Raw genomic sequence first — 57,671 nt, 5'->3', positions numbered from 1 at the left:
AAGACCCGTCCGACCGCCACGCCCACCACCAGTGCCAGCATCGGCATCGTCAGCGAGACGTAGTGCGGAAAGAACGCCGGCGTCAACAGCAGGATCGCGGCGTTCACGGCGAACAGCAGCACGTACAGTCGAGCGCCGCGCACCGTCAGCACGACGCCCATCGCGACGACGATGAGCACTGCCAGCACGATCGAGATCCCGGCCGAGGAGATCGGGATGCCGTGGCCCGCACGGATGCCGCGGTAGTCGCCGACGATCACCTGCAGTCGCTGCATCAGCGTCTGCGATGTCTCGCCTCGCGCAACCTGATCGAGCACCACCTGACGGAACATCTGCGCCGGCGCCGGGACGAACAGCGGCAGATAGACGAGCGCACCACCGGCGGCGAGGCCCGCCAGCACCCGCCACCATCCACGGCCGAAGGCCGCGACGATCAGCGCCGCCGGCGCGACAAACCAGATCTTGAAACCGCAGGCTACGCCGAGCGCGAGCCCGGCGATGAGGAGCCAGCCGCCCCGCACGCGCAGCGCCGGGCGCGAGAGCACCACCAGCGCGACCAGGACGCCGGTCGTCCCGATCGGCTCGAGCAACAGGCTGCGCTCGGTATACGCGGGCATGTAGCCCACGGCGTAGAACATCCCGCCGACCACAGCGGCGAGCACCCCGAACCGGCGCAGCACAACCGTGATCAGAGCAGTGTTCACCGCGCCCACGACCATGAAGGCGATGCGGGCGGCCACCAGGCCGAGCTGATCGGTCGACATGCTCCCGAACCAGGCGAACGGCGCGCCGGCGAACACCACGCCCGGCGGCTGCAGGAACAGGTAGTCCCGGTACGGAAGGCGACCGTGGATCAGCGCGTCGGCGACCGTGTAGTACACGCCGTCGTCGTAGGTTCCGATGTTGGTCAGACCGCGCGGAAGCATGATCGTCAACCGGGCGGCGAAGCCGACCGCCGCGATCGCGACGACGAGCGACCACCAGAGTCGGGCGCGGGCGGCCGCGCCACGGAACAGGTCGGGGCCCGCGTCCGGTGACTCGCCGTCGAGGCGATCACGCGTGGTGGTGATCACCGGCCCACCGTATCTCCGCGCGCCCGTGAGGATCCTGCCGATTCCGTTTCGATCGACTGGCACGAGCGGAGCGCCGCCGGCTCAGCGCCCTGTCGGCACCGTCTGGTACAGCGTCCATTGCCCTTCATGGAACAGCACCGGCGCCGCCGCCAACCGCTGCCGCGTCGCGGCGCTGTATCCGCGGGGCCACACCATGATGTAGGCGGCCCCGGACGTGAGATAGCGGATGGCGTGCGCCTGCCACTTCGGGTTCATCGAGCGGCCGACGTTCCGCCCGTCGACCGTGTAGCGATCGGCCGCATAGATCCACCCGGTCAGGTCGGGTTCCAGCGGGCACCCGGCGGCCAGGTTGCGGCTGAGTGCGTTCATGGCCGGAAGGATCGTCGGGTCGTCTGTCATGATGCAGCCGTCCACGCGATCCGCGGCCCGTGCCAGTCCCGCGACGGGCACCGGAATGCCGAATCCTCGAGTGATCAGCGGCAGGTTCGCGGCGAGCACTGCCCCGATGACGACCGCCGTGATCGCTCCGCGCACGCTTCGCCATCGGAACAGCGCCGCGACGCGCCCCACCGCGACTCCCACAACCAGAGCAAGCATCGGCATGGTGAGGGAACCGTAGTGCGGATAGAACGACGGCGACAGCAGGAGGATGGCGACATCGGCCGCGAACAGCACGACGAACAGCCGCCCGCCACGTGCGGTCAGCGCCACCGCGCAGGCGACGACCGCACACACGACCAGCGCGCCCACCAGGTGGTCGGTCGTCAGACCGATCGCCGGATCCGGTTCCGGGATGGAGAAGTTGCCCACGATGACCCGCACCCGCTGCACGAACGCGACATCCGCCTGACCACGCCCGACCTGATCGAGCACGACCTGCTGGAACATGCGACGGGGTGAGGCGACGAAGAACGGCAGGCACACGGCGGCCGCGCCGATGACGCCGCCGACCACCACGCGCCACCAGGCGCGCCTGGCGACCACTGCGATGATCACCGCGGGGACGACGTACCAGATCTTGAATCCGCAGGCCACGCCCAGCGCCGCTCCGGCAAGCACGGCCCATCCCGTGCGCGACATCAGCCAGGGGCGCACGAGGATCGCGAGGGCGACGAGCACCCCGGTGGTCCCGACGGGTTCGAGCAGGATGCTGCGCTCGCTGTACGCCGCGACGTAGGTCGCCGCGTAGAACGCCCCTCCCATCGCGGCGGTGAGGTATCCGACGCGGCGCAGGACGACCGCGACCAGCACCGTGTTCGCGGCGCCGAGGACCATGAAGCCGATCCGGCACGCGGCAAAGCCCACGGCATCGCTCGTCAGAGTGCCCAGCCATGCGAACGGCGTGCCCGCGAGGACCACTCCCGGCGGCTGCAGGAAGAGGAAGTCGCGGTACGGCAGCCGCCCGTGCACGAGCGCGTCGGCGGCCGCGAAGTAGACCCCGTCGTCGTAGGCGCCGACCGTGAGTAGCCCCCCGCCGTTCATCATGATCGACAGCCGGACCACGAACGCCCCTGCGGCCAGCAGGCCGATGAGCGTCCACCACATGGCAGGACGGCGGGCCATCCCCGGAAATGACGGCCGGCGGCTCGGCCGGACCACTTGCGTGCTGCTCACGGACCGGGACTCGGCGTCAGACGTCGGCCGGGTCGACGTGCGGCACCGGTCGACGCGGCATCGTCTTCGGGTCCGCACCCTCGAGCACCGCGAGCGCGTCGTCGATCACACCGTCGAAGACGACCTCGCCCTTGCGGATCACGATGCCGCGGGTGCACAGCTCCTTCACCTGGCCGGCGCTGTGGCTGACGATCATCATCGTGATGCCCTGCGACGCCATCTCCTTGAGCTTCGCGTTGCACTTGGCGCGGAACGGCGCGTCGCCGACCGAGAGCACTTCGTCCACGAGCAGCACGTCCAGCTCCACGTGGATCGCGACGCTGAAGGCGAGACGCATGAACATGCCCGAGGAGTAGTGCTTGACCTCTTGGTCGATGAACTCCCCGATCTCGCTGAACTCCACGATCTGATCGAAGCGCTCCTTCGTCTCCTTCTCGCTCATGCCCAGGATGGCGGCGTTCAGGAAGACGTTCTCGCGGCCGGTGAGATCCGGGTGGAATCCGGCGCCCACCTCGATGAGGCCGGCGACCCGGCCCCTGGTGAAGACTTCACCCGCATCCGGCCGCAGCACGCCCGAGACCATCTTGAGGGTCGTGGACTTGCCAGAGCCGTTCATGCCCATGACGGCGACCGATTCGCCCTCGTTGATCGTGAACGAGACATCTTTCAGCGCCTGGAACTGCTGCGTGCGCACCGGCCGACGCTTGATCCAGTTGATGAATGCGTCTTTGAAGGAGCGTGTCGAGCGCTTGTTGAACCACTTGGAGACGTGGTTCAACACGATGCTGGGCTGCGGTGCGGTGGCGTCGACGATCATCACAGGTCCTGGGCGAAGGTGCGCTCGAAGCGGCGGAACACGAGCTGGCCGACGACGGTGACGACGATGATCACGCCGACCGCGCCGACAATGGTCCAGCCGAAGTTCGGGGGCCAGCCGAGCTGTTTGTCGGCGGGGACGATGCTCGCCCAGAATGCGTTGTGGAACAGCTCCACGGCGACCGTGATCGGATTGCTCATGTAGACGTCGAACAGCCACGGGAAGCGGTGCGTATGATCGTGCACCATCGCCCACGTGTACATGATGGGCGACGACCACGTGGCGATCGTGCGGATGATCTCGACGAAGTTCTGTGCGTCCCGGAACCGCACGTTCAGCGCAGAGAAGAACAAACCGAGCCCCAGCACGAAGGTGAGCACGAGGAGCATTCCGGCGACGAACAGTCCGACCGACATCAGCGACGGGAGCCAGCCGAACAGCAGGCAGACGATCAGCAGCACCGCGACCTGCGGCAGGAAGTGGACGAATGAGCCGATGACCGCCGAGATGGGGAACAACTCGCGCGGAAGGTAGATCTTGCGCACGAGCGCCTTGTTGTCGACGATCGAGCGCGTGGTCGTGCCGAAGGCCTCGTTGAAGAGGTTGACGACGACCAGACCCGAGAACAGGTAGATCGGGTACGCCTCGACACGCCCGTGCATGCCGAGGATCTGCCCCATCACGAGGAAGTAGATGAGGAACTGCACCGTCGGTCGCACGTACGACCAGATCCAGCCCAGAACCGAGTTGCGGTAGCGCAGCGAGCTGCCCTTGCCGATGAGCAGCCGCAGCAGGTAACGGTACTTGAAAACGTCGAGCAGACCCCTGCCGGTGCCGGGGGTGTCGAAGGCGCTCTTGTCGATGGTGGTTGTCACGGGTATGTGTCCTAGCGGCCGCACGCATCCGCTGTCGGGCCACCCATCATGCTAGTGGACCGACGGCTGTGAACCGTCTGCGACCGGACCGCCCGCCCTCACTTCAGATAGGCGTTCGCGACCCACCCCGTGCGGGTGCCGTACTTCACCTGGCTCCAGCTGCCCGACTTCTTCAGCACCGTCACCGTGCCGCCGCGGCGGATCACCGTGACGATCCTCGCCGACAGGCTCGCCCTCGAGCGCAGGTTCAGCGCCGCGATCGTCCGCTGCGTCGTCGTCGAGGCGGACTTCGCGGCGGGCTTCGCCGCGGATGCCCGGGTCAGATAGGCGTTCGCGACCCATCCGGTGCGGGTGCCGTACTTCACCTGGCTCCAGCTGCCCGACTTCTTCAGCACCTTCACGGTGCCGTAGCGCGGGATCACCGTGATCACCTTCGCCGACAGCCTCGCGCTCGAGCGCAGGTTCAGCGCCGCGGTGGTCTTCTGCACGGTCGTGCTCGGCGTCGAGGGCTTCGACGCGGCAGGCTTGGGCGCGGATGCCGTCAGGTACGCGTTCGAGACCCAACCGGTGCGCGTGCCGTACTTCACCTGGCTCCAGCCGCCCGACTTCTTCAGCACCGTCACCTTGCCGGAGCGCGGGATCACCGCGATCACCTTGGCGGACAGGCTCGCGCTCGAGCGCAGGTTCAGCGCCACCTTCGTCCATGCGCTGGTCGTCGGCGCGGGCTTGGGCGCCGCGGTCGTCGGGGCCGGCTTCGGCGCGGTCGTCGGGGCCGGCTTCGGCGCGGTGGTCGGAGCCGTCGTCGGGGCCGGCTTGGGCGCGGGCGCCGGCGTGGTGGTCGGCGCGGGCGCCGCAGCCTCCAGCGCGAGGTAGTCGCTGTGGGCCCACATCTGCGTGCCGCCGATGTTCAGGCGCCACCAGACGCCCGACGTTCCGGTGCGGGCGTACTTCTGCCCCTTGGTGATCGTCTTCACCCCGGTGGAGCACGACGTCGACGGCGCGATCCGGGCGTTCAGGTCGGCGACGGTCACCACCGCCGTGCCCGATGCGGCGGTCACGGTGGCCGGCTGCGCGCAGGCGCTGCTCGGCGGCGGCGTGGTCGCGGTCGTGGTCAGGTAGCTGCTCGTGACCCACGACGTCGCGGTGCTCGTCTTCACGCGCGACCAGGCGCCGTACACGCCCGTGATCGTGACCTTCGCGCCCTTGTCGAGCGTGTACACGCCGGTGTCGCACAGCGTCGTCGGCGCGCGCCGCGCGTTCAGCTCCTGCACGTCGACCGTGGCGGCCTGGTTGCGCGCCGAGATGTCGGCCGAGGCGGGCACGGTGCATGCGGAGATCTGAGCGGGCGCGCCCGACGACGCGGGCAGCCCCCCGCCGAACCAGGCGACGTAGTAGTTGTAGAAGTTGCGGTTGCCGTAGGTCGAGCACGAGTCGCCGGTTCCCCAACCGGCGGCCAGAGCGGCGATGTTCGGGCGATACGGCGTGTAGTTGTACAGGTTCGCGGTCGCCTGGTTCTTGATCAGCACCTTCGAGGTGCCGCACGCCGACGAGGGCGCCCACTTGATGGTGTTGTACTGACCGGCGCGGTAGCCGAACGAGTTGGGGTACTTCGTGTAGATCTGCATCTGCCGCGCCCCGAGGTACACCTGCTTCCAGAACCCGGCCGACGCCGCCGAGCAGCCCGTCGTGTCGGGACACGCCTGGCCCATCGCGTGCTCGAAGTTCCAGGCGCTGGGCTTGGTCGACGTCACCAGTCCCTGCTCCTTCTGGAGCATGACGATGATCACCTTGGGGTTGATCCTGCACGAGATGGCGGCGCGATAGATCATGCGCGCAGCCGTCACGTCCTTCTCCGCGGTCGCCCCGGCGCAGTATGAATCCTTGGACTGAGCGGTGAGGTCGCCGCGATAGTTCTCCAGGCAGGTCGCGCCGCTCGCGCACGCGTGCACCTTGCTGTCGAGGAACGTCTGGATCTGCGCCTCGGTCATCGTCGTCGAGTTGTAGAACTCGGCGTCCGAGATGATGTAGCCCCCGTCGATGATGGATGCCGGCAGCTCGGCTGCCTGCGCTCTCTGCGCGGGGGCGACCAACGCCATAACGGCAGCGGCCAGGCATGCCGATAGTAGGAGGATGAACCATCGCGAACGAGGGAGCGAAGAAGCGGGGCGCGCGGCAGACATGTGAACATTGTGACTGAAGTTGCCGCTGTTTACCACTCGAGATTCAGAATTGCGTGAATGACACGCCGATACGCGAAAATGAATTACATGGTTGTCATTCGTGACGACGTCGTTTCGGCTCGGCCGTCCTTCGGGTGGCCTCTCTCGACGACCGGAATGTCGCCCTCGCGCGGCGACCGGAAGCGCGCTCAGAGATCGGCGTGCAGCTGCCAGACGCGCTCGGCGGCCTCGCGCCACGAGAAGGCACGTCCCCGGTCCGCGGCGAGCACGCCCAGCCGCGCGAGCGACGCGTTGGAGGCGAGCGCCTGTGTGATCCCGGCGGCCAGGGCCTCGGCATCCTGCCCGTCGTCGTCCGGCGCGCCGACGACCAGTCCCCCGTCGACGATCACCTCGCGATGATCGGGGGATGCCGCGGCCACCACCGGCACGCCGAGCGCCAGCGCCTCGACCACGCGCCACGGGAATCCGCTGCGCCGTGAGGGGGCGACCATCAGCACCGAGGCGTCCAGGAGCGCGGCGCGGTCGTCGGCGTCCAGGTCGAAGCGCACGTGCACCCGGTTGGCGGCGACGCCGGCGGCCTCGGCGAGCTCGACGATGGCGGGCTCCTGCCCGTCCTGGGCGTTCACGACCACGATCGGCAGGTCCACGCCGGATCGGGCGACGGCGGCGAACGCGGTCGACAGCGCGGACGAGGGCGCGGCATCGCCGGCGATGTACAGGAATGCCTCGGGCACGGCGAGCGCGCGGCGCCTGCCGACCGCGTCGCCGGGCACGCCGAACCCCATCGGCGCAGCCCCCGCGATCACGCGGACACGGGCGCCCAGCTCGACCAGCCCGTTCAGCCTCTCGGCCATCGCGTGCGTGGGGACGACCACCGCGTCGGCGTGCTTGCGGACCCGCTTGAGCATCGTCTTGAACCAGGCGTGCGCGGGCCGGGTGAGCTCGTCGGGGTACTCCCACGGGTGCAGGTCCCAGAGCGTCACGACGACCTGGTCGTGGTCGTTCGCGCGGTCGTGGCGTGCGAGCGGGGCCATCAGCGTCGGCGAGTGGATGAGCCCGCCACCGGCGCCGGCGGTCACTCCGAGCTGCCAGGCGGCCGCGAGCTCACGCCGGCCCATGCCCAGCCGGCGCACCTCGGTGATGCCGGGCAGGCCGAACCTGTCGGGGCCGGACGGGACGATCGCGCTCACCTCGCAGCCGGCGGGCGCCGAGCGGGCCAGTGCGACGGCCAGCTCACGCGAAGCCATGGCGAGGTCGGGGTCGGTCTGGGTCACCACCTGGTCGAGCACGACGCGCAGCAGAACGGTCACGGCTCATCCCTTCCCCGTCGAAGACGACGGCGACGGCGACGGCGGATGCAGCGCCTTGTGCACGAGATCGTGCACGTAGCCGATGTCGGGGGTGAACTGGTCGACGTCGTTCGCGGGCGTCAGCTCGATCGTGGTGACCTTCTGCCCCTTCGACTTGATGCCGAGGTCGGCGAAGTACCCGAGCATCGAGCGCGGGATGTCGGTCTTCACGAGGTGCTCGCCGGCCTTGGCGATCTCTTCGAACCGGCTGAGCACGGTCGTCGGGGTGAACTGCTTCAGGATGGCCTCCTGCAGCTGGCGCTGGCGCTTCATACGGTCCCAGTCGCTGGTCGTCTTGCGCGAACGGGCGTACCACTGGGCGGTCGTGCCGTCCATGTGCTGGCGGCCCTTCTCGATCCAGCCCGTGGCCCACTTGTCCACCGGCTCGCCGGGATACTTCGGCCCGCCGCCCTCGGGCAGCCGCTCGGTCACCGTGATGTCCACGCCGCCGAGCGCGTCGACGAGCGAGGCGAACCCGGCCATGTCGATGAAGGCGTAATAGGGGATGTCGATCCCGAGCAGGCCCTCCGCGGCATCCTTCGTCGCCTCGACCCCCGGCGTCGACCCCTCTTTCACCGCGTCGGGGTAGATCTTGGCGCCGTCGCGGCACACGTCCAGCTCGGTGTTGAGCTGGTTGATCGCGGAGGTCCATCCGCAGGTGGGCGAGCCGTGACCCTCGTGCAGGTCCGGATACAGCTTGCGCATGGGACTGTTCTTCGAGAACGGGAAGCCCTCGAGGTCGCGCGGGATGCCGGTGATGACCACTTTTCCGGTGTCGGCGTTGACCGACACGACCGAGATCGAGTCGAATCGCATCGAGTCGCGGCCCTTTCCGCTGTCGGCGCCCAGCAGCAGGATGTTGTAGTACCCGTCGGAGGGAGGGACGGATGCCGCGGACGCGCCGAAGATCGTCCCCAGGGCGTTGCGGGCCGCGTCGGTCTTGCTCACCGCGGCGCCTGCGGTGGTGCCGGCGACCACGAGCAGCGCGACCGACAGCAGGGCGATTCCGTACCGGGCGCGTGGGCCGGTCTTGACCAGCCGCACCGCCCGCAGGGTGTCGATCGTGAGAATGATCCACAGCACGACATAGGCCACCAGCAGCGCCTCGACCGCGATCAGCGCGACCGGGTTCGACGCGATGGTGAGGAAGACGATGCGCCACATCAGCGCCGAGACCACGGTGGCGATCACGAGCAGCCACATGATCAGCGTCGCCACGATCCCGACATGGCCGAGGCGGCGGTTGCCCGCAAGCACCTGCGCCGAGCCGGGGAACAGGAAGTTGGCGATCACCAGCCACCAGCCGCGCCGCGACATCAGCTGCGACGACCCCGCGTCGGGGTGTCGCAGCGGGCGCTCCTGGACGAGCGCGGCCGACGCGCTCACAGGGAGTCCTTCAGCCGCCGGTTCTTCTGCTCGACCTGGGCCTCGAGCTCGCGCGCGTACGCCTCGACGCGATCGGCGATCGCGGGGTCGCCCGCGCCGAGGATGCGCGCGGCCAGCAACCCGGCGTTCTTGGCGCCGCCGATCGAGACGGTCGCGACGGGGATCCCGGCGGGCATCTGCACGATGCTCAGCAGCGAGTCCATGCCGTCGAGAGTGGCCAGGGGCACCGGGACGCCGATGACCGGAAGGGCGGTGACGGACGCGAGCATGCCGGGCAGGTGCGCGGCGCCGCCGGCGCCGGCGATGATGACCTTCAGGCCCCGCGCGCGGGCGGTGCGCCCGTAGGTCACGAGCTTGTCGGGCGTGCGGTGCGCCGAGACCACCTCGACCTCGTGCGCGACGCCGAAATCGGTGAGCGCCTGCGAGGCGTCGCTCATCACGCGCCAGTCGGAGTCCGAGCCCATGACGACGCCGACGACGGGCGCCAGAGAGGAGTGAAGCGGTCCAGTCACTCGTCAAGGCTAGGCCGCATGCCTGGAAAACCCCGCAACGGCGCGGTTTCGACCACCGTGCTTCTGGGCGTCAGCCTTCGAAGAAGGATGCCGCCGCGTGCGCGTCATACGCGACGTCGTCGAGGTCGTCGCCGACGACATTGACGTGGCCGACCTTGCGGCCCGGACGCGGCGCCTTGCCGTACGTGTGCACCTTCGCGTCCGGATGGGCGGCCATGACGGCGGCGAAACGGTCCTCGATCGAGCCGTCACGCGGTCCGCCCAGGATGTTGACCATGACCGACCAGCGCCGGCGGGGCGAGGCATCCCCCAGCGGAAGATCGAGCACGGCGCGCAGGTGCTGCTCGAACTGGCCGGTGACTGCACCGTCCTGCGACCAGTGGCCTGAGTTGTGCGGGCGCATCGCCAGCTCGTTGACGAGGATGCGGTCGTCGATGGTCTCGAACAGCTCGACGGCGAGCATCCCGGTCACCCCGAGGCCCTCGGCGATGCCGATGCCGACCTCGGCGGCCGCGTTCGCGAGGCGGTCGCTCACGTGCGGGGCCGGCGCGATCACCTCGGCGCACACGCCGTCGCGCTGCACGGTCTCGACGACGGGATAGGCGCGCACCTGCCCGGACGGGCGGCGCGCGACCTGCTGCGACAGCTCGCGGCGGAAGTCGACGAGCTCCTCCACGAGCAGCTCGCCGCCGTGCGCGTCCTCGGCGAGGGCGGCGAACCAGTCGTCGGCCTCGGCGGCCGCCCGGACGACTCGGACACCCTTGCCGTCGTAGCCGCCGCGCGGCGTCTTCACCACGGCGCGGCCGCCGTGATCGTCGAGGAACGCCTGCAGGCCCGCGGCGTCGGACACGGCGGCCCAGTCCGGCTGCGGAATACCGAGCTCGTCGAGCCGGGCGCGCATGCGCAGCTTGTCCTGTGCGTACTGCAGCGCATCGGGGCCGGGGTGCACGGCGACGCCCGCGTCTACGAGGGCTCGCAGCACCGGCTGCGGCACGTGCTCGTGGTCGAATGTGACGACATCGACGCCGCGGGCGAACGCGAGCACCGTCTCGGCGTCGCGATAGTCGCCCACCGCCACGGTCGCGAGGCGCGCCGACATGCCCTCCTCTTCGGCGAGCACGCTCAGTTCGACGCCCAGCTCGACGGCCGGGGCGATCATCATCCGCGCCAGCTGGCCACCGCCCACAACTCCGACTCGCAGGGACATCCCGCTCCTTCCGTCCCCCCTATTGTCGCGTACCGACGCCGCCGTGCACGGCGGTCACTGCGGCGGAGCGCTGAGCGGGATCGACGAGGCGTCGCGGTGAGCGAGGATCTGGTTCACCTCGACCTGGTCGACGATGGCCTCGTGCACGAGCGCGATGCTCGGGATGTCGGTGAGCTTCAGCGGCGCGTCGACGCCGTCGGAGAGGGTGAGCGTGCCCGCCCCCCACATCCGCTGCACGATGCCGCGACGCATCTCGATCGTGTAGCCGCGCACGTGCGACAGCTCGCGACGGTGCACCCGCACGACCCCGCGCCGCTCGATGATGCGACGCGTGGTGAGCGTGTACGCGTGGCTCCACCACGTGGCGAACGGGACCACCACCAGCAGCAGCACGACGATGGCGGCCGCTGTCAGGAGCATCCAGTTCTGCAGCGGGGCCGGAAGATTGTCCCAGAGGTAGCCGGTCGCGCCGGCGACCGCGATCAGCACGAGCGCCGACCAGGTCAGCCGGCGCGCGTGCCCGCGGAAGCGCGCGATGCGCAACTCGGGGGTGGGGGCACCGGCGGCCGGGGTGAACGGCCGCCCTCCGATGCCCGTCGGCTGGCTCATATCTCCATTGTGGCGGCCGATGCCGACAATCGGCCGCAGACCCGGCGGGGACTCAGTCCGCCGGGCGCACGTGCACGACGTCGCCGGCCGACACGGCCGTCTCGACGGCGCCGGCGACGACGACCAGCCGGCCGTCCCGGTCGAGCCGCTGCGCGCGTCCGGCGAGCAGCGAGCCGTCCGGCAGCGATACCCGCACGTGTGCGCCGAGCGTGCTGCACAGCGCCTCGATCTCGCCGTGCACGCCCGCCTTGCCGGCGTCGCCGTGCGCGGTGGCCAGCGCCGTCAGCTGCTCGTCGAGGGCCACGAGGTAGTCGGCGAGCAGACCGTCCTCGTCGACGGTGCGTCCGATCGCGGCGAACGACGTCGCCGTCGGCACCGGCAGGTCGGCGGGCCGCATGCGCGTGTTGATCCCCGAGCCGATCACGATCGCATGCGGCTCGCCGGCCACCGCGACGGCGAGGATGCCGCAGATCTTGCCGCCGTCGACGAGCACGTCGTTCGGCCATTTCAGGGTCGCGCTGTGCGCCGTGCCGCGCAGCTGCGCCCCGATCGCCCGGGTCATCGCGGCCCCGGCGATCAGCGGCACCCAGCCGCGGGCGGCGATCGGGACACCGGGGATCCGCACCACGACCGACACCGCCAGGGCCGAGCCGGGCGGCGTGGTCCAGGTGCGGTCCAGCCGCCCGCGTCCGGCGGTCTGGTCGGTGGTCAGCAGCGCGCTCAGGTGCGGCCAGCCCGCCGGATCCGCGGCCGCCGCGGCCGCGGCATCCGCGTTCGTCGACCCGGTGGAGGCCACGACCTCGATGCGCGGGCTGACCGCGCCCGCACGCGGATACGCGTCACTGTGCATGCGATCACCCTACGGCGCTAGACGTAGCCCCCGGTGCCGCCCGTGCGCTGCAGGTCCCATGCCCGGCGCAGCGCCGCGCGGATCGCGTCGGCGTCGCCGGTCAGCATCGCCTGCACCTTCTGGTGCGCCGCGTAGCGAGGCGGGATGCCGAAGGTGCCGGGATGCCGGGTCACGAGCTCGTCGCGATCCTCGAACGCGCAGCGGACCATGAGCTCGTCGCCGGCGACCAGCCGCGCGACGATGCGGTCGTCGACGTACCAGGCCGGCACATCGCGGGTCCCCTTGCGCTTGCAGCCCGGCAGCGCCCCGAGGAACTCGGCCACCTCGTCCGGCGTCATGCCGGTCACGATACGCCGGATGCGGCCTGGCGCGAATCGACAGGGGATGCCGCGACCCGTTGTGTCCTGTCTCTCACGGATCGCGCTCACCCGTCGTTAGGGTGGTATGCGTGACGGAACCGGATCTCTCCACCACCGCCGGCAAGATCGCCGACCTGCGCGCCCGCTATCACGAGGCGGTGGTCGACGCCGAGACCGCCGCGCAGACCAAGCAGCACGCCAAGAACAAGCTCACCGCGCGCGAGCGCATCGGGCTGCTGCTCGACACGGGCTCGTTCAGCGAGATGGACGAGTACGTCCGCCACCGCACGACGGCGTTCGGCATGGACAGGTCCCGGCCGTACGGCGACTCCGTCGTCACGGGCGTCGGCACCATCCACGGGCGCACGGTCGCGGTGTACGCGCAGGACTTCTCGACGTTCGGCGGGTCGCTGGGCGAGGTGGCCGGCGAGAAGATCATCAAGGTGATGGAGCTCGCGCTGCGCGCCGGGATGCCGATCATCGGGATCCTCGATTCGGGCGGCGCCCGCATCCAGGAGGGGGTGGTGGCGCTCGGCAAGTACGGCGAGATCTTCCGCCTGAACACCGCCGCCTCGGGGGTCATCCCGCAGATCTCGATCATCATGGGCCCCGCCGCCGGCGGCGCCGTCTACTCCCCCGCCCTGACCGACTTCGTCGTCATGGTCGACAAGACGAGCCAGATGTTCGTCACCGGCCCAGACGTCATCAAGACCGTGACCGGCGAGGACGTGGGCATGGAGGAGCTGGGCGGCGCGTACACGCACAACACCCGTTCGGGCGTCGCGCACTACCTCGCCGAGGACGAGGACGACGCGCTCGACTACGTGCGGACGCTGCTGAGCTTCCTTCCCGACAACAACATGTCGGAGCTGCCGGTGTACGAGAGCGGGTTCGAGTGGGAGACCACCGACTCCGACCGGGTGCTGAACACGATCATCCCGGACTCGCCGAACCAGCCCTACGACATCCACCAGGTCATCCAGCACGTCATCGACGGCGGCGACTTCATCGAGATCCAGCCGCTGTTCGCCCCGAACATCGTCGTCGGGTTCGGGCGTGTCGAGGGCCGCACGGTGGGCATCATCGCCAACCAGCCGAACCAGATGGCCGGCACCCTGAACATCGAGGCGGGCGAGAAGGCCAGCCGGTTCGTGCGGTTCTGCGACGCGTTCAGCGTGCCGATCGTCACCCTCGTCGACGTGCCCGGCTACCTGCCCGGCACCGACCAGGAGTGGACCGGCGTGATCCGCCGCGGCGCGAAGCTGCTGTACGCCTACGCCGAGGCGACCGTGCCGCTGGTGACCGTCATCCTGCGCAAGGCCTACGGCGGCGCCTACATCGTCATGGGCTCCAAGCAGCTGGGCGCGGACGTCAACGCCGCCTGGCCCACGGCCGAGATCGCCGTGATGGGCGGTCAGGGCGCGGTGAACATCCTGTACCGCGGCGAGCTCAAGCGCGCCGAAGAGGCCGGCGAGGATGTCGCGGCCGTCCGCCAGCGGCTGGCCAACGAGTACACGTACAACGTGGCATCGCCGTTCCTGGCCGCCGAGCGCGGCGAGCTGGACGGCATCATCGAGCCCGCGCACACGCGCGTGTTCATCGCGAAGTCGCTGCGGGCGCTGCGCGGAAAGCGCGCGACGCAGCCGGCGAAGAAGCACGGTAACATCCCGCTATGACCCGGGGGGACGGCAACGCAGCGCCCGACGAGTCGCTGCGCATCGAGGTCGTGCGCGGCAACCCGACGGACGAGGAGCTCGCCGCCCTCATCGCGGTCGTCTCCGAGGAGTATGCGACGCAGGAGGCCGGAGCCACGGCGCACGACGCCCCCACCCGTTCGGTGTGGGAGGTCACGGCGCGGAGCCTGCGCGAACCCCTGCGCCGCGACATCGGCTGGGGCCGCTACGGCGGCTGACCGTCGATTGTCCCCCGAAATACCTACAGACATGGTTCGCCGGGGCATCGGATACTGGTTGTGCTGGAACGCTTCCGCGTTCGGCCGGCCCTCTCATCCAGGGTAGATGAGCAGCGGTCCGGCCACCGTGGGCGGTTTTCGGGTAACCGTCCCACAGGCGAGGGGCGGGCGGCTTCGCCGCCCCTCGCCCTTTCTCACGCCGGGGCACTTCTTCCAGCGCCACCAACGCCACGCCGTGGGGTCAGACCGGGCGGGCGATCTCGCGCCAAAGGTCCACGCTGTCCTCGTCCGACAGACCTGCGCCGGCGGCGGAGCGGCCGACGATCGTCACCGCGATCCGCGAATCGGTCGAGGCGCGGATGAACAGGTGGTCCGATCTCGCGTCGTGCACGGCCGCGGTCAGCTCGGCGCGGATCAGGGCCAGCTGCGCCTCGCTCAAGCCGTCCAGCCCGCCCTCATCGAGAACCGACACCGTCGTGCCACGGCGGCGCGCGGCATCCAGCTCGGCGCGCACGCCGTCGTCGAGCAGCCGTTCGCCGCGCAGTTCGTCGCGCAGCTGACCCTCGGCGATGCGCGCCTCCGCCCGCTCGCCGTCGTCGAGCGCGCCCGCCCGCTCGATCGTGCGCGACAGGATGGGTCCGGCCACCGCCAGTGCCCGCTGGACCTGGATGCGCCGCTCACGCTGCCGGCCCAGCTGGGCCGCGCGCCACGCCGACGCCGCGCGCTGCAGCTCGGCAAGCCGAGTCGTGTCGCGGGCCGCGCGGTCCATCGACAGCACGAGCAGCTGTGCGGCAAGCACCCACATGGTCGATCCGATCAGGCCGAGCGTCAGCGCCGGCAGCGCTCCCAGCCAGCCCATGGCGGCCGCGGCCAGCAGCACGATGCCGCTCCACGCGACCCACGGCCGGCGACGGACCATCACGATCGTCATCAGCAGCCCGATCGAGCCGATGTACCACGTTCCCGACACCGACATGCGTCCGTCCGGCGTCAGGGCGAGCACGGTCAGGCTCGGCACGACCGCTGCCGCCAGCAGCGCCAGCACGCACGCCCACACGGGCAGCCGCGAAGGTCCCCCCGAGCCCGCGGTCAGCAGCGTGATCTCCTCGTCGTCGGACACGGTCGACGGGGTCATCGGCCGCGCGTCGGCGAACATGCACAGCGCGGCGGCGACGACGTAGAGCGCGATCATGGCGATCACGAGCACCGGCCGGGCGGGGACGCCCTCGGCCCAGACCAGGCCCCGCGCCGCCAGGTACAGCGCGAACGCCGAGCCGAGTCCGGTCAGCAGAGTGCGAACGCTCATCCGATCGTCCCCTCCACCCATTCCAGGGTCACCTCGGTGCCGCCGGTCCCCGACTCGATCGTCGCCCGGCCGCCCACCGCGGCCATCCGCGCGACGATCGACGCGCTGATGCCGAGCCGATCGGCTGCGACGGCGGCCGGGTCGAACCCGGCGCCGCGGTCGCGCACCCGCACCGTCACCCGGTCGGGATCGGACTGCCCGGCGATCTCGACGCGCAGGCCGGCGGCATCCGCGTGCTGGATCGCGTTCGCGATCGCCTGGGCCGCCGCAAGGGCCAGGGCGCGGGCGACCACCCCCGGCACCCGCAGGTCGCCTGGATGCAGCTGCTCGACGCGCAGCGGATGACCGAGTTCGGCGGCGGCCGCCTCGATCGACTCCGCGATGCGCGCGCAGCCGACCGGCGTCTCGGACCCCATTCCCGCATCGCGCTCGGCGTTGGCCAGCCGGGTCAGCGCCTCGCGGGCCATGGTCGCCGCCAGCGTTCGCTCACGGGGGGTGTCGGCACGTCCGACCGCGATCAGTGCCGCCAGCACGCTGTCGTGCATGAGGGCGCCCACGTCGACGCGCTCCTGCTCGGTGGCGGCCACCGCCGCGGCGGCCGCGTACGACGTCACGGCGTTCGACCGGGCACGGTCGACCTTGATCGCCGCCGACCGGAACATCCAGCCCAGGGTGACCACGATGCCGCCGAAGATGAGCGCGAACGACACGTCCAGCAGGACCGACACCGTGAACGACGACTTCCACCCGCACTGGGCGAACCGCACGATTCCCCACAGCAGCGGGATCGCCACCGTGACCACGATCTGCGGGGTCAGCGGGAAAGCGATCACGGCCGCGGCCGTGCCCACGTTGATGAGGTAGAACAGCCAGGGCTCCGCCGACGGCGAGGACGGCAGCCCCGCCGCCGCGATCGGCCAGAGGACCATCGCCACGACGTACGCCACCACGAACAGGCCCGACAGCACCCGCTGTCCACGCCCTGCGACGCAGCCGGCGATCATGAACGCGAACGGGATGAACGCGATCATCTCCAGGGCGGGATGCCAGCCCGGCAGCTCGGCCGACCGATCGAGCGCGGCGACGAACCCCTGCGCGCCCAGCGCGAGGCAGCCGACCGCGATGACCAGGCCGATGATCCGCTCGACGCGCGTGCGGGTGAACGAGCCGAGCTGCGCGATGCTCTCCCGGGTCTGCGGCAGGCGCCCCTGGGCGGCCGCCAGGAGCGTCCGATCGCGATCAGGCGTCACCGGGATCCTCGATCGGGGTGAGGATTCCGTCCTCCACCGCGCGGCGCAGCAGGTCGACCTTCGTGGGCGCCGGGCGACCGACATCCACGTACTTCACCCGCACCCGCGTGATGTTCTCCTTCGCCGTCGAATACGCGATGCCCAGCCGGTCGGCGACGACCTTCAACGGCAGCCCCGCCGCATACAGCCGCAGCACCTCGCGCTCGCGCACCGACAGCTGCGCGTCGGCGAACGCACGGTCGCCGTCGACGGCGCTGGCCCATTCGACGTTGTTCAGGGGCTCGCCGCCGGCCACCGCGGCCACGGCAGCGATCACCTCGTCGATCGGCGACGCCTTGCTGATGATGCCGGCCGCGCCCGCGGCCAGCGCCTCGCGCACCGAGGCGGGGCGATCGGCCACGCTGTGGATGATGACGCTCGAGCCGTCGGCGGCCACACGGTGCACGTTCTCGGTCACCGTCGTGCCGTCGCCGAGAGTCAGATCAAGCACCACGACATCCGCCGGGGCCGCCCGGGTGCTGGCCCGCCACTCGAGATAGGCGGTCACCGAGCTGCCCGAGAACACGACATCCATCGTCCCGGTGCGACCGCACGCTGCTTCGAGGCCCAGGCGCACGGACTCGTGATCGTCGATCAGGGCTACCCGCGTCATGGGATCAGGCTAGCGTGAGGTGCGCGTGAGCGCCGTGACCGCCTCAACGTGGTGTGAATGCGGGAACATGTCGACGGCGGTGATCTCGGATGCCTCGTACCCGCCGGCACGGAACGTCTTCAGATCGCGGGCCAGGGCGACCGGGTCGCACGCGACATAGACGACGCGCTCGGGCCCGAGCGCGACGATCTCGTTGGTCACGGCGGCGCCGGCGCCCGAACGCGGCGGATCGAGCACGACCACGCCGCGGGCGAGCCGCTCGAGCTCGCGCGGCGAGGCGGTCTCGCGCAGCTGCGGCAGCCACCGGTCGACCCGCGCGGTCTCGGCCCGCGCGCCGACCCAATCGGCGAGGTTCTCGCCCGCGTGCTCGGTCGCGCGCGGGTCGGACTCGACGCTGACCATACGGGTCGCCGCCCCGCCGCGCGCGCCCAGAGCGGTGGCGAACAGCCCCACTCCCCCGTACAGGTCGAGATGGGTCGCGTCGGGGTCGAGGTCGGGCAGCACGGCCGTCACCAGGTCGGTGAGCGTCGCAGCGGCGCGGCGGTGCACCTGCCAGAAGCCGCCCGCGTCGACCCGGAACGCCCGGTCGCCGACGCGCTCGACGACGACCTCGCGGGCGGCGTCGGCGGCGTGCTTCGCACGCGATGCGACCGACTGCGCGGCTCGCCGTTCGCTCTCGGTGCGGCGTCGCCCGCGCGGGCGCGGCGCGCGCTCGGCCGGACGCGGGACGATGCGCACGCGCCCGTCGGCGGGCTGGACGAGGTCGATCCGCCCCGGGACCGTCGCATGCAGCGTCGCCGCGACCCGGTCGATCGCGGCGGTCGCCAGGGGCAGATCGTCGACCTCGATCACGTCGTGGCTGCGCGCGGCGAAGGGGCCGACCCGGCCCTGGTCGTCGACGTGCAGGCTCACCCGGGTGCGCCATCCCGTGCCGTCGCCGTCGTCGACGGGGACGAGGTGCGCGGGGACGTCCAGGCCGCCGATGCGCTGCAGCGCATCGCGCAGCACCTCGAGCTTGAGCTCGCGCTGGTGGGCGAGGTCGATGTGCCCGAAGTCGGCGCCGCCGGGGCGGTGCGCAGGGGCGACCTCGACGTCGGCGGCACGCCAGACGTGCGGGCGGCGGTGGGGCGAGGCATCCAGCACTTCGAGGGTCTCGCCCCGCCAGAACGACTTGTCGCCCGTCTGCGTGAGTCGCACGCGCACGCGCTCGCCCGGGATCGCGTCGGGCACGAACACGACGCGGCCCTCGTGGCGCCCGACGAACACCCCGCCGTGCGCGACGGAGGTGATTTCGAGATCGATCTGGTCGCCTGGCTGCATCATCCGAGCATTTCACACCCCGCGTGCGGCGGTGCCGCGCGGTCCGCCGTCCGGCGGAGACGCCGTCCCATACGGTCGCTGCACGGCGGTGAAGCGCGCTTCGGGACGCGATCTGCTCGGCGCGGCCGCGGAGTCGGGCGGCTTCGTCTCGCGCCGGCTCGCTCGGCGGCCGGGCGGGCCGTACGGTGGGGGGATGCGCGTGTGCCTGGCCTCGACGTCCCCCGCCCGACTGATGCTGCTGCGGCAGGCCGGCATCGATCCCGAGACGATGGCGCCCGACGTCGACGAAGAGGCGGTCATCGCCGCGGTCGAAGCCGCCGAGGGGCCACTCGCACCGGACGACTACGTGCTGCTGCTGGCGCGGCGCAAGGCAGCGGATGTCGCGGCCCGGCTCGCGGCGGAACAGCCCGATCTCGACGGCATCGTCATCGGCGGTGACTCGATGTTCGTGCTCGACGGCGAGATCCTCGGCAAGCCGTACACGCCCGAGGTCGCCACCGAGCGCTGGCACCGGATGCGCGGACGCACCGGCGTGCTGCACTCGGGGATGAGCGTGTTCCGCCTCGAGCCCGGGCGGTCGCCTGAAGAAGCGCATGCGGCGGCTGCGGCATCCGTCACCTTCGCCGCCGATCTCGACGACGCCGAGATCGGCGCCTACGTCGCCACCGGCGAGCCGCTGCACGTGGCCGGCGCCTTCACGATCGACAGCCTCGGCGGCCCGTTCATCGAGCGGGTCGACGGCGACCCCTCGACGGTGGTCGGGATGTCGCTGTCGACGCTGCGCCGACTGGTCCGCAGGCTCGGGCTGTCGTGGACGGATGTGTGGACGTCCTCGTAGATCCCTGCACATCAATTCACGGGTTTCTTGTGCGCTGCAGTCAAAACGGCACGAAATCGGCTGGGTAGGCTGAAGTCCATGCCTGAAATCGCCAAGGTGCTCATCGCGAACCGCGGCGAGATCGCCGTACGTGTCATCCGCGCGGCCAGAGACAGCGGCAAGGCCTCTGTCGCGGTGTACGCGGACCAGGACCGGGACGCGCTGCACGTCAAGCTCGCCGACGAGGCCTATGCCCTCGAAGGCGCCACGAGTGCCGAGACGTATCTGTCGATCGACAAGATCCTCTCGGTCGCACGCCGGTCGGGCGCCGACGCCGTGCACCCCGGCTACGGCTTCCTCGCCGAGAACGCCGACTTCGCACGCGCCGTCATCGGCGCGGGACTGATCTGGATCGGCCCCTCGCCCGAGGCGATCGAGGCCCTCGGCGACAAGGTGACCGCCCGTCATGTCGCCGAGAAGGTCGGCGCGCCGCTGGCCCCCGGAACCCGGGGCACCGTCTCGGGCGCCGACGAGGTCATCGCCTTCGCGCAGGAGCACGGGCTGCCCGTCGCGATCAAGGCCGCCTACGGCGGCGGCGGGCGCGGCCTGAAGGTCGCCCGCGACATGGACACGGTCGCCGAGCTGTTCGAGTCGGCGACCCGCGAGGCGGTCACCGCGTTCGGGCGCGGCGAGTGCTTCGTCGAGAAGTACCTCGACAAGCCGCGCCACGTCGAGACCCAGTGCCTGGCCGACAGCGCCGGCAACGTCGTCGTCGTCTCGACGCGGGACTGCTCGCTGCAGCGGCGCAACCAGAAGCTCGTCGAAGAGGCCCCGGCGCCGTTCCTGACCGACGCGCAGCGCGAAGTGCTGTACTCGTCGTCGAAGGCGATCCTGCGCGAGGTCGGCTACGTCGGCGCGGGCACGTGCGAATTCCTCATCGGCGCCGACGGCACCGTGTCGTTCCTCGAGGTGAACACCCGCCTGCAGGTCGAGCACCCGGTGTCCGAAGAAGTCACCGGCATCGACCTGGTGCGCGAGCAGTTCCGCATCGCCGAGGGCGGCACGCTCGACTACGACGACCCGGCCGCCGACGGGCACTCGTTCGAGTTCCGCATCAACGGCGAGGACCCGGGCCGCGGATTCCTGCCTCAGCCCGGTCCGATCAAGGTCTTCAAGACCTTCGGCGGCCCCGGCATCCGTCTCGACTCCGGCGTCACGGCGGGCGACGAGGTCAGTGGCGCGTTCGACTCGCTGCTGGCGAAGATCATCGTCACCGGGCGCACGCGCGCCGAGGCGCTCGATCGGGCCCGCCGGGCGCTGGACGAGTTCGAGGTCGGCGGCCTTCCCACGGTGCTGCCGTTCCACCGCAGAGTCGTGCGCGATCCGGCGTTCACCGCCGAGGACGGCGTGTTCGGCGTGTACACGCGGTGGATCGAGACCGAGTTCGACAACGACATCGCCCCGTGGGACGGCGAGCTGGGCGATCCCGAGCCCGCCGAGACCCGCCACACCGTGGTCGTCGAGGTCGCCGGCAAGCGCCTCGAAGTGAGCCTGCCCGACCGCATCGCCGCGGCCCCGGTCGCCGCCGGCCGCCCCGCGGTCGCGCCGCCCTCGCGGCGCTCGCACGCCACCACGGCGTCGGCCGGCGCTTCGGGCGACGCCGTGAAGTCGCCGATGCAGGCCACCGTCGTCAAGGTCGCCGTCGAAGAGGGGCAGCAGGTCGTCAAGGGCGATCTGGTCGTCGTGCTCGAAGCCATGAAGATGGAGCAGCCGATCCAGGCGCACAAGGACGGCGTGATCGGCGCGATCAATGCCACCGCGGGCACCACGGTCTCGGCCGGGCACCAGCTGTTGACGATCTCGTAAGGGTTCTCGGCGTCCAGCTGCTGCCGTGGCATCCCGGCGCTTCGGGGGCTCCGTCGGTCACCGCCGGGCTGTCCGGTCACCGCCGGGTCTTCGGTCGTCGCGGGGTCTTCGGTCGTCGCCGGGGTCTTCGGTCGTCACAGATGGCGGGTCCTATCGCGAAAGGCCCGTCATATGCGACGACTGAACGACGGGGGTGACGGTTCGCGCCCCGAAGAGGCAACCCGATGCGGTCACCCGTCACGTCAGCGGACGACAACGGATGACGGTCGAAACCCCGACGTGGGGGCGGGATGCCGCAGCCCGGCCGGTACTGTCATCCCATGCGGATGCGTGTGGCCCGGGTGGGGCTCGCGGGGGCGGTGCTGCTCGGCGCGGGGACGACGGTCGCGGCGTGCGCGCCGTCGCCGGGATACGAGACGGCCGCCGCGGTCGGCTGGGCCATTATGCAGGCCGATCGTGAGCCGGTCGCGACCAACGAGCTCGCCCGCGCCGTGGTGCGCGCCGACGCGACCGCACGCCAAGACGGGACCACGGTCAGGCTCAAGGAGCCATCGGTCGTCACGAACGTGCGCGTGCGGTGCTACGGCGACCAGACCATCTGGGTCGAGGCGCGTGTGCGCGGCGAGCAGAAGCGGGCGGGCAAGAGCACCGTGGCCGGTGACACGGTCGCCTGCGATCGGAAGGATCACGTCATCGGACTGCCGGACGTTCCCGACCTGCTCGCCTCGTCGGTCATGCTGCGCGCGTTCGCATCCATTCCGACGGCCACCGTGATCGCCGTCGAAGGGTCCGTGTCGACCGACCCGTGGGAGGGCTACTTCGACGAGGCCGCGACCGATCCTGCCCAGCAGAGCGCCATGAGCATGTACGGCACGTTCGGCCCTCGTGACGCCGTTCACATCGTCAGCAGCACGGACGTCAGCATCCCACCAGGCCATCATGTCGTGGAGCTGACGTGTGCGGGGCCGACCGTGGTCACCGTCAGCGCCTGGCCGACGCAGTCCGACGGCGGCGGCGCCGAGAGGGACGCCGACGTGATCTGGTCGGACGCGGCCTGCCCCGCCACCGTGATCCTCAAGATCGACACGACCGATGGCGGGATCGGCGTCAGCGCCGACAGCCACGGCGAGCAGGGCGCGTTCCTGCTGCGCGTCGATCCCGGCACCGCGATCGAGGCGCCCGACACGTCCGAGAACGGGTGAGCCGGCGCCGGGCCGCTCACAGACCTCGGAGCATCGCGCGAACTTCGGATGATTCCGGCGGAATCATCCGAGAGCCCTGAGATCCTCCGAATGCTGTGAATCGAAACAGCGTGAGCGATGAGCCGCAGTCGCCCGCTCAGGACCCGATCGGCGGCGCATCCACGACGTGCATGGCCCGGGCGACGTCGGTGATCATGCCCGACAGCGACGGGTAGACCGCGAACACGCGCGAGAGCTGGTCGACCGACAGTCGCCGCTCGACGGCGATGGCCACCGGGTAGATCATCTCCGACGCGCGCGGGCCGACGATGACGCCGCCGATCACCGTGCCGCTGCCGGCGCTCGCGATGATCTTGACGAAGCCGTCCTTGATGCCCATCATCTTGGCGCGCGGGTTCGCCGTCAGCGGCAGCTTGTGCGCGACGCCGTTGACCAGGCCCGCCTCGATGTCGGCCTCCTGCCACCCGACCGTCGCGATCTCGGGCGCCGTGAAGATGTTGGACGTGATCCGCCGGCGCTCGAGCGGGATCACGACGTCGCCCATCGCGTGGAACACGGCGGTGCGTCCCTGCATCGAGGCGACGGATGCCAGTGGCACGAACGTCGTGCAGTCGCCGGCCGCGTAGATGTTCGGCACGGACGTGCGCGCGACCCGGTTGACCTGGATGTGCCCCGACTCGGTCATCTGGACGCCCGCCTCTTCGAGACCGATGCCGGCCGTGTTGGGGATGGAGCCGACCGCCATGAGGCAGTGGCTGCCGGTGACGACCCGGCCGTCGGTGAGGGTCACCTCCACGCCGGTGCCGGTGTTGACGACCTTCGCGGCGCGCGACTTCGACAGCAGGTGCATGCCGCCGCGCTTGAAGACCTTCTCGAGCACGGCCGCGGCATCCTTGTCCTCCCCCGGCAGCACCTGATCGCGGCTGGAGACCAGCGACACCTCGGCGCCGAGGTTCATGTAAGCCCCGGCGAACTCGGCACCGGTGACGCCCGAGCCGACCACGATGAGGTGCTCGGGCAGCGACTTCATGTCGTACAGCTGGGTCCAGGTGAGGATGCGATGCCCGTCCGGTCGCGCGCTGGGCAGCTCACGCGGGGCCGCCCCCACCGAGACCACGAGCGTGTCGGCCTCGACCCGGTCGAAGTCGGTGCCGTCCGGGGCGGTCGAGACCACGATCGCGCCCTGCCCTTCGAGCCGGCCGTGGCCCGAGATGATGCGCACGCCGGCCTCCATGAGCGCCGCCCGCATGTCGTCCGACTGCTGGCGCGCGAGCGACAGCAGCCGGTGGTTGACCGCGGCGAGATTGATGGCGATCTCGGGCTTGAGGGGTTTGCCCTCCTTGCCCTTCGCGAACAGCTGCACGCCGAGATCGGAGGCCTGGGCGATCGCGACGGCCGCGTCGGCGGTTGCGATCAGGCTCTTGGAGGGGACGACGTCGGTGATCACCGCGGACCCGCCGACGCCGGCGCGCTCGACCAGGGTGACCTCCGCACCGAGCTGAGCGGCGGCCAGCGCCGCCTCGTACCCGCCCGGACCTCCGCCGAGGATGGCGACGGACTGGGTTCGCTCGAAGCTCAACGACATGGGTTCCATTCTCTCAGTGATCCCCGCCCGTCAAAACCGCCCCCGAGGCATCCCTCGATCACGCGCCCGCGCGGTCTCGGTATCGCCGTGTCTGCGCACGGCAGTACCGTAAGGGGATGAGCAATGCCGACAACCCGCTGGACGATCTGAGCGCTGACCCGTTCGAGATCGCCCGTGCCGCCGCCGCCGACATCGCACGCCTCACCGGCGTCGCACAGCACGACATCGCCCTGACCCTCGGCAGCGGGTGGGGCAAGGCCGCCGACCTCGTCGGCGAGACCGTGGCCGCCGTCCCCGCCACCGAGGTCACCGGCTTCAGCAAGCCGGCGCTCGAGGGACACGTCGGCACGTTGCGCAGCATCCTGACCCCCTCCGGCAAGCGGGTGCTCGTCATCGGCGCCCGCACCCACTACTACGAGGGCCACGGGGTTCGCCGGGTCGTGCACTCGGTGCGCACCGCCGCCGCCGCGGGCGCCAAGATCATGGTGCTCACCAACGGAGCCGGCGGCGTGAACCGCTCCTACACCCCCGGCCGCCCGGTGCTGATCAGCGACCACATCAACCTCACCGCCGACTCGCCGCTCGAGGGCGCGACGTTCGTCGACCTCACCGACCTGTACGCGCAGCGTCTGCGCGACGTCGCCCGCACGGTCGACCCGGGCCTGCACGAGGGCGTGTACTGCCAGTTCCGCGGTCCGCACTACGAGACGCCCGCCGAAGTGCGCATGGCCGGCATCATCGGCGGCGACATCGTCGGCATGTCCACGGCGCTCGAGGCGATCGCGGCCCGTCAGGCGGGCATGGAGATCCTCGGCTTCTCGCTGATCACGAACCTGGCCGCCGGCATCCAAGAGACCCCGCTCAGCCACGAAGAGGTGCTCGAGGCCGGCCGCGCCGCCGAACCCGTGATCTCGGACCTGCTCGCCCGCGTCGTGGAGGCGCTGTGAGCGTCCGCGACGCCGCCCGCGCCTGGCTCGCACAGGATCCCGATCCGGCCACCCGCGCCGAGCTCGAAGACCTGGTGGGGCGCGCCGACGCCGGAGACGTGGATGCCGCGGCCGACCTCGAAGCCCGCTTCGACGGCCGGCTCGCCTTCGGCACCGCGGGGCTGCGCGGACGACTCGGCGCGGGCCCCCAGCGCATGAACCGGGTGCTCGTCGCGCAGGCAGCGGCGGGTCTTGGCGCCTATCTGCTCGAGAAGTCGGGGCCGGATGCCGCGCCCACCGTGGTCATCGGATACGACGGGCGCCGCAACTCCCGCGTGTTCGCGACCGACTCGGCCGAGATCCTCACCGGCGCAGGCCTGCGCGCGATCCTGCTGCCGCGACTGCTGCCGACCCCGGTGCTCGCGTTCGCCGTGCGCCACCTCGGCGCCGACGCAGGGGTCATGGTCACGGCATCCCACAACCCGCCCGACGACAACGGGTACAAGGTGTACCTCGGCGGCGCCGACCACGGCGCTCAGATCGTGCCGCCCGCCGACGCCGAGATCGCCGCGCACATCCAGACCGTCGCCGACACCCGGCTCGTGACCGGGCTGCCCCGCTCGAGCGCGTACGAGACGGCCGACGAAGAGGTCGTGGACGCGTACGTGGATGCCACGGCCGCCGTCGGCGCCGCACCGGCGGGAGCCGCAGGACTGACGTGGGTCTACACTGCGATGCACGGCGTCGGGTGGGAGACGACGGCACGGGTGCTCGAGGCGGCGGGCTATCCCGCCCCGGTCACCGTCACCGCTCAGATCGAGCCCGACGGGGCGTTCCCGACCGTGGCGTTCCCGAACCCCGAGGAGCCCGGCGCGTTGGACCTCGCGTTCGAGACGGCGCGTGAGGCGGGCGCCGAGCTGGTGATCGCGAACGACCCCGACGCCGACCGGCTCGCGGTCGGGGTACCGGATGCCGCAGCCGAGGGCGGCTGGCGCAGGCTGAGCGGCAACCAGATCGGCCTGCTGCTGGGCTGGCGCGCGGCGCGCGCGTTCGCCGAGGCGAGCGGGGCCGGCGGCGCGGCGGGCGGCGGTGCCGGCAATGCGGCGCTGGCGTGCTCGCTGGTCTCGTCGCCCGGCCTCGGCGCGGTCGCGGCGCACTATGGACTCGGGTTCCACGAGACGCTCACGGGATTCAAGTGGATCTCGCGCGCGCCGGGCATCGTGTACGGGTTCGAAGAGGCGCTCGGCTATCTCGTCAACCCTGCGACGGTGCGCGACAAGGACGGCATATCGGCAGCGGTCGCGATCCTGGACCTGGCGGCCGAGGCCCGCGGACAGGGTCACACCCTCGTGGACGTGCTGGCCGAGTTCGACGCGACCTTCGGTGCGTTCGCCAGCGATCAGATCTCGATCCGCGTCGACGACGTCTCGATCATCGCGCGGATCATGGCCGGTCTGCGCGCGCAGCCGCCCGCGCGCCTGGGCTCTGTCGAGGTCACGGCCGTCGACGATCTCGCGCAGGGGCACGGAGATCTGCCGCCGGGTGATGTGCTGCGGATGCGGCTGGCCGACGGCGCCCGCGTCGTCGTGCGTCCGTCGGGCACCGAGCCCAAGCTCAAGGCGTACCTGGACGTGCGTGCCGAATCGGCCGCTGACGCGGCATCCCGCCTCTCGGCCCTGCGGACCGCCGTCCAGTCCCTGCTCGACGCCCAGCGCTGATCACGCTGCGGCCGCGGGGGCCGCTGTGCGTGCGACAGCCCGGCGCGGCTGCGCAGAACTCCCCAGGTTGTGCGCGTCGCGGAGGGCGAACGCGGCGCGTAACGAGCAGACCGCACGCGAAACGCCGTGCGGAGGGAGCATTAGGCTCAGGGCGTGGACTTCGCACAGAGCGTGACCCTGGAGAACCCGTTCGTGCGGCTCGAGCCGCTCAGCCACGCGCACGCAGGCGACCTCGCCGAGGCTGCGGTGGGGCTCGAGTCCGCCTGGTACACGACGGTGCCTGCGCCGTCGGACGTGCCCGCCGAAATCGCGCGGCGACTCGCATGGCAGGCCGAGGGCCGCATGAACCCGTTCGCGATCCGGCGCCTGAAGACCGGGCGCATCGTCGGCATGACCACGTACTGCAACATCGACCAGCCGAACCGGCATGTCGAGATCGGCTACACGTGGCTCGGGCTCGAGGCGCAGCGCACCGAGGTCAACCCGGCCGCGAAGCACCTGCTGCTGCAGCACGCATTCGAGCAGTGCGACGCGATCGCGGTCGAGTTCCGCACGCACTGGCACAACCGACAGTCGCGCACGGCCATCGAACGACTGGGCGCCAAGCTCGACGGCGTGCTGCGCAATGCGCGGATCCTCCCCGACGGGAGCCTGCGCGACACCGTCGTGTACTCGATCCTGCCGCACGAGTGGCCCGCGGTCCGCAACGGCCTGCGGGCGCGGCTCGACCGGCACTGAGGCGGGTACCGTCGTCTCGACCCGTCCCGCTCGCTCAACGACCGAGACGCCCAGCGAGCGCGCGTGCGGTCAGCCGTCGATCACGGCGACGAGTTCGTCCAGGAACGTCGAGAATTCGCCGCCGCGGCGCACGATCCGCTGCACGGACTCGTGCTCGCTGAACACCTCGACCAGCTGCTCGAAAACGGTCTGGAACGCTTCGCGGTCGGCCTCCGAGAACGCGACGAGCGCCACGACGTGCACCCGTGCGTCGCCCCAGGCGATCGCGGGCTCGGCGATCCCGACGGCGATCATGGTGCGCGTGGCGGTCATGCCGATGGCGTGCGGCACGGCGAGCGCGTCGGTGAACGCCGTGGACGACAGCCGCTCGCGCTCGATCGTGCGCTCGACGTAGTCCTGGTCGATCACGCCCTGCGCGACCAGCATCCCGCCCAGCGTGCGGATGATCCCCTCTTCGGAGTCCGCCGCCAGCGGTGAGACGAACGCGGCGGCGTCGACGTAGCGCTCGAGCTCGCCGCGCAGCCCCGCCAGTCGCCGGCTGCGCCGGATCCGGGATGCCGCGGCCTGCACGCGATCGACGTCGGCCTCGGTGAGGAACGGCTGGATGCGCACGACGCGCTCGCCCAACGGCGGAGCGTCGACGGTGCTGAGGATCAGATCGGTGTCGATCGCGTCCCAGTCGGGGTCCATGCGGGTCTGCAGGTCGACCACCTCGATCGACTGGCCGAGCGACCGGTCGACGCTCGAGCGCAGCAGCTCGTGCATCTCGTAGTACCCGGGGCACACGATGGTCGCGCTCAGCAGCTGCGCGGCCCTCCTGCTGCGCTCGAGTCGCCCGCCGACGTGGATCGCGATGTAGGCGATCTCGTCGTCGGGCACGGCGATCCCGAGCCGGTCGCGCAGGCCGCTCGCGATCGAGACCGCGATGTCGAAGATCATCGGATACGTCGACTTCAGCGACCGGGCCAGCGGGTTGCGCGACCACGCCTGCTCTTCGGCGCGCCGGCGCAGGTTCTGCACGTGCAGCGCGAGCCGGCGGATGAAGTCCTCGTGCACCAGGTCGACGAGGAACTGCTCGGCTGCGGCGGTGACGAGGTCGCGCACGACCTCTTCGACACCTGCGTCGGCGGTCGGTCGCGCGGCCGGACCCGGGGTGACGACGCGGGTCAGCAGCAGCATCGCCAGGTGCTGCCGGTCGCCGCCGCCGAGCTGCACGCCGAAGTGCCGCTCGACCAGCACCGCCAGCAGGTCGCCGATCTCGTCGGCCGCGTCGCCCGCCGACGAGATCGCCGCTGCGAGCGCGCGCCCGTGCGCCACCCGGTCCACGGCGATCGCGATGTGCGCGAAGACGTCGGCGATGCCGAGCTCGTTGATGTAGTAGCCGCGTTCGCCGAGCTCGGTGCGCAGCGCGTTCTCGAACGCGCTGAACCGCTCGGCCCCCGGTGCATCCTCGCCCAGGGCCCGGCGCAGCGCGACGGTGTCGAACGGGCCCGCGTCCATCTCCTCGTGCACCAGGCGGCTGAGCAGCCGCCGCTTGGCGCTCTCGGGGCCGTGCAGGCGCACGCGCGATCCGCTGCGGGCGAGCACGAGCGCCGGGTCTCCCAGCAGCGCGCGAACGCGGGCGAGGTCCGCTTCGACGGTGGCGCTGGACACGTGCAGCCGGTCGGCGCTCTCGTGCACGTCGACGCCGTCGTCGTCGTCGAGCAGGTCGCGCACGAGCGTGTGCAGCCGGTCCTGCGGGGTTCCGGCATCCATCACCTCGGCGCGCAGCGCCGCGGCAGCGTCCGGACCCGCCCGGTAGCCCTGCGGCCCGGACTCGACGGCCGTCCCCGCCGCGCGGGCGTTCAGCGCCGTGACGTACGAACGCACGCTGCGCGGCGTCACGCCGAGCGCGTCGGCCAGGCGGGCCGCCGTCACCCAGTCGCCGTCCTGCGTCAGCAGCGACAGCAGGCGGTCCTGTCGCGCTCTGGTCACGGCCGTCCCTCCTGCCGCCGTCGTCGGCGGCCCGTGCGGCACGCATGACGCACGCCGTCGCACCAGTCAACCACGGGCGCCGACACCGCACGCCGTTTCCGCCCCACCGGAAACAGATCTGGTTGTCGGCGCGCGAAGCGCCCGGCCACAATGGCCACGAGGAGGCAGGTCGATGAGGATCGTGGTCCTGTGCGGGGCGGGTGCGTCCAGCACGTTCGTCGCGCAACGGCTGCGTCGCGCGTTCGCCGAGCGCGCGCTCGCGCACACCGCGCGGGCGGTGCCGCTGCCGGCCGTGCCGGAGTGCCTCGACGACGCGGACCTGCTGCTGGTCGGCCCGCATCTGGCCGACCGGATGGACGCACTGAGAGTGGATGCCGCGGCCCGCGGTGTGCGCGTCGTGTCGCTGCCGTCCGACATCTTCGCCGACCTCGACGGCTCGCGCACGCTCGCGATCGTGACCGACGCGGCGGAGGCGGCTACGGTCGCAGGCGGCCGTGCACACCCCGCGGCGCCCGCTCACGCCCGGCACGCCGCCGAGCCCCCGCAGCACGCCGAGCCCGCGCGCCGCATCGACCCCCCGCACCACATCGACCCCGCGGCCGCGGGCCCACGAAGGGAACACCCATGACGCTGTCCAGGACCTTCCGGATCGGATCCGCCCACGGGCTGCACGCCCGCCCCGCGAAGCTGTTCGCCCAGGCCGCCAAGGACGCCGGCATCCCGGTGACGATCGCCAAGGGCGACGGCTCACCGGTCAACGCCGCGAGCATCCTCGGCGTGATCGCACTGGGCATCGACCAGGGCGACGAGGTGACCCTGGCCGCCGACGGCGACGGCGCCGAGACGGTGCTCGACGCGCTCGGCGAACTGCTGACCACCGACCACGACGCCGCTTGAGGCGGCGACAGGCGAGGACGACATGACGACCGCAGACATCACGATCGTGCACGGAGTGGGCATCGGCCAGGGCGTCGCCCAGGGCCCGGTCGCCCGCATGGCCGAGCCGCTGCCCGCCCCGGCCGACATGCCCAGCACGGCCGGCGTCGAGGCCGAGCGCGCGCGGGCGGCCGACGCGGTGAGCGCGGTCGCGCGCGAGCTCGAGGACCGCGGCGCCCGCGCCGGCGGCGCAGCGCAGGAGGTGCTCGAGGCCCAGGCCATGATGGCCGAAGACCCGTCGCTGGCCGACGAGGTCGAGACGCGCGTGGCCGCCGGCAAGACCGCCGAGCGCGCGATCCACGAGGCGTTCGCGACGTTCCGCGACACGCTCGCGGCGATGGGCGGCTACCTCGGCGAGCGTGCCGCCGACCTGGACGACGTCGCCCAGCGCATCATCGCGCGGCTGCAGGGGGTTCCGGCTCCTGGCGTTCCCGAGCCGGGGCATCCCTTCGTGCTCGTCGCCCGCGACCTCGCCCCCGCCGACACCGCACTGCTGGATCTGGACATGGTGCTGGCCCTGGTCACCAGCGACGGCGGCCCCACCTCGCACACCGCGATCCTCGCGCGCGAGAAGGGCATCGTCGCCGTCGTCGGGGCGGCCGAGGCAACGGCGCTGACCGACGGTCAGACGGTGATCGTGGATGCCGCGGCCGGCGCGGTGCTCGCAGACCCCACGTCCGACGACCTGGCCGCGGCCGCCGCCCGTGCGAGCGCACGCGCGGCCGCGGCATCCGCCCCCATCACGCCCGGAGCACTTGCCGACGGCACCCCGGTGCCGCTGCTGGCGAACCTCGGCAAGCCCGCCGACGCCGAGGCGGCGCGGTCGCTCGGCGCCGAAGGCGTCGGGCTGTTCCGCACCGAGTTCCTGTTCCTCAGTGCCGACGAGGCGCCGACGGTGGCGGCCCAACGGGCCGAGTACGAGCGGCTGCTGGCCGGGTTCGCGGGCCTCAAGGTCGTGGTGCGGCTGCTGGACGCCGGCGCCGACAAGCCGCTGTCGTTCCTCAACGACAGCGACGAAGAGAACCCCGCCCTCGGTGTGCGGGGGCTTCGTGCACTGCGCGCGCACGAGAACATCCTGCGCGACCAGCTGACGGCGCTGGCCGAGGCGGATGCCGCGACCCGCGACCGTGGCGAGGGCGCCGACCTGTGGGTCATGGCACCGATGGTGGCCACGGTCGAAGAGACGCGCTACTTCACCGCCCTGGCGCGCGAGCACGGCATCCGCACCGTGGGCGTCATGGTCGAGATCCCCGCCGCGGCCCTGCTGGCCGACCGGCTGCTGGCCCAGACCGACTTCGCCTCGATCGGCACGAACGACCTCACCCAGTACACGATGGCCGCCGACCGCGTGCTCGGCCCCGTCGCGGGCTACCAGGACCCGTGGCACCCGGCCGTGCTGCGGCTCGTGGGCGAGGTCGGCGCCGCCGGACGCGCCCTCAGCAAGCCCGTCGGCATCTGCGGCGAGGCGGCGGCCGATCCGCTCCTGGCGCTCGTGCTGGTGGGCCTGGGCGCCACCAGCCTGTCGATGGCGCCGGCCGCCCTGGCCGACGTGCGGACCCTTCTGCGTGAACACAGCCTCGACGACGCGAAGCGCGTGGCCGAGGCATCCCTCGCCGCCGACGATGCCGCGACCGCCCGCGCGGCCGCACTCGCCGCGGCATCCTCCCCCACACCGGCGTGAGCCGGCACACCAAGAGAAAGAGACAGCCATGACAACGGCGTCACCTCCCGTCGCCACCGGCGGCGGCAAGAAGGCGCAAGTCGCCGTCCAGCGATTCGGCACGTTCCTGTCCGGCATGATCATGCCGAACATCGCGGCCTTCATCGCCTGGGGATTCATCACCGCCCTGTTCATCGCGACCGGCTGGCTCGGCTGGTGGCACCCGATCGCGCCGATCCTCGGCGGCTTCGGCAACGCCGACCAGACCGGCTGGGCGCACGCGATGACCCAGCTCGCCCAGGCCGCCCAAGGCGGGGCGACGTTCCCGCAGTACGTCGGCCTGGTCAGCCCCATGATCACGTACCTGCTGCCGCTGCTGATCGCCAACACCGGCGGCCGCATGGTCTACGGCGAGCGCGGCGGCGTGGTCGCGGCGATCGCCACCGTCGGCGTGATCGTCGGCACGACCATCCCCATGTTCATGGGGGCCATGGTCATGGGTCCGCTCGCGGCGCTGCTGACCAAGTGGATGGACCGGATCTGGGAGGGCAAGATCAAGCCCGGGTTCGAGATGCTGGTCAACAATTTCAGCGCCGGCATCCTCGGCATGATCCTGGCCGTGGTCGGATTCTTCGTGTTCGGCCCGATCATGACCTGGCTCAGCGACGGCCTGGGCGCGATCGTGAGCTTCCTCACGACCAACGGCCTGCTGCCGCTGCTGTCGATCATCGTCGAGCCCGGCAAGGTGCTGTTCCTGAACAACGCGATCAACCACGGCGTGTTCACACCGCTGGGCACGCAGCAGGCACTGGACACGGGACGCTCGCTGCTGTTCCTGGTCGAGGCGAACCCGGGGCCGGGCGTGGGCATCCTGCTCGCGTTCACGTTCTTCGGCGTCGGCATGGCCAAGGCGAGCGCCCCCGGCGCGATCATCATCCAGTTCTTCGGCGGCATCCACGAGATCTACTTCCCGTACGTGCTGATGAAGCCGATCATCGTGATCGCTGCGATCGCCGGCGGCATGACCGGTGTGGCCACGAACGCGATCTTCGGCAGCGGCCTGCGGGCGCCCGCGGCTCCCGGGTCGATCATCGCCGTGCTCATCCAGACCTCGGGCGAGAGCAACTTCGGTCCCGGATGGGGCTACGTCGGCGTGATCCTGTCGGTCGTGCTGGCCGCGACCGTGTCGTTCCTGCTGTCGTCGCTGTTCCTGCTGCGCACCCGCAAGCGCGACCTGGCGCTGGAGGGCTCCGGCGACCTGTCGGCGGCGATCGCGCAGACCGAGGCCAACAAGGGCAAGTCGTCGCAGGCGCTGGCGGGTCTGCGCAGCCGCACCCAGGCGAACGCCGAGGGCGAGGGCGAGGGCGAGGGCGACCAGACCACGACGGGCGCTGCGGGCGCCGGCGGCGTGCTCACCGAGCAGCGCGTGGACAGCATCGTGTTCGCGTGCGACGCGGGCATGGGCTCGTCGGCGATGGGCGCAAGCGTCCTGCGCAACAAGATCAAGAAGGCGGGCATCGAGGGTGTCACCGTGGTCAACAAGGCCATCGCGAACCTCGACGGCTCGGCCGACCTGATCATCACGCAGAAGCAGCTCACCGACCGCGCGCGGGCCAAGGCGCCCGGGGCGATCCATGTGTCGGTGGACAACTTCATGAACTCGCCGAAGTACGACGAAGTGGTGGACCTGGTGCGCGAGCAGCACCAGGATGGGCGATAGTCCGCCGCGGGGTCGGGCAGGCATGCGCCCCCGGCCCCGCGGCCCTCGCCGGGTGCGATGAACCCGCGGGCGCGATCGCAGGACGGACGGTCGCAGGAGTCGCAGGAAGAGAGAGGGACGGAAGATGGCACGCGAGGTTCTCACGGCCGGGCAGGTGCGCATCCATTCGGACGGCGCCACCCGCGACCAGGCGATGAAAGAGGCCGCCGACATGCTCGAGGCGGCCGGGGCCGTCACGAGCGCGTACTACGACGCGATGCAGCAGCGCGAGCGCACGGTGTCGACCTACATGGGCAACGAGCTGGCGATCCCGCACGGCACGAACGAGACGAAAGAGGCGATCCTCGACTCCGCCCTGTCGGTGGTGCGCTACGACGGGGGCGTCGACTGGGACGGAGAGGCCGTCACGTTCGTGGTCGGCATCGCCGGCAAGGGCGACGAGCATCTGGACATGCTCGCGCAGATCGCGATCCTGTTCTCGGACGAGGACGAGGTCGCCCGGCTCAAGGCCGCGGACACGCCCGAAGAGCTGTTCGGGCTGCTCTCGAGCGTGAACGCGTCATGAAGGCCGTCCACTTCGGAGCGGGCAACATCGGGCGCGGCTTCGTCGGGCTGCTGCTGCACGAGGGCGGCTACGACCTCGTCTTCTCGGACGTCGCCACGGCCCTGGTCGATGCCATCAACGCGGTCGACTCGTACACCGTGCACGAGGCCGGCGGCGGGGGCCGCGACACGGTCGTAACGGGGTTCCGCGCGATCGACAGCGCGCAGGATCCGGATGCGGTGGCCGACGAGGTCGCCACCGCCGACGTCGCCACCACCGCCGTGGGGCCGACGATCCTACGGTTCGTCGCGCCGCTGATCCTCGAGGGGCTGCGCCGCCGCCCGCCGGACGCACCGCCGCTGCAGGTCATGGCGTGCGAGAACGCGATCGGGGCGACCGACGTGCTGCAGGGCGAGATCGCGGGTGCTGCGGGCGACGAGTGGGTCGCACTGTCGGCGCGCGCCGTGTTCGCCAACACCGCGGTGGACCGCATCGTGCCGGCCCAGCCCGAGGGAGCGGGCGTGGATGTCACGGTCGAGCCGTTCCACGAATGGGCGATCGAGCGGGGGCCGTTCGGCGACCGCCCACCGCACATCCCGGGCGCCCATTTCGTCGACGAGCTCGCCCCGTACATCGAGCGCAAGCTGTTCACGGTGAACACCGGCCACGCCGCCACCGCGTACTTCGGCGCGATCGCCGAGATCGAGCGGATCTCGGACGCCCTGGCCGAGCCCGGCATCGCCGCCCGGGTGTCGGCCGCGCTCGAAGAGACCTCGGCCCTGCTGGCGGCCAAGCACGGCCTGGATGCAGACGAGCTCGCCGACTACCGGGCCACGATCCTCGACCGATTCCGCAATCCCGCGCTGCCCGACACCGTCTGGCGCGTGGGGCGGCAGCCGCTGCGCAAGCTGTCGCGGCACGAGCGGTTCATCGGACCCGCCGCCGAGGCCGCCGAGCGCGGCCTGCCCACGTCCGCGCTGGTCGAGGCGATGGGCGCCGCCCTGGCGTTCGACGACCCCGAGGACGCCCAGTCGGTGGATCTGCAGCGGCTGCTGCGCGAGCTGGACGCCGACGCGTTCACCGGCGAAGTGACCGGGCTCGCGGCATCTCACCCCCTCTACCCGGCCGTGCGCGCGGCCGTCGCCGCGCACCAGGTCGGGCTGTAGCCCGGTTCGAGACCGGGCGCCGCGTAGCCCTGTTCACAACTCATCCAATCGACGCCGCACTTGTCGTTTCGGGCGCAGTTTCGCCTCCGAAAACAACCAGATCGGATGAGTTGTGAACAAGCCGGCTGCCGGCCGTCACGCGCACGGAGGGTTGCTGCGTCACCGCCTCCTCCACCGCGACGGCAGAGCCTCAGGTTATCCACCGATCTGTGTCGGGCGATCCCACGCGCCGCGCCTTCGGTCTGTCATGGTCGTATGGAAGACGAGTCGATCGACGATGAGCAGACCACCACACGCGAGAAGACACCCCTCGAGCTGGCCGCGACGATCCTGCCCGCGACATTCCTGAGCCGCGCGGCGCTCGTGGAGCAGGGGCTGAATCGCCGCGAAATCACAAGCCTCGTGCGCGACGGGCAGATGGTGCGGCTGCGACGAGGTCGATACGTTCCGGTGGACACCGCCGCGAACCTGATACGCGCCGGCCGCCTCGGCGCGCGGCTGGACTGCATCTCACTGCTGAGCGAGCTCAAGGTCTTCGTGCACACGCACAGGGAGCTTCACGTCCACGTCGAGAATGGCAGCACTCGGCTGCCGGCGCCCGGCGACGACGTGATCCGGCATTGGCGCCGCTCGTCGTGCGAGTCCGACGGCCTCGCCGCAGACATCGTCGGCGCCCTGGCGCAGTCGGTGCGCTGTCAACCGCTGCGGGAGGCGATCGCCACACTCGACAGCGCGTGGCACCACGGGCTCGTCGACGAGCAGAAGATCAACGATGTGTTCAACCGGCTCCCCCGCCGGTACCGCCGACTGCGCAGCCTGCTCGACCGCCGTGCGGAGTCCGGCCCCGAGACCCTGATGCGACTGATGTTGCGGGGCCTGGGCTGCCACATCGAGTTGCAGGTGTCGATCACCGGCGTCGGACGCGTCGATTTCGTCGTCAACGGATGGTTGATCATCGAATGCGACAGCAGGAAACACCACGAAGGATGGGAGAACCAGAAGAAGGATCGACGTCGCGACGTCGCGGCGGCCGGGCTCGGCTATACGACGATCCGGCCCCTCGCCGAAGACATCCTCTACAACAGCGAGAAGGTCCTGGCCTCACTCAGACGAGTCCTTGCGCACGGGCCCGCGGCGAACGGTGTTCACAACTCATCCAATCCGAAGGCGCGCGGGCGGAAATCGGCCTGAACTGCGCTCTCGGGGCCGAGATCGACGGAGTTGTGAACGCCGCGGCACCCGACCGCCACGACCGACAGCGGCCGGAGCCGGCGGACGGCGACCCGGCCGCCGGCGCCCGCACCGACCCGAACGGACTCAGGAGGTCTTCACGCGAGGGTCGACGAAGCCGTAGAGCAGGTCCACGACGAAGTTCGCGAACACGATCAGGAACGCCGCGAACAGGGTGAACCCGATCACCAGCTGCAGGTCGAGGGCGTGCACGCCGTCGATCAGCAGCGCGCCGAGCCCCTGCATCGAGAACACCTTCTCGGCGATCACGGTGCCGCCCAGCAGGCTCCCGAGGTCCAGTCCGAAGATCGTCACGACCGGGATGATGGCGTTGCGCAGTCCGTGCCGCACCACCACCCGCGGCTCGCCGAGCCCCTTGGCCCGTGCGGTGCGGATGTAGTCCTGCCCCATCGACTCGATCATCTCGCCGCGGGTCAGGCGCGCATAGATCGCCGCGCTGATGAACGCCAGCGTGCACCACGGCAGCACCAGGTGCAGGAACCACTGCCCCGGATCCTCGGTCAGCGGCACGTATCCGCCGGTGGGCAGCCACTGCAGCGTGAACCCGAAGATGAGGATCGCCAGCAGCCCCACGAGGTAGCTCGGCGCCGAGACGCCCGCGATCGCGAGGGTCATGACGCTGCGGTCGATCCAGGTCCCCCGGCGCAGCGACGAGATGACTCCCCCGGCCACTCCGATCAGCAGCCACAGCACGGCCGCGCCGACGGCGATGGATGCCGAGACGGGGAACCGCGAGACGATCAGGTCGGTGACCGACGCGTTCTGCTGGAACGAGTAGCCGAAGCAGGGCGCCGCGCACACGACCGCGGCATCGCCCGACCCGAACGTGCGGCCGGCGACGATGCCCCACAGGAACGCGCCGAGCTGCTGCCACCACGGCAGGTTCGTGCCCATGAACTCCTGCGCCCGCGCGAGGTTGTCGGGCGTGCACGGCTTGCCGCAGCTGAGCTGGGCGGGGTTCGAGGGCAGCAGGTAGAAGATCGCGAACGAGATCACCGCCACCACGAGCAGCACGAGGATCATGCCGGCGAGGCGCTGCAGGATGAATCGCGTCATCGCCGGGCTCCCTTCGGGTCGAGTGCGTCGCGCAGCCCGTCGCCGAGCACGTTGAACGCGAGCGTGATGAGGAACAGCGCCACCCCCGGGAACACCAGGTACATGGGGCTGACCTGCACCCAGCTGACGGCCTCGCCGATCGTACGGCCCCAGCTGGGGGTGGGCGGTGGCACCCCGACGCCCAGGAACGACAGCGCCGCCTCGAACCCGATCATCGAGGGCACCATGATCGTCGTGTAGACGATGATGGTCGCCGACACGTTCGGCAGCACCTGACTGACGGCCACGCGCCAGCCTCCGGCCCCCATGGCGGTGGATGCCGTGACGAACGCGCGTTCGCGCAGCGACAGCACCTGGCCGCGGACGACCCGCGAGATCGAGGGCCAGCCGAACAGCCCGATGATGATGATCATGAACAGCGGCCGCGGGAACGCCGTGGGCACGATCGCCGTCAGCGCGATCATGAACACGAGCGTCGGGAAGCCGAACATGACGTCCACCACGCGGCTGCCGATCCGGTCGTACCAGCCGCCGAAGAAGCCGGTCGTCAGCCCCACGAACACGCCGATGAGCACCGACAGGACGGTGGCGCTGATGCCCACCAGCAGCGAGATGCGCGCGCCGTAGACGACGATCGAGAACAGATCGCGCCCGGTCAGCGGCTCGACGCCGAACCAGTGCGCGGCGCTGATGCCCCCGCCGAAGCCGACCGGGGCACCGGACTCGTCCAGGAGGTCCAGATGGTAGGTGTACGGGTTCTGCCCGGTGATGCCGCTCAGCAGCGGCGCGAAGACCGCGGCCAGCACGAAGACCACGATGACGATCGCCCCCGCGGTCGCCCACGGGTCGCGCAGCACGGAACGGGCGATATGCCGGAACCCGGTGCGCCGGGACGGGATGCCGGTGCCCTCGACGGTGTTCGCGACGGTCATGCGATCACCCCGGCATCCTCGTTCGTCAACTGCCGCCACCGGTCGCGGCGCTCCCGCTGCGCGACCGGGTCGGCCACCGGTGCTGCGGCGATGAGCCGCTGCGTGTACGGCTGCTCGGGAGCGGTGAGCAGCTGCCGGGCGGGGCCGGCCTCGACGACGCGTCCGGCCCGCAGCACCGCGACGTCCTGTGCGACCTCCTGCACGACGGCGAGGTCGTGGCTGATGAACAGGCTGGCGAAGCCGAACTCGCGCTGCAGCTGCACGAACAGCTCGAGCACCTTCGCCTGCACCGAGACGTCCAGCGCACTGGTCGGCTCGTCGGCGATCAGCAGCGCAGGCCGCAGCGCCACGGCACGGGCGATGGCGACGCGCTGACGCTGCCCGCCGCTGAGCTCGTGCGGGTACCGCTCGGCGAACGAGCGGGGCAGCTGCACGGCGTCGAGCAGCTCGTCGACGCGCGCCCGGCGCTGGCCGACGGTCAGCTTCGCGTGCAGGCGCAGCGGCTCGGCGATCGCGCGGCCGACCGTGGAGCGCGGGTTGATCGACGAGGCCGGGTCCTGGAACACGTAGCCGATGCTGCGGCGCACCTGCCGCAGCCGGCGGCGCGAGGCGGTGGCGAGGTCGACGCCGGCGATCTCGACGCGGCCCGCGGCGACCGGCACGAGGCCGGCGAGGGCTCGGCCGAGCGTGGACTTGCCCGACCCCGACTCGCCGACCAGTCCGAATGTGCGCCCCGCGTCGATCGTCAGGCTCGCGCCGCTCACGGCATGCACGGCCGTGCGGCCCCACCCGTCGGTGCCGTAGACGATGTCGACGTCCTCGACGTCGACCACCGGTGCGGGGGTGGATGCCGCAGCCCCGGCATCCGGCGCCGCCTGGCCCAATCGCGGCACGGCCTGCAGCAGCTCGCGCGTGTACGGGGCCTGCGGCGCCCCGAACAGCGTGTGCGAATCGGCCCGTTCGACGACGGTGCCGGCGCGCATGACGACGACGTCGTCGGCGAGATCGGCGACCACACCCATGTCGTGGGTGATCAGCAGCACGGCGACGCCGCGTTCGCTGCGCAGGGAGCGGATCAGGTCGAGGATGCCGGCCTGCACCGTGACGTCCAGCGCCGTGGTGGGCTCGTCGGCGATGAGGATCTCGGGGTCGCACGAGATCGCCATCGCGATCATCGCGCGCTGCAGCTGACCGCCGCTCAGCTCGTGCGGGTGCGCGCGGGCGACCCGGTCGACGTCGCGGATGCCGACCGAGGTCAGCAGCTCCCGCACGCGCGCCTGCGCGTCGGCGCGGGAGAGCCGGCCGTGCGTCTCGAGCGCCTCGGCGATCTGCCACCCGATGGTGTACACCGGGTTGAACGCGTTCATCGGCTCTTGGAAGATCGTGCCGATGCGTCCCCCGCGCACGCCCCGCAGCACCTGGGGCGGGGCGCCGATGAGCTGCCGGTCGCCGAGCAGGATGCTGCCGGAGACCTGTGCCGTGGGCGGCAGCAGCCCCAGGATCGACATCGCGGTGACGGACTTGCCCGACCCCGACTCGCCGACGAGGGCCAGCACGCGCCCGGGATGCAGGGCGAAGCCCACCCCGTCGACGACGGTGCGGGCTCCGGCTGTGCCGCCGCTGGTGTCGGCGAACGCGATGCGGACCGCGTCCGCCGACAGCAACGGTGTGGTGGGATCGTGCGTCACTGTCCCAGTGTGACAGTGAGGTAGTTCGGATATGCCGGGAAGGACGCGACGAAGAAGTCCTTCACGTTGCCGCCGGCCAGGAACGACTGCTTCGCGTAGGTCAGCGGCACGATCGGGGCGTCCTGCATGATCCGCTTGTCGGCCTGCGCCCAGATCTGCTGCGCGCCGGCCGGGTCGACGGTCGCACTCGCCTGGGCGATCAGCTTGTCGACATCCGGGTTCGAGTAGCGCGCCAGGTTGTACCCGCCGCCGCCGATCTGGCTGGAGTCGAACAGCGGCTGGATGTTGCCGTTGGCGCTCGGGAAGTCTGGCTGCCAGCCGCTGAGGATCAGGTCGTAGTCGGGGTTGGCGTTCGTCGTGGCGTCGGTCAGCATCGTGTTCTGGTCGAGCGGCTTGATCGTGACCTTGATGCCGGCCCGCTCGATGCCCTGCTGCAGGGCCTGCGCCTGCGCCTGGCTCGAGGGGTCGTTCTCGGCCCACAGCACGAGGTTCAGGTCGGACGCGTGCCCGGCCTCAGCGAGCAGCTGCTTGGCCTTGGCGACATCGCCGTCGTCGCCCGACGGATAGAGGTCGTATTCCTGACGACCGGGGATGCCGGGGGTGATCAGCGTGGTCGCCGGGACCGCGGCCTGCGGCCCGCCCTGCGCGATGATGAACGCCTTCTTGTCGACGGCGTACTCGATCGCCTGCCGCACCTTGAGGTCCTTCAGCGCCCCGCGCTGCGTGTTCATGGCGAGGTAGTTGATGGGGCCGGCGTCGCTGGTGGCCAGGCGCTTCTTGGCGTCGGGATTGCGGTTCACGAGGTTCAGCTCGGCCGCTCCCAGGTACGTCGCCAGGAACGAGTCCTTGGCGCTGCCGGCGTCGCTGATCAGCGTCTGCGTGCTGGTCGAGACATCCTGGCTCTCTTTGAAGACGATCTTGTCGGGGCCGGCCGTGCGCACCGGGTCGGTCTTCGCGTCCCATTCGGTGTTGCGCACGAGCTCGAGCGCCGTGCCCTGCTTGTTCGAGGCGACCTTGTAAGGGCCGGTGGCCACCGGGTTCTCGCCGTACGTCTGCGGGTCGTCCTTGGCCTTGGGCACCGGCGCGAACGCGGGCATCGAGACGATCCACGGCCAGTCGCCGTACGAGGTGTTCAGGTGGAACACGATCGTCTTGGCGTCGGGCGTCTGGATCGAGGCCAGCTCGCCGCCGGTATAGGGGCCCTTGTAGGTGTCGCCGCCGACCAGCAGGGTCTTGTGGTAGCCGAGGCCGCCGGACAGCTCGGGCGCGAACGAGCGCTCGATGCCGTACTTGATGTCCTGCGAGGTGATGGGCGAGCCGTCGGCGAACTTCAGCCCGTCCTTGAGCGTGTACGTCCAGGTCTTGCCGTCGTCGCTGGCCCGGCCGGTGTCGGTCGCGAGGTCGGGCACGACCTTGGCGGGCTTGCCCTTCTCGATGTCCCACGTCGTCAGGCGCCGCTCGATGAGGCCGAGCGTCGTGATCGCGAGGTTCTGGCTCTTGGCCGGGTCGAGGTTGATCTGCGTCGCGGACGTCAGGATCGTGAGCGTTCCGCCCTTGCCGCCGGACGCGCTGCCATTGCCGCCGGATCCGCCCGAGCACGCCGTCAGGGCCAGCGCTGCCGTCGCCGCCAGCGCGATCGCCGCCGCCAGGTGTCGTCGTCTCATGTCATGCCTCTTTCCACTGCGCGTGTGCGCGCCTGCCGGACGCCGCCGATGCGGCGAGCTCTGGGGACTTGTCGGGGCGGGCTGTGATCCCTGCCCGACATGTCCAGCTTGGCGCGGCCCGCGTCTATTCCCGGAATCCGACGAAACGCGGCGTCACGCACAACAGCGACGCACTTCAGCCTTGCGCACCGGTCTCGCGCACCCGCCACGCGCGGCGCGCCGGCGACGGCGTGGGACGGCGTGTCGTCGAGCCGTGGGAGGGGTACCATGGCGAGGTGCCGAGATTCCCGAGCGAGGCGCAGCCGTGAGCGACGACGCCGGTTTGCGCCCTGACCCGACCCCGGCATCGCCGCAGGCGTCGGATGCCGCGGCCCCCGGCACGGATTCGCTCCCGACCCTCGCAGAGCAGGCCGCACGCCCCCGGCGTCGCGCGTCGCGCCGTCACGCGCTGGTCGTCCTCGGCACCGCGGTGGCCGCGACGCTCCTGGCCGTCTTCGCTGGCACGTCGCAGACCCCGGCGACGACCGAGCCGACGGCTCTGGCGGTCACCCCGCCGCTGGCGCAGCTGCACGCGATCGACAACGACGCCGCGGGCGCCATGGCGGGACTCGCGCGCACGGCCGCGAAGTCCCCGACCGCGGCGGCGGACACGATCTCGTATCAGACCTGGACGTTGAACACCGAGGTGGACGGCGCGCAGCGCATCAGCGCGCAGTTCATCCAGCCGCAGGACGTCTCGGTCGCCGAGAAGGACGGCGTGGTCGCGGTCACGTCCCGGGCGGGCACGCCGTACGCCGAGACAGGTGCGGCCGTCATTCCCGCCAGCGCCCATCCGGTGGGGCAGGTGCTCGACCAGTACACCACCGAGAACCCGATTCCCGAGCCTCCGCGGACCGCGGAGAAGTGGGCCGGGTACTTCGCGCAGACGTTCGGTGTGGCGGCCTCGGCCCCCGCCGGCGAGCTTCTGCTGCAGGTGCCCAGCATCCTCGACTTCCGGCGTCTCGACGCCGAGCAGGCCTCGGCCATGCTCACGTTCCTGAGCACCGCCCACGCACTGGACGTGGCGGGAACCGGCCGCGACCGGCTGGGCCGGCGCGGCGTGGTGTTCGTCGGTCCCGCGAACGACGGGGCCTACCAGACCCGGGCCACGGTCGATTCCCGCACCGGCCGGATCCTCGCCATCGAGGTCGTCTACGTCGGCGGCGACCGCACCGACATCACGTCCCCGTCGATCACCGAGTACACCGCCTGGAGGTAAGCATGCGCGTCGCGCACGTCCTGCTCGCTCTGTCCGCCCTCGTCGTCCCGTTCACCGCTGCGCCCGCGTGGGCCGCCGACACCGCACCCGCATCGGGCGTGCAGGCCGAGGTCGACGCCGTCATCGCCGCGCACGGCGGCACGCAGACCGCCTGGAACGAGGTCAGCTGGGACGACGGAGCGGTCGTGCTCACGCTGGAGGACCCCGCGAAGGCCCCCGCGGAGAGCCCCGTAGGCGCCGCCGCCCGCACCTCGACGGTCAGCCCGGCCAGCATCGGCTCGTGCGTGACCGGCCGGTACTGCGTGTACTCGGGCGCCGGCTACACCGGCAGCAAGCTGACCTTCAGCACCTGCACGACGGGCAACTCGGTGCGGGCGCTGCCGCAGGTGCGCTCGATCGCCAACGCCCGCACGAGCGGCACCGTCCGCGCCTACAACGGCTCGACGCTGCGCGCGACCGTGTACGCCGGCTCGGGCGCGTCCCTGATCAGCGGCACGGTCACCACGGTCTCGTGCTCGTAGCGGCCCGCGCCCGCTGAAGACGCCCGATCGCAGATCAGCGGTCGAAGCCGGCGGCGATCACCTCGACGAGCTCTTCGCGCTCCTCGACCGGCAGGAAGGCGCCGGCGGCGGCGTTCAGCTGGAACGCCTCGATGTCGGCCAGGTCGTACTCGAACGCCTCGGCCAGCAGCGCCAGCTCGCGGGTCAGCGAGGTGCGGCTCATGGTGCGGTTGTCGACGTTCACCGTCACCGCGAAACCGAGCTGGTACAGCAGGTCGAACGGGTGGTCCGACAGCTCGGTGCCCCATGCCGCGATCGCGCCGGTCTGCAGGTTCGAGGACGGCGAGAGCTCCAGCGGGATCTCGCGGTCGCGCACCCAGCGCGCCACGTCGCCGAAGCGCACCTGCACGTCGTCGCCGTCGCGACCGACGAACTCGAGGTCCGAGGCGATGCGCACGCCGTGGCCCAGCCGCAGCGCCCGCCCGTCGAGGATCGCCGAGCGGATCGAGTCCACGCCGGCCGCCTCGCCCGCGTGCACCGTCGCCGGGAAGAACTCGGACGCGAGGTAGTCGAACGCCTCGCGCAGACGCGAGGGCGGAAAGCCGTCCTCAGGCCCGGCGATGTCGAACCCGACCGCGCCGCGCTCTCGCCACCGCACGGCGAGCTGCGCGATCTCGAGCGACCGGTCGGTGTGGCGCATCGCCGAGATGAGCTGGCCGACGCGGATGTCGTGCCCGGCCGAGGCCGCGGCGTCCTCTCCCTCGTCGATGCCTCGCTGCACGGCGTCGACCGCCTCGTCGAGGCTGAGGCCGCCCGAGACGTGCTGCTCGGGCGCCCAGCGCACCTCGCCGTAGACGACGCCGTCGGCGGCGAGGTCCTCGACGAACTCGCGAGCCACACGCGTGAGCTGCGCGCGCGTCTGCATGACGGCGGTGGTCAGGTCGAACGTCTTCAGGTACTCGACGAGCGAGCCCGAGTCGCTCTGCGTCGCGAACCAATCGCCGAGGGCCGCCGCGTCGTGCTCGGGCACCTCGATGCCCGCGGCGTCGGCGAGCTCGATGATCGTCGCCGGGCGCAGCGCACCGTCGAGGTGGTCGTGCAGCGACACCTTCGGGAGGCTCCGCAGCGAGACGCCGCCGATGCGGACGTCTGCGTTCTGATCGATGGACATGGGGCTCCTCACGACGACGATGGATGCCGCAGCCGCCGGCTGCGAGAGGTCAGGCGGTGATGCGCTCGATCACGATGGAGCGGCGCTCGGCCGGGGCCGCGGGCGCGGGCTCGACGGCCCAGCCGCCCTCGAGCACCTCGAGCGCGCGCGGGATGCGCGACGCGTCGGCGGCCCCGAGGGTGAACAGCGCTTGACCGGCTGCCACGCTATCACCCGGCTTGACGTGCAGATCGATCCCGGCCTCGTGCACGACGGGGTCCTGGGGTCGGGCGCGGCCGGCGCCCAGGCGCCAGGCGGCCACGCCGAAGTCCCAGGCGTCCACCCGGGTGACGACGCCGGCGGCCGGCGCGGTCACGGTGTGCGTCTCGCGAGGGGTCGGCAGCGCCGCGTCGGGGTCGCCGTCCTGCGCGCGGATCATGGAGCGCCACACGTCCATGGCCCGGCCGTCCCGGAGGGCCGCCTCGACGTCGGCGCCGGGGTGGCCGGCCAGCGCCAGCATCTCGCGGGCGAGGGTGACCGTCAGCTCCACGACATCCGCGGGGCCGCCCCCGGCGAGCACCTCGACCGACTCGCGCACCTCGTTCGCGTTGCCGATCGCCAGGCCCAGCGGGGTGTCCATGTCGGTGATGAGGGCGGTGGTGGCCACCCCCGAGTCCGCGCCGAGCGCGACCATCGTCTGGGCGAGCTCACGGGCCCGGTCGAGGTCGTGCATGAACGCGCCCGAGCCGACCTTCACGTCGAGCACGAGCGACTCGGTGCCCTCGGCGATCTTCTTCGACATGATGCTCGACGCGATCAGCGGGATCGCCTCGACCGTGCCGGTGACGTCGCGCAGCGCGTACAGCCGCTTGTCGGCGGGGGCCAGGCCCGACCCCGCGGCGCAGATGACCGCGCCGATGTCGCGCAGCTGCGCGAACAGCTCGTCGTTCGACAGCGCCGCGCGCCACCCCGGGATCGACTCGAGCTTGTCGAGGGTGCCGCCGGTGTGGCCCAGACCCCGGCCGCTCAGCTGCGGGACGGCGACCCCGAACGCGGCGACCAGCGGCGCCAGCGGCAGCGTGATCTTGTCGCCGACCCCGCCCGTGGAGTGCTTGTCGACGGTGCGCCGGCCGAGGCCCGCGAAGCTCATCCGCTCGCCCGAGGCGATCATCGCGTCGGTGAGCACCCGGATCTCGCTGCGCTCCATGCCGTTCAGCAGCACCGCCATCGCGAAGGACGCCATCTGCGCGTCGGTGACATACTCGCGGGTGTAGGCGTCCACCATCCAGCGCAGCGCCGCCTCGGAGTTGCCCGTCCGGTCGCGCTGGGCGCGGATCACGTCGACGGCGTCGAAGGGTTCGACTCGCTCGCGCTCGGTCATCGCGCCGTCTCCAGGTCGCGGGGGCCGAACGCGTCGGGCAGCACCTCGTCGATCGTGCGGATGCCCGAGACCGTGTCCAGCAGCATTCCGGGGATCGCATGCTCGAACAGCAGCTGGCGGCAGCGGCCGCACGGCATGATCGTCGCCCCGTCGCCGTTCACGCACGCGAACGCCACGAGCCGCCCGCCGCCGGAGCGGTGCAGATCCGAGACCAGGCCGCACTCGGCGCACAGGGTGAGTCCGTACGACGCGTTCTCGACGTTGCAGCCCGAGATGATCCGCCCGTCGGTGACCAGCGCGGCCGCCCCCACGCGATACCGCGAGTACGGCACGTACGCGTGCTCGGCGGCCTCACGCGCCGCCGCGTGCAGCGCATCCCAGTCGATGTCGGTCACGATGATCGCTCTTCTTTCGCGTCGGGGGTGGATGCCGCGGCCTGCCGCGTGCGCGCGGCCGCGGCATCCGGTGTCATCCCTTGATGTACGGTTTGCCGTCGGCGGCGGGCGCCTTGATCTGACCCGCGAACCCGGCCACCGCCAGGATCGTCACGATGTACGGCAGCATCAGCATGAACTCGCTGGGGATCGGCGTCTTCAGCACCGTGAGCAGATTCTGCAGGTTGGTCGCGAAGCCGAACAGCAGCGCCGCCAGGGTCGCCTTGATCGGATCCCACCCGCCGAAGATCACCGCGGCCAGCGCGATGAAGCCGAGGCCCGCGGTCATGTCCTTCGTGAAGTGCGGCACCGAGACGAGCGTGAAGTACGCACCGCCGATGCCGGCGATGGCGCCGGCCAGCAGCACGTTCCAGAACCGGGTCGGGTTGACCTTGATGCCCACCGTGTCGGCGGCCTTCGGGTGCTCGCCGACCGCGCGCAGCCGCAGACCCCACCGGGTGCGGTACATGCCCCACGCCACGACGGCGACGATGACGTACATCAGGTAGACGATGAACGGCTGGCGGAAGAACACCGGACCGATGACCGGGATGTCGCCCAGCAGCGGGATGTTCCACTTCGGGAAGGTCGGCGCGCTGTTCAGGGTCTGCTGGTTGGGCGCCAGCAACGCCCCGTAGAGGAACCCGGTCAGGCCCGAGACCAGCACGTTCAGCACGACGCCGACGATGATCTGATCGACGAGGTAGCGGATCGCGAAGGCTGCGAGCACGAACGCGACGAACACGCCGCCGATCATCGCGCCGATCAGGCCGACGTACGGGTTGCCGGTGATGCTCGCCAGGAGCACCGCGCTGAACGCGCCCAGCAGCAGCTGGCCCTCGATCGCGATGTTCACGACGCCGCCGCGCTCGCCGATCACGCCGGCCAGGGCGCCGTACACGAGCGGCACCGACAGCGACAGCGCGCCGGCGAGGGTGCCGGCGACCGGGACGACACCGCCGTCCTGCGCGGCCCATGTCAGGAAGGCGAACATCGCGAGGATCGCGAAGACGATCGGCAGCCAGAGCCGCGTGTGGCGGTAGGCCACGGCATCCAGCCACGTCCACACGGTCAGCAATGCCAGCAGCACCCACGTGATCCACACCGTCGGCGCTGCCGGGACGTGCATGTCAGCCAGCGCGATCGCCGAGCCCGAGTCGCTCAGGCGGAACACGCTGTCGCCGGCGACCGGCGAGAACAGGAACAGCAGGCCCAGCAGGACGTCGACGATCGACAGCGTGATCGGCAGCTTCAGGTGCCGGGTGCGCACGACGTCGAGGTGGATCTCTGCCACCTCGGTGGCAAGAGCCGTCATGAGGCCACCGCCTTCTGCTCGGCCGCTGCGCGTTTGCGGGCGATGCGCGCCCGCCCGCGCGACGAGCGCTCGGAGTCGTCCTTGGGCAGGCCGAAGATCGTGCGCACCAGGGGCGGGGCTGCGATGAACAGCACGATCATCGACTCGACGACCAGCACGATGTCGACGGGGATGCCCTGCGCCGCCTGCATCGTGAACGAGCCGGCCTTCAGCGCCCCGAACAGCAGGCCCGCCCAGAACGTCCCCCATGCGCGGCTGCGGCCGAGCAGCGCCACGGTGATCGCGTCGAAGCCGATGCCGGCGTCGATGCCGCCGTCGAAGCCGCTGGTGACCGCGCCGAGGATCTGGTTCATGCCGGCCAGGCCCGCCAGTGCGCCGGCGAGCAGCATGGCGTACACGTACATGCGCTGCACGCTGATGCCTGCCGCCCGTGCGGCGTGCGGGTTCTCGCCGACCGCGCGCAGGCGGAACCCGAGACTGGAGTGCTCGACGAGCCACCAGACGATCAGGGTGGCGACGATCACGACCGGGAAGCCCCAGTTCAGCAACGGGAACTGCGGGCCGAACAGCGACGGGAACTGGGCCGACTCGGGCGTCGGCGACGAGATCGGCTGGTTCTGGCCGGGCTTGCGCAGCAGGCCGGGCGTGCGCACCAGCCAGCTGACCAGGTACAGCGCCACGTAGTTCAGCATGATCGTGAGGATCACCTCGTGCGCCCCGGTGCGAGCCTTCACGAGTCCGGCGATGCCGCCCCAGATCGCACCGCCTGCGATGCCGGCGATGAGGGTGAGCGGCAGGTGGATCCACAGCGGCAGGTCGAGGTTGAACGTCACCAGCGCTGCGGTCGCACACGCGACGAGCATCTGGCCGCGGGCGCCGATGTTGAACAGGCCGGCGCGGAACGCGAGGGCGACGCCGAGCCCGGCGGCGATCAGCGGGGCCGCGAAGCCGAGGGTGTTCGTCAGCGGCCGGATGAACCGGATGAACGAGGCCGCCTCGGGGTTGACGATCGCCCCCTGGAACATCGCATAGTAGGCGCCCGACACCGACTGCCAGATCGCGGCGAGCGTGTCGCCGGGGCGCGAGAAGAAGTAGCCGGCCGCGGCCTGCACGTTCTCGTCGGTGGCCGCGATGAGGATGCCGCCGACGATCATCGCGGCGACGATCGCGAGGATCGTGGTGACCACCGATCCGCGCAGCATCTCGCGGATCAGCTGGTTCGACCGCGGCGCGGGCGGGATGTCCTTGATCGCGTGGGTGGACTGGCCGGTGAGGGGGCCGGATGCCGTGGGCAGCTGTTCGACGGGCAGCCCGGCGCTCTCGGTGCCTGCGCCCGGGACTCGGTCGCTCATGCAGCGTCCTCCGTGGGGTTCTCGCCGGCCATCATGAGGCCGAGCACGTCGCGCGGGGTATCGGCCGGGACGATCCCGACGATGCCGCCGCGGTACATCACCGCGATCCGGTCGGCGAGGGCGACGACCTCGTCGAGCTCGGTCGAGACGACGACCACCGGCACGCCGGCGTCGCGGGTGGCGATGATGCGCTTGTGGATGAATTCGATCGAGCCGACGTCGACACCGCGGGTGGGCTGCGAGGCCAGCAGGAGCTTGAGGTCGCGGCTGAGCTCGCGGGCGATGACGACCTTCTGCTGGTTGCCGCCCGACAGGGCGCCGGCGGGGCTCGCGGGGCCCTGCGTGCGGATGTCGAACTCGGTGATCTTCTCGCGCGCGAACGCGTCGAGGTCGCGGCGGCGGATCGTGGCCGCCGACTGGAAAGCGGGGTCGCCGCTGCGGTCGAGGATCAGGTTCTCGGCGACCGAGAACGTGCCGACGAGCCCGTCCTCCTGCCGGTCCTCGGGCACGAACCCGACGCCTTCGTCGAGGATGCGGCGCACGCTCTGGCCGACAAGCTCGGTGCCGTCGAGGGTGATCGTCCCCTCGACCTTGTCCTGCAGGCCGACGATCGCCTCGGCGAGCTCGGTCTGGCCGTTGCCCTGCACGCCGGCCACGGCCAGCACCTCGCCGGGGCGCACGTCGAGGTCGACGCCGTCGACCACGACCGTGCCGTCCAGGCCCAGCACGCGCAGGCCGCGCACCTCGAGGCCGGCGCCGGCGCCGATCTTCGGCGGGTCCTTGTGCACCGTGAGCTCGACGGCGCGACCGACCATCATCGAGGCGAGCTCGGTGTTGGTCGCGGTCGGGCTCGCCTCGCCGATCACCTTGCCCAGACGCACGACGGTGATGCGATCGGCGACCTCGCGCACCTCGCGCAGCTTGTGCGTGATGAACACGATGGCGGTGCCCTCGTCGCGCAGCTGGCGCATGATCCGCATGAACTCGTCGGTCTCCTGCGGAGTGAGCACCGCGGTCGGCTCATCGAAGATGAGGATCTTGGCGTCACGGGCGAGGGCCTTGACGATCTCGACGCGCTGCTGCACGCCCACGGGCAGGTTCTCGACGCGCGCGTCGGGGTCGAGCTGGAAGCCGAAGCGATCGGACACCTCGCGTACGCGGCGTCGGGCCGCGGCGAGGTCGAGGACGCCGGGGCCCTTCGTGTCCTCGTGGCCGAGCATCAGGTTCTCGGCGACGGTGAACACCGGGATGAGCATGAAGTGCTGGTGCACCATGCCGATGCCGGCGTCGATGGCGTCGCCCGGACCGCGGAAGTGCTGCGGCACCCCGTCGATCAGGATCTCGCCCTCGTCGGCCTGATACAGCCCGTAGAGCACGTTCATCAGCGTCGACTTGCCGGCGCCGTTCTCGCCGAGCAGCGCATGGATCTCACCGCTGCGCAACTCGAGGTCGATGTGGTCGTTGGCCACCAGGCTTCCGAAGCGCTTCGTCACGCCTCGCAGCTCCAACTTCATACTGTGCACCCTATCCGCAATGGGAATCGTCACGAAGGAAGGCGGTCGGACCGGATGCGAGGCATCCTGTCCGACCGCCCGTCGCCGTCGATTACTTCGGCGAGTTGGTCGAGGTGACCTTCAGGTCGCCCGAGATGATCTGCTTCTTCAGCTCGTCGAGCTTGTCGGTCAGGCCGGCCGGCAGCTTGCTCTCGAAGTCGTGGAAGCTCGACAGGCCCACGCCGTCGTTCTCGAGCGTGCCGATGTAGGGCGTGACGTCGTACTTGCCGCTGGCGGCCGAGGTGACGGTGTCGTAGACGGCCGAGTCGATGCGCTTCATGATCGAGACCAGCGTGACGCCGGCGACCGACGGGTCGGCCACGGCCAGGTCGGAGTCGACGCCCAGCATCACGGTGTTCTTGCCGCTGTCCTTGATGGCGGCCGCGGCGCTCTGGTAGATCGGGCCGCCGACCGGCAGGATCACGTCCACGCCCTGGTCGAGGATGCCCTTGGCGGTCTGCTTGGCGGTGTCGTTGGCCGCGAAGCCGCCCGTGAACGAGCCCTTCTGCTTCGTGGCATCCCAGCCGAAGGTCTTCACGTCGGCGCTGTTGTCCTTGTTGTACGCCTGGACGCCGTCGACGAAGCCGTCCATGAAGATGGCGACCGACGGGATCTGCAGGCCGCCGAACGTGCCGACCTTGTCGACCTTGTCCTGGTGCGACCAGGCGGCGGCGGCGTAGCCGCCGAGGTACGCGGCCTCGACCGTGTTGAAGAGGATGGGCTTGATGTTCGGAGCGTCGGGCTTTCCGTCGCCGTTCGCGTCCGCGCCGTCGTCGATGATGGCGTAGTTGATGTCGGGGTTGGCCAGTGCCGACTTGATCGTGTCGGCCGACAGCTTGAAGCCGACCGAGATGATCAGGGTGCAGTTCTGCGAGACCATGCTGTCGAGGTTCGGCGCGTAGTCGCTGGCCGAACTGGACTCGGCCTCGACGGCCTTCACGCCCAGGTCCTTGGCGGCCTTGTCGATGCCGTTCTTGGCGGACTCGTTGAACGAGCGGTCGTTCCACCCGCCGTCGTCCGACACGATGCAGGGCTTGAAGCCGGCGACGGCCTTCGCCTTCGCGGAGCCGCTGCTCGACGGGTTGTTCGCCGCGGGCGCCTGGCCGCAGCCGGCGAGCGCGAGAACGAGGCCCGCTGCGGCGACGGCGCCTGCGAGCTTGCGTGCAGAAGAGATGGTCAAGTCGACCTCCACAACAGATTGGGCGCCGCGGGATTTCGCGGCGAGGTGCTTCGAAGTTACCCAGTGTGACACCCGGATTGCGCACTTCGCACCCCTGTGCACGCGAATGGTTATCAACCCGCAATGATGCCGGCGCTACAACACATCACCGCGCCCGGTGAGCTTGAGCGCGTCGACGACGCCCTTGACCCGTTGGGCGTTCTCGCTCGTGGTCACCAGCAGCGCGTCCGGAGTGTCGACCACGACGATGTTCTTCACGCCGATCAGCGAGATGACCCGGTTGGTCTGGCTGACCACGATGCCGCTGGCGGCGTCGGAGAGGATGCGGGCGTTCGGTCCCAGGATCGCCAGGTCGTTCGGCCGACCGTGCGAGTTGAGCTTGGCCAGGCTCGCGAAGTCGCCCACGTCGTCCCAGTCGAAGTGCCCCGGGACCACCGCGAGCCGGCCGCGCTCGGCGGCGGGCTCGGCGACGGCGTAGTCGATCGCGATCTTCTCCAGCGTCGGCCACACCCGGTCGACGACCGGGCCGCGGGCGTCGCGGTCGTCCCAGGCCTCGGCCAGGTCCATGAGCCCGGCGTACAGCTGCGGGCGGTTCTCGGCGATCTCGCCGAGCAGCACGTCGGCGCGCGAGATGAACATCCCCGCGTTCCACAGGTAGGAGCGGTCCGCGTAGTACTCGCGCGCGGTGGCGAGGTCGGGCTTCTCGACGAACCGCTCGACGAGCGCGGCCTCGGGTGCGCCGTCCACGAGCAGCTCGCCGGCCTTCCTTATATAGCCGAATCCGATCGACGGCTCGGTGGGCGGGATGCCGATCGTGCAGATGTATCCCTCACGGGCGACCTCGATCGCCTGCCGCACGGCCCAGTCGAACAGGTGCGGCACCCGGATCACGTGGTCGGCGGCGAACGACCCGACGATCACGTCGGGCTCGCGCCGGGCAAGGATCGCGGCGGCCAGGCCGATCGCGGCGCTCGAGTCGCGCGGCTCAGACTCGAGGAAGACGTTGTGATCGGGAATGCCGGGCAGCTCCTTCTCGACCGCCGCGCGGTGCGCGCGCCCGGTCACCACGGCGATGCGGTCGGGGCCGGACAGCGGCTCGAGCCGATTCCACGTGTCGCGCAGCAGCGTGTGACCGGACCCGGTCAGGTCGTGCAGGAACTTGGGGGCGTCGGCCCGGGACAGCGGCCACAGCCGGCTGCCGATGCCGCCGGCGGGGATGATCGCGTAGAAGTCGGAGACGGGCTCGGGCATGAACCACAGGGTAGCGGAGCGACCGGCGGGTAAGGCCTGCCTGAGTCGCCGCTGTGCGAGGGACGGGAATAGGATGGGAGTCGCGCCTGAGTGACGCCGAGGCCGGTCCGGCCTTCGAGGGGCATCGACCGCCCCGACTCGAGTTCTACCCAGGGAGGACGGCCGTGTCTGTATCAGCACGCGTCACACCGAAGGTATCCGAGACCACTTCCCGAACCCCCCGCGGGACGCTGTACCGCGGGCACGAGGGAATGTGGTCCTGGGTGCTGCATCGCATCACCGGCATCGGGATCTTCTTCTTCCTGCTGGTCCACATTCTCGACACGTCGCTGATCCGCGTCGCGCCCAACGCGTACGACGCCGTCATCAGCACGTACAAGAACCCGATCATGGGCGTCGGCGAGATCATCCTCGTCGCGGCGATCGCGTACCACGCCTACAACGGGCTGCGCATCATCATCGTCGACCTGTCCGAGAAGGGCGCGAAGTACCAGCGCCAGCTCTGGTGGGGCGTGCTGGGGCTGTGGGTGATCACGATGGCCGGCTTCGTCCCCCGTCAGTTCATGGTCATCCTCGCCGAGATCACGGGAGGACACTGACATGACCGCCGACACCGTCGCCGCCCCCCGCAGCCCGCAGGGCACGCCGGCCGGCCCCCGCCGCAAGGTCATCAACCTCGAGAAGTGGGGCTGGATGTTCATGCGCGGCTCGGGCGTGCTGCTGATCGTCCTGATCTTCGGCCACCTGTTCGTCAACCTCATGCTGGGCACCGGCGTCCGTCAGATCGACTTCGCGTTCGTCGCCGGCAAGTACGCCACCCCGTTCTGGCAGTGGTGGGACGTCATCATGCTGTGGCTGGCCCTCATCCACGGCACGAACGGCATGCGCACGATCGTGAACGACTACGTCGGGCACAACACCACGCGGCGCGTGCTGATCTGGGCGCTGTGGGTGGTCGCCGCGTTCCTGATCCTGCTCGGCACGCTCGTGGTGTTCACGTTCGACCCGTGCATCCCGCCCGTCCCGTCAGGCCTGGCCGGCGTCTGCCACGTCTGATCCGCATCGCATCCGAAACGAAGGCATCCCACACGTGAGCACTCAGACAGAAGGCGACGTCGTCAAAGACGGCGTCCACTATCACCAGTTCGACATCGTCATCGTCGGCGCCGGCGGCGCCGGGATGCGTGCGGCCATCGAAGCGGGCCCGGGCGCCAAGACCGCGGTCATCTCGAAGCTCTACCCCACGCGCTCGCACACCGGTGCGGCGCAGGGCGGCATGGCCGCGGCCCTCTCGAACGTCGAAGAGGACAACTGGGAGTGGCACACGTACGACACGGTCAAGGGCGGCGACTACCTCGTCGACCAGGACGCCGCCGAGATCCTCGCGAAAGAGGCGATCGACGCGGTGATCGACCTCGAGAACATGGGGCTGCCGTTCAACCGCACCCCCGAGGGCAAGATCGACCAGCGCCGCTTCGGCGGGCACACGCGCGACCACGGCAAGGCCGCGGTGCGCCGCGCCTGCTACGCCGCCGACCGCACGGGTCACATGATCCTGCAGACGCTGTATCAGAACTGCGTGAAGCTCGGCATCAACTTCTTCAACGAGTTCTACGTGCTCGACCTGATCACGGTGAAGGATGCCGCGGGGGCGACGCAGATCGCCGGCGTCGTGGCGTACGAGCTGGCCACCGGCGAGCTGCACGTGTTCCAGTCGAAGGCGATCATCTTCGCCACCGGCGGGTTCGGCAAGATCTTCAAGACCACCTCGAACGCGCACACCCTCACCGGCGACGGCGTCGGCATCCTCTGGCGCAAGGGGCTGCCGCTGGAGGACATGGAGTTCTTCCAGTTCCACCCGACCGGGCTCTACGGCCTCGGCATCCTGCTCACCGAGGGCGCCCGCGGCGAGGGAGCGATCCTGCGCAACGCGTCGGGCGAGCGCTTCATGGAGCGCTACGCCCCCACCATCAAGGACCTCGCCCCGCGCGACATCGTCGCCCGCAGCATGGTGCAGGAGGTCCTGGACGGCCGCGGTGCCGGCCCCCACAAGGACTACGTCTACCTCGACTGCACGCACCTGGGCGCCGAGGTGCTCGAGACCAAGCTGCCCGACATCACCGAGTTCGCCCGCACCTACCTGGGGGTGGACCCCGTGGTCGAGCCGGTCCCGGTCATGCCCACCGCGCACTACGCGATGGGCGGCATCCCGACCAACAACGACGCCGAGGTGCTGCGCACCAACACCGACGTCGTCCCGGGCCTGTACGCCGCCGGCGAGTGCGCGTGCGTGTCGGTGCACGGCTCGAACCGCCTGGGCACCAACTCGCTGCTGGACATCAACGTGTTCGGCAAGCGCGCCGGTCGCAACGCGGTCGAGTACGTCAAGACCGCCGAGTTCACTCCCCTGCCCGACGATCCCGCCAAGGCGGTGCGCGAGCTCATCGAGGGGCTGCGCAACGGGACGGGCACCGAGCGGATCGCGACGCTGCGCAAGACGCTGCAGAACGACATGGACATGAAGGCCCAGGTCTTCCGCACCGAGGAATCGCTCGGCGAGGTGCTCGCCACGATCGAGGAGCTGCGCGAGCGCTACAAGAACGTGCACGTCGACGACAAGGGCAAGCGGTACAACACCGACCTGCTCGAGGCCGTCGAGCTCGGGTTCCTGCTCGACATCGCCGAGGTCGTCGTCTACGCCGCACGCAACCGCAAGGAGAGCCGCGGCGGCCACATGCGCGACGACTACCCGAAGCGCGACGACGAGAACTACATGAAGCACACGATGGCGTACCTGACCGGCGACCCGCACTCGTCGGACGCCACCGATCACATCACGCTGGACTGGAAGCCCGTGGTCATCACGCGCTACCAGCCGATGGAGAGGAAGTACTGATGTCCACGGTCGCCGAGTCGGAATCCAGCGCCCCGTCCGGGGAGGCGCCGATCCAGTCGTTCCTGGTCACCTTCATCATCCGGCGGTTCGACCCCGAGGTGGACGCCGAGCCGCGCTGGGTGGACTACGACGTCGAGATGTACCCCACCGAGCGCGTGCTGGACGCCCTGCACAAGATCAAGTGGGAGCAGGACGGGTCGCTCTCGTTCCGCCGCTCGTGCGCGCACGGCGTGTGCGGGTCGGACGCCATGCGCATCAACGGCCGCAACCGCCTGGCTTGCAAGACGCTGATCAAGGACCTCGACATCTCGAAGCCGATCTACATCGAGGCGATCAAGGGCCTGCCGCTGGAGAAGGACCTCATCGTCGACATGGACCCGTTCCTCGACGCGTACAAGGCCGTGCAGCCGTTCCTGATCTCGCACTCGAAGCCCGAGCACGGCAAGGAGCGCCTGCAGTCGGCCGAGGAGCGGGCGCGCTTCGACGACACCACCAAGTGCATCCTGTGCGCGGCGTGCACGTCGTCGTGCCCGGTGTTCTGGACCGACGGGCAGTACTTCGGCCCCGCGGCCATCGTGAACGCGCACCGGTTCATCTTCGACTCGCGCGACGACGCGGCCGATGTGCGCCTGGACATCCTCAACGACAAGGAAGGCGTATGGCGCTGCCGGACGACCTTCAACTGCA

At 70.7% G+C, this 57,671-nt stretch carries 51 protein-coding genes (2 of these 51 only partly in view); 21 read left to right on the top strand and 30 right to left on the bottom strand.

The features are described 5' to 3' along the window. From AC3RX0_RS01745 to AC3RX0_RS01690, 12 genes are all read right to left on the bottom strand, one after another. A protein-coding gene (locus AC3RX0_RS01745; protein WP_491504221.1) for a glycosyltransferase family protein crosses the window boundary here: on the bottom strand, window positions 1–1,073 show its 5' portion. It extends 463 nt beyond the left edge of the window; 1,073 of the gene's 1,536 nt are visible here — the first part of the coding sequence; its start codon is at window positions 1,071–1,073; its stop codon lies beyond the left edge, outside the window. An 81-nt stretch (window positions 1,074–1,154) separates the two neighbouring features. Further along, window positions 1,155–2,636: a glycosyltransferase 87 family protein gene (locus AC3RX0_RS01740; RefSeq protein ID WP_491504220.1), complete on the bottom strand. Its 1,482-nt coding sequence runs from the start codon at window positions 2,634–2,636 to the stop codon at window positions 1,155–1,157. Between the two features lie 67 nt (window positions 2,637–2,703). Beyond that, window positions 2,704–3,504, bottom strand: coding sequence for an ABC transporter ATP-binding protein (locus AC3RX0_RS01735; RefSeq protein WP_491504219.1), 801 nt, complete (start codon window positions 3,502–3,504; stop codon window positions 2,704–2,706). After that, window positions 3,504–4,379, bottom strand: coding sequence for an ABC transporter permease (locus AC3RX0_RS01730; protein WP_491504218.1), 876 nt, complete (start codon window positions 4,377–4,379; stop codon window positions 3,504–3,506). Before AC3RX0_RS01730 ends, AC3RX0_RS01735 begins: the two co-directional genes overlap by 1 nt. A gap of 98 nt (window positions 4,380–4,477) precedes the next feature. Then, window positions 4,478–6,475 carry an SH3 domain-containing protein gene (locus AC3RX0_RS01725; RefSeq protein WP_491504217.1) on the bottom strand — a complete coding sequence of 666 codons (1,998 nt, stop codon included), beginning with the start codon at window positions 6,473–6,475 and terminating at the stop codon, window positions 4,478–4,480. Between the two features lie 272 nt (window positions 6,476–6,747). Next, window positions 6,748–7,869: a glycosyltransferase gene (locus AC3RX0_RS01720; protein ID WP_491504216.1), complete on the bottom strand. Its 1,122-nt coding sequence runs from the start codon at window positions 7,867–7,869 to the stop codon at window positions 6,748–6,750. A 3-nt stretch (window positions 7,870–7,872) separates the two neighbouring features. Beyond that, a complete protein-coding gene (locus AC3RX0_RS01715) occupies window positions 7,873–9,294 on the bottom strand; it encodes an LCP family protein (protein WP_491504215.1) in 1,422 nt (473 codons plus the stop codon). After that, on the bottom strand, window positions 9,291–9,758 hold the full coding sequence (gene purE, locus AC3RX0_RS01710) for a 5-(carboxyamino)imidazole ribonucleotide mutase (RefSeq protein WP_491505351.1): 468 nt from the start codon (window positions 9,756–9,758) through the stop codon (window positions 9,291–9,293). Before purE ends, AC3RX0_RS01715 begins: the two co-directional genes overlap by 4 nt. A gap of 118 nt (window positions 9,759–9,876) precedes the next feature. After that, complete coding sequence (locus tag AC3RX0_RS01705) at window positions 9,877–11,013, bottom strand: 5-(carboxyamino)imidazole ribonucleotide synthase (RefSeq protein WP_491504214.1); 1,137 nt, start codon at window positions 11,011–11,013, stop codon at window positions 9,877–9,879. Window positions 11,014–11,067: 54 nt separating this feature from the next. Next, window positions 11,068–11,622 (bottom strand): PH domain-containing protein, encoded by a 555-nt coding sequence (locus AC3RX0_RS01700; RefSeq protein ID WP_491504213.1) that lies wholly within the window; start codon window positions 11,620–11,622, stop codon window positions 11,068–11,070. A 52-nt stretch (window positions 11,623–11,674) separates the two neighbouring features. Further along, window positions 11,675–12,472 (bottom strand): biotin--[acetyl-CoA-carboxylase] ligase, encoded by a 798-nt coding sequence (locus tag AC3RX0_RS01695; RefSeq protein WP_491504212.1) that lies wholly within the window; start codon window positions 12,470–12,472, stop codon window positions 11,675–11,677. A gap of 17 nt (window positions 12,473–12,489) precedes the next feature. Then, window positions 12,490–12,810 carry a hypothetical protein gene (locus AC3RX0_RS01690; protein WP_491504211.1) on the bottom strand — a complete coding sequence of 107 codons (321 nt, stop codon included), beginning with the start codon at window positions 12,808–12,810 and terminating at the stop codon, window positions 12,490–12,492. 101 nt (window positions 12,811–12,911) lie between these two features. Between AC3RX0_RS01690 and AC3RX0_RS01685 the strand changes: the two genes are divergently transcribed. Next, on the top strand, window positions 12,912–14,507 hold the full coding sequence (locus AC3RX0_RS01685; RefSeq protein ID WP_491504210.1) for an acyl-CoA carboxylase subunit beta: 1,596 nt from the start codon (window positions 12,912–12,914) through the stop codon (window positions 14,505–14,507). After that, a complete protein-coding gene (locus tag AC3RX0_RS01680) occupies window positions 14,504–14,743 on the top strand; it encodes an acyl-CoA carboxylase subunit epsilon (RefSeq protein ID WP_491504209.1) in 240 nt (79 codons plus the stop codon). The genes AC3RX0_RS01685 and AC3RX0_RS01680 overlap by 4 nt, the downstream gene beginning before the upstream one ends. A 241-nt stretch (window positions 14,744–14,984) precedes the next feature. On the opposite strand, the gene AC3RX0_RS01675 is transcribed toward AC3RX0_RS01680, so the two are convergent. The 4 genes from AC3RX0_RS01675 to AC3RX0_RS01660 are packed head-to-tail and all read right to left on the bottom strand — an operon-like array spanning window position 14,985 to window position 19,271. Further along, window positions 14,985–16,049: a hypothetical protein gene (locus tag AC3RX0_RS01675; protein WP_491504208.1), complete on the bottom strand. Its 1,065-nt coding sequence runs from the start codon at window positions 16,047–16,049 to the stop codon at window positions 14,985–14,987. Beyond that, window positions 16,046–17,299 carry an ATP-binding protein gene (locus AC3RX0_RS01670; RefSeq protein ID WP_491504207.1) on the bottom strand — a complete coding sequence of 418 codons (1,254 nt, stop codon included), beginning with the start codon at window positions 17,297–17,299 and terminating at the stop codon, window positions 16,046–16,048. The genes AC3RX0_RS01675 and AC3RX0_RS01670 overlap by 4 nt, the downstream gene beginning before the upstream one ends. Continuing rightward, window positions 17,289–17,951 carry a response regulator transcription factor gene (locus AC3RX0_RS01665; RefSeq protein WP_491504206.1) on the bottom strand — a complete coding sequence of 221 codons (663 nt, stop codon included), beginning with the start codon at window positions 17,949–17,951 and terminating at the stop codon, window positions 17,289–17,291. The genes AC3RX0_RS01670 and AC3RX0_RS01665 overlap by 11 nt, the downstream gene beginning before the upstream one ends. 9 nt (window positions 17,952–17,960) lie before the next feature. Next, a complete protein-coding gene (locus AC3RX0_RS01660; protein ID WP_491505350.1) occupies window positions 17,961–19,271 on the bottom strand; it encodes a class I SAM-dependent RNA methyltransferase in 1,311 nt (436 codons plus the stop codon). Window positions 19,272–19,464: 193 nt separating this feature from the next. Between AC3RX0_RS01660 and AC3RX0_RS01655 the strand changes: the two genes are divergently transcribed. The 3 genes from AC3RX0_RS01655 (at window position 19,465) to AC3RX0_RS01645 (ending at window position 23,156) form a co-directional block, all read left to right on the top strand. After that, entirely contained in the window at window positions 19,465–20,109 is a 645-nt protein-coding gene (locus AC3RX0_RS01655; RefSeq protein ID WP_491505349.1) for a Maf family protein, read from the top strand. A gap of 78 nt (window positions 20,110–20,187) precedes the next feature. After that, window positions 20,188–21,954, top strand: a complete 1,767-nt coding sequence (locus tag AC3RX0_RS01650; RefSeq protein WP_491504205.1) for an acetyl/propionyl/methylcrotonyl-CoA carboxylase subunit alpha — start codon at window positions 20,188–20,190, stop codon at window positions 21,952–21,954. A gap of 320 nt (window positions 21,955–22,274) precedes the next feature. Further along, a complete protein-coding gene (locus tag AC3RX0_RS01645) occupies window positions 22,275–23,156 on the top strand; it encodes a hypothetical protein (RefSeq protein WP_491504204.1) in 882 nt (293 codons plus the stop codon). Window positions 23,157–23,292: 136 nt separating this feature from the next. Here the strand turns inward: AC3RX0_RS01645 and AC3RX0_RS01640 are convergent, their stop codons facing one another. Then, on the bottom strand, window positions 23,293–24,741 hold the full coding sequence (locus tag AC3RX0_RS01640; protein ID WP_491504203.1) for an NAD(P)H-quinone dehydrogenase: 1,449 nt from the start codon (window positions 24,739–24,741) through the stop codon (window positions 23,293–23,295). A gap of 116 nt (window positions 24,742–24,857) precedes the next feature. On the opposite strand from AC3RX0_RS01640, the gene AC3RX0_RS01635 reads away from it, so the two are divergent. From AC3RX0_RS01635 to AC3RX0_RS01625, 3 genes are all read left to right on the top strand, one after another. Further along, window positions 24,858–25,688: a purine-nucleoside phosphorylase gene (locus AC3RX0_RS01635; RefSeq protein WP_491504202.1), complete on the top strand. Its 831-nt coding sequence runs from the start codon at window positions 24,858–24,860 to the stop codon at window positions 25,686–25,688. Beyond that, the gene (locus AC3RX0_RS01630) at window positions 25,685–27,385 is read left to right on the top strand and encodes a phospho-sugar mutase (RefSeq protein WP_491504201.1); all 1,701 of its coding nucleotides are present in this window, start codon (window positions 25,685–25,687) and stop codon (window positions 27,383–27,385) included. The genes AC3RX0_RS01635 and AC3RX0_RS01630 overlap by 4 nt, the downstream gene beginning before the upstream one ends. A gap of 153 nt (window positions 27,386–27,538) precedes the next feature. Further along, the gene (locus tag AC3RX0_RS01625) at window positions 27,539–28,123 is read left to right on the top strand and encodes a GNAT family N-acetyltransferase (protein WP_491504200.1); all 585 of its coding nucleotides are present in this window, start codon (window positions 27,539–27,541) and stop codon (window positions 28,121–28,123) included. 69 nt (window positions 28,124–28,192) lie between these two features. On the opposite strand, the gene AC3RX0_RS01620 is transcribed toward AC3RX0_RS01625, so the two are convergent. Further along, entirely contained in the window at window positions 28,193–30,097 is a 1,905-nt protein-coding gene (locus tag AC3RX0_RS01620; RefSeq protein WP_491504199.1) for a BglG family transcription antiterminator, read from the bottom strand. Window positions 30,098–30,269: 172 nt separating this feature from the next. Here AC3RX0_RS01620 and AC3RX0_RS01615 point away from each other — a divergent pair, with 172 nt between their 5' ends. The 7 genes from AC3RX0_RS01615 (at window position 30,270) to AC3RX0_RS01585 (ending at window position 37,314) form a co-directional block, all read left to right on the top strand. Next, entirely contained in the window at window positions 30,270–30,725 is a 456-nt protein-coding gene (locus tag AC3RX0_RS01615; RefSeq protein ID WP_491504198.1) for a PTS sugar transporter subunit IIB, read from the top strand. Further along, window positions 30,722–30,994 (top strand): HPr family phosphocarrier protein, encoded by a 273-nt coding sequence (locus tag AC3RX0_RS01610; protein WP_491504197.1) that lies wholly within the window; start codon window positions 30,722–30,724, stop codon window positions 30,992–30,994. Before AC3RX0_RS01615 ends, AC3RX0_RS01610 begins: the two co-directional genes overlap by 4 nt. Before the next feature lie 22 nt (window positions 30,995–31,016). Further along, the gene (gene ptsP / locus AC3RX0_RS01605; protein ID WP_491504196.1) at window positions 31,017–32,714 is read left to right on the top strand and encodes a phosphoenolpyruvate--protein phosphotransferase; all 1,698 of its coding nucleotides are present in this window, start codon (window positions 31,017–31,019) and stop codon (window positions 32,712–32,714) included. 28 nt (window positions 32,715–32,742) lie between these two features. Further along, a complete protein-coding gene (locus tag AC3RX0_RS01600; RefSeq protein ID WP_491504195.1) occupies window positions 32,743–34,413 on the top strand; it encodes a PTS mannitol transporter subunit IIBC in 1,671 nt (556 codons plus the stop codon). Window positions 34,414–34,537: 124 nt separating this feature from the next. Next, entirely contained in the window at window positions 34,538–34,978 is a 441-nt protein-coding gene (locus tag AC3RX0_RS01595; protein ID WP_491504194.1) for a PTS mannitol transporter subunit IIA, read from the top strand. After that, window positions 34,975–36,123, top strand: a complete 1,149-nt coding sequence (locus tag AC3RX0_RS01590; RefSeq protein WP_491504193.1) for a mannitol-1-phosphate 5-dehydrogenase — start codon at window positions 34,975–34,977, stop codon at window positions 36,121–36,123. Before AC3RX0_RS01595 ends, AC3RX0_RS01590 begins: the two co-directional genes overlap by 4 nt. A 105-nt stretch (window positions 36,124–36,228) precedes the next feature. Continuing rightward, complete coding sequence (locus AC3RX0_RS01585) at window positions 36,229–37,314, top strand: DUF559 domain-containing protein (RefSeq protein ID WP_491504192.1); 1,086 nt, start codon at window positions 36,229–36,231, stop codon at window positions 37,312–37,314. A 126-nt stretch (window positions 37,315–37,440) separates the two neighbouring features. Here the strand turns inward: AC3RX0_RS01585 and AC3RX0_RS01580 are convergent, their stop codons facing one another. Genes AC3RX0_RS01580 through AC3RX0_RS01565 form a run of 4 tightly spaced genes read right to left on the bottom strand, consistent with a single transcriptional unit; the run spans window position 37,441 to window position 42,714 of the window. Further along, window positions 37,441–38,430 carry an ABC transporter permease gene (locus AC3RX0_RS01580; RefSeq protein WP_491504191.1) on the bottom strand — a complete coding sequence of 330 codons (990 nt, stop codon included), beginning with the start codon at window positions 38,428–38,430 and terminating at the stop codon, window positions 37,441–37,443. Continuing rightward, complete coding sequence (locus tag AC3RX0_RS01575; protein WP_491504190.1) at window positions 38,427–39,362, bottom strand: ABC transporter permease; 936 nt, start codon at window positions 39,360–39,362, stop codon at window positions 38,427–38,429. The genes AC3RX0_RS01580 and AC3RX0_RS01575 overlap by 4 nt, the downstream gene beginning before the upstream one ends. Then, entirely contained in the window at window positions 39,359–41,050 is a 1,692-nt protein-coding gene (locus AC3RX0_RS01570) for a dipeptide ABC transporter ATP-binding protein (protein WP_491504189.1), read from the bottom strand. Before AC3RX0_RS01570 ends, AC3RX0_RS01575 begins: the two co-directional genes overlap by 4 nt. Further along, window positions 41,047–42,714, bottom strand: coding sequence for an ABC transporter substrate-binding protein (locus AC3RX0_RS01565; protein WP_491504188.1), 1,668 nt, complete (start codon window positions 42,712–42,714; stop codon window positions 41,047–41,049). Before AC3RX0_RS01565 ends, AC3RX0_RS01570 begins: the two co-directional genes overlap by 4 nt. Before the next feature lie 304 nt (window positions 42,715–43,018). On the opposite strand from AC3RX0_RS01565, the gene AC3RX0_RS01560 reads away from it, so the two are divergent. Then, on the top strand, window positions 43,019–43,972 hold the full coding sequence (locus tag AC3RX0_RS01560) for a hypothetical protein (RefSeq protein WP_491504187.1): 954 nt from the start codon (window positions 43,019–43,021) through the stop codon (window positions 43,970–43,972). 2 nt (window positions 43,973–43,974) lie between these two features. After that, window positions 43,975–44,493, top strand: coding sequence for a peptidase inhibitor family I36 protein (locus AC3RX0_RS01555; protein ID WP_491504186.1), 519 nt, complete (start codon window positions 43,975–43,977; stop codon window positions 44,491–44,493). A gap of 34 nt (window positions 44,494–44,527) precedes the next feature. Here AC3RX0_RS01555 and AC3RX0_RS01550 read toward each other — a convergent pair whose 3' ends face one another. From AC3RX0_RS01550 to AC3RX0_RS01515, 8 genes are all read right to left on the bottom strand, one after another. Further along, complete coding sequence (locus AC3RX0_RS01550) at window positions 44,528–45,643, bottom strand: adenosine deaminase (protein WP_491504185.1); 1,116 nt, start codon at window positions 45,641–45,643, stop codon at window positions 44,528–44,530. Window positions 45,644–45,692: 49 nt separating this feature from the next. Then, window positions 45,693–47,003 carry a thymidine phosphorylase gene (locus AC3RX0_RS01545; RefSeq protein ID WP_491504184.1) on the bottom strand — a complete coding sequence of 437 codons (1,311 nt, stop codon included), beginning with the start codon at window positions 47,001–47,003 and terminating at the stop codon, window positions 45,693–45,695. Next, entirely contained in the window at window positions 47,000–47,398 is a 399-nt protein-coding gene (locus tag AC3RX0_RS01540) for a cytidine deaminase (RefSeq protein WP_491504183.1), read from the bottom strand. Before AC3RX0_RS01540 ends, AC3RX0_RS01545 begins: the two co-directional genes overlap by 4 nt. A gap of 73 nt (window positions 47,399–47,471) precedes the next feature. Then, the gene (locus tag AC3RX0_RS01535; RefSeq protein ID WP_491504182.1) at window positions 47,472–48,752 is read right to left on the bottom strand and encodes an ABC transporter permease; all 1,281 of its coding nucleotides are present in this window, start codon (window positions 48,750–48,752) and stop codon (window positions 47,472–47,474) included. Beyond that, on the bottom strand, window positions 48,749–50,104 hold the full coding sequence (locus AC3RX0_RS01530) for an ABC transporter permease (RefSeq protein ID WP_491504181.1): 1,356 nt from the start codon (window positions 50,102–50,104) through the stop codon (window positions 48,749–48,751). Before AC3RX0_RS01530 ends, AC3RX0_RS01535 begins: the two co-directional genes overlap by 4 nt. After that, window positions 50,101–51,618, bottom strand: a complete 1,518-nt coding sequence (locus AC3RX0_RS01525) for an ABC transporter ATP-binding protein (protein WP_491504180.1) — start codon at window positions 51,616–51,618, stop codon at window positions 50,101–50,103. The genes AC3RX0_RS01530 and AC3RX0_RS01525 overlap by 4 nt, the downstream gene beginning before the upstream one ends. Before the next feature lie 91 nt (window positions 51,619–51,709). Next, on the bottom strand, window positions 51,710–52,837 hold the full coding sequence (locus AC3RX0_RS01520) for a BMP family lipoprotein (protein ID WP_491504179.1): 1,128 nt from the start codon (window positions 52,835–52,837) through the stop codon (window positions 51,710–51,712). A 135-nt stretch (window positions 52,838–52,972) separates the two neighbouring features. Continuing rightward, window positions 52,973–54,088, bottom strand: coding sequence for a mannose-1-phosphate guanylyltransferase (locus AC3RX0_RS01515; protein ID WP_491504178.1), 1,116 nt, complete (start codon window positions 54,086–54,088; stop codon window positions 52,973–52,975). Between the two features lie 164 nt (window positions 54,089–54,252). On the opposite strand from AC3RX0_RS01515, the gene sdhC reads away from it, so the two are divergent. The 4 genes in view from sdhC to AC3RX0_RS01495 are tightly spaced (at most 34 nt apart) and all read left to right on the top strand, a layout consistent with a single transcriptional unit that may run on beyond the window. Then, window positions 54,253–54,687 (top strand): succinate dehydrogenase, cytochrome b556 subunit, encoded by a 435-nt coding sequence (gene sdhC / locus AC3RX0_RS01510; RefSeq protein WP_491504177.1) that lies wholly within the window; start codon window positions 54,253–54,255, stop codon window positions 54,685–54,687. Window position 54,688: 1 nt separating this feature from the next. Further along, entirely contained in the window at window positions 54,689–55,144 is a 456-nt protein-coding gene (locus tag AC3RX0_RS01505; protein ID WP_491504176.1) for a succinate dehydrogenase hydrophobic membrane anchor subunit, read from the top strand. 34 nt (window positions 55,145–55,178) lie between these two features. Beyond that, window positions 55,179–56,984, top strand: a complete 1,806-nt coding sequence (sdhA, locus tag AC3RX0_RS01500) for a succinate dehydrogenase flavoprotein subunit (protein ID WP_491504175.1) — start codon at window positions 55,179–55,181, stop codon at window positions 56,982–56,984. Then, a protein-coding gene (locus tag AC3RX0_RS01495; protein ID WP_491504174.1) for a succinate dehydrogenase iron-sulfur subunit crosses the window boundary here: on the top strand, window positions 56,984–57,671 show its 5' portion. Its footprint extends 80 nt past the window's final position; the window shows 688 of its 768 coding nt (coding positions 1–688); its start codon is at window positions 56,984–56,986; its stop codon lies beyond the right edge, outside the window. Before sdhA ends, AC3RX0_RS01495 begins: the two co-directional genes overlap by 1 nt.

The sequence above is a fragment of the Microbacterium sp. W1-4-2 genome, assembly GCF_058349885.2.
This window is presented reverse-complemented; position numbering and strand designations above follow the sequence as displayed.

Coding starts and splice junctions, on each gene's coding strand:
- AC3RX0_RS01740 (WP_491504220.1), bottom strand. CDS start 2,636: ATGGCCCGCCGTCCTGCCATGTGGTGGACGCTCATCGGCCTGCTGGCC.
- AC3RX0_RS01735 (WP_491504219.1), bottom strand. CDS start 3,504: ATGATCGTCGACGCCACCGCACCGCAGCCCAGCATCGTGTTGAACCAC.
- AC3RX0_RS01725 (WP_491504217.1), bottom strand. CDS start 6,475: ATGGCGTTGGTCGCCCCCGCGCAGAGAGCGCAGGCAGCCGAGCTGCCG.
- purE (WP_491505351.1), bottom strand. CDS start 9,758: ATGGGCTCGGACTCCGACTGGCGCGTGATGAGCGACGCCTCGCAGGCG.
- AC3RX0_RS01705 (WP_491504214.1), bottom strand. CDS start 11,013: ATGTCCCTGCGAGTCGGAGTTGTGGGCGGTGGCCAGCTGGCGCGGATG.
- AC3RX0_RS01700 (WP_491504213.1), bottom strand. CDS start 11,622: ATGAGCCAGCCGACGGGCATCGGAGGGCGGCCGTTCACCCCGGCCGCC.
- AC3RX0_RS01695 (WP_491504212.1), bottom strand. CDS start 12,472: ATGCACAGTGACGCGTATCCGCGTGCGGGCGCGGTCAGCCCGCGCATC.
- AC3RX0_RS01690 (WP_491504211.1), bottom strand. CDS start 12,810: ATGACGCCGGACGAGGTGGCCGAGTTCCTCGGGGCGCTGCCGGGCTGC.
- AC3RX0_RS01680 (WP_491504209.1), top strand. CDS start 14,504: ATGACCCGGGGGGACGGCAACGCAGCGCCCGACGAGTCGCTGCGCATC.
- AC3RX0_RS01675 (WP_491504208.1), bottom strand. CDS start 16,049: ATGAGCGTTCGCACTCTGCTGACCGGACTCGGCTCGGCGTTCGCGCTG.
- AC3RX0_RS01665 (WP_491504206.1), bottom strand. CDS start 17,951: ATGACGCGGGTAGCCCTGATCGACGATCACGAGTCCGTGCGCCTGGGC.
- AC3RX0_RS01660 (WP_491505350.1), bottom strand. CDS start 19,271: ATGCAGCCAGGCGACCAGATCGATCTCGAAATCACCTCCGTCGCGCAC.
- AC3RX0_RS01655 (WP_491505349.1), top strand. CDS start 19,465: ATGCGCGTGTGCCTGGCCTCGACGTCCCCCGCCCGACTGATGCTGCTG.
- AC3RX0_RS01650 (WP_491504205.1), top strand. CDS start 20,188: ATGCCTGAAATCGCCAAGGTGCTCATCGCGAACCGCGGCGAGATCGCC.
- AC3RX0_RS01645 (WP_491504204.1), top strand. CDS start 22,275: ATGCGGATGCGTGTGGCCCGGGTGGGGCTCGCGGGGGCGGTGCTGCTC.
- AC3RX0_RS01640 (WP_491504203.1), bottom strand. CDS start 24,741: ATGTCGTTGAGCTTCGAGCGAACCCAGTCCGTCGCCATCCTCGGCGGA.
- AC3RX0_RS01635 (WP_491504202.1), top strand. CDS start 24,858: ATGAGCAATGCCGACAACCCGCTGGACGATCTGAGCGCTGACCCGTTC.
- AC3RX0_RS01615 (WP_491504198.1), top strand. CDS start 30,270: ATGAGGATCGTGGTCCTGTGCGGGGCGGGTGCGTCCAGCACGTTCGTC.
- AC3RX0_RS01610 (WP_491504197.1), top strand. CDS start 30,722: ATGACGCTGTCCAGGACCTTCCGGATCGGATCCGCCCACGGGCTGCAC.
- ptsP (WP_491504196.1), top strand. CDS start 31,017: ATGACGACCGCAGACATCACGATCGTGCACGGAGTGGGCATCGGCCAG.
- AC3RX0_RS01600 (WP_491504195.1), top strand. CDS start 32,743: ATGACAACGGCGTCACCTCCCGTCGCCACCGGCGGCGGCAAGAAGGCG.
- AC3RX0_RS01595 (WP_491504194.1), top strand. CDS start 34,538: ATGGCACGCGAGGTTCTCACGGCCGGGCAGGTGCGCATCCATTCGGAC.
- AC3RX0_RS01590 (WP_491504193.1), top strand. CDS start 34,975: ATGAAGGCCGTCCACTTCGGAGCGGGCAACATCGGGCGCGGCTTCGTC.
- AC3RX0_RS01585 (WP_491504192.1), top strand. CDS start 36,229: ATGAGTTGTGAACAAGCCGGCTGCCGGCCGTCACGCGCACGGAGGGTT.
- AC3RX0_RS01580 (WP_491504191.1), bottom strand. CDS start 38,430: ATGACGCGATTCATCCTGCAGCGCCTCGCCGGCATGATCCTCGTGCTG.
- AC3RX0_RS01575 (WP_491504190.1), bottom strand. CDS start 39,362: ATGACCGTCGCGAACACCGTCGAGGGCACCGGCATCCCGTCCCGGCGC.
- AC3RX0_RS01565 (WP_491504188.1), bottom strand. CDS start 42,714: ATGAGACGACGACACCTGGCGGCGGCGATCGCGCTGGCGGCGACGGCA.
- AC3RX0_RS01555 (WP_491504186.1), top strand. CDS start 43,975: ATGCGCGTCGCGCACGTCCTGCTCGCTCTGTCCGCCCTCGTCGTCCCG.
- AC3RX0_RS01550 (WP_491504185.1), bottom strand. CDS start 45,643: ATGTCCATCGATCAGAACGCAGACGTCCGCATCGGCGGCGTCTCGCTG.
- AC3RX0_RS01545 (WP_491504184.1), bottom strand. CDS start 47,003: ATGACCGAGCGCGAGCGAGTCGAACCCTTCGACGCCGTCGACGTGATC.
- AC3RX0_RS01535 (WP_491504182.1), bottom strand. CDS start 48,752: ATGACGGCTCTTGCCACCGAGGTGGCAGAGATCCACCTCGACGTCGTG.
- AC3RX0_RS01530 (WP_491504181.1), bottom strand. CDS start 50,104: ATGAGCGACCGAGTCCCGGGCGCAGGCACCGAGAGCGCCGGGCTGCCC.
- AC3RX0_RS01525 (WP_491504180.1), bottom strand. CDS start 51,618: ATGAAGTTGGAGCTGCGAGGCGTGACGAAGCGCTTCGGAAGCCTGGTG.
- AC3RX0_RS01515 (WP_491504178.1), bottom strand. CDS start 54,088: ATGCCCGAGCCCGTCTCCGACTTCTACGCGATCATCCCCGCCGGCGGC.
- AC3RX0_RS01505 (WP_491504176.1), top strand. CDS start 54,689: ATGACCGCCGACACCGTCGCCGCCCCCCGCAGCCCGCAGGGCACGCCG.